At 65.7% G+C, this 43,368-nt stretch carries 37 protein-coding genes, 1 tRNA gene and 1 pseudogene; 22 read left to right on the top strand and 17 right to left on the bottom strand.

The genetic code is table 11. The annotated features are described in order from the left end of the window. Positions 1–711, bottom strand: a 711-nt coding sequence (locus OXH60_12460) for a bifunctional methylenetetrahydrofolate dehydrogenase/methenyltetrahydrofolate cyclohydrolase (GenBank protein ID MDE0712931.1), incomplete at its 3' end; no start/stop codon positions are given. A 150-nt stretch (positions 712–861) separates the two neighbouring features. On the opposite strand from OXH60_12460, the gene OXH60_12455 reads away from it, so the two are divergent. From OXH60_12455 to OXH60_12430, 6 genes are all read left to right on the top strand, one after another. Then, positions 862–2,730, top strand: a complete 1,869-nt coding sequence (locus OXH60_12455) for a 2-oxoacid:acceptor oxidoreductase subunit alpha (protein ID MDE0712930.1) — start codon at positions 862–864, stop codon at positions 2,728–2,730. Continuing rightward, positions 2,727–3,731: a 2-oxoacid:ferredoxin oxidoreductase subunit beta gene (locus OXH60_12450; protein MDE0712929.1), complete on the top strand. Its 1,005-nt coding sequence runs from the start codon at positions 2,727–2,729 to the stop codon at positions 3,729–3,731. Before OXH60_12455 ends, OXH60_12450 begins: the two co-directional genes overlap by 4 nt. Beyond that, entirely contained in the window at positions 3,731–4,123 is a 393-nt protein-coding gene (locus OXH60_12445) for a hypothetical protein (protein ID MDE0712928.1), read from the top strand. The genes OXH60_12450 and OXH60_12445 overlap by 1 nt, the downstream gene beginning before the upstream one ends. Then, positions 4,120–5,463 (top strand): TldD/PmbA family protein, encoded by a 1,344-nt coding sequence (locus OXH60_12440; GenBank protein ID MDE0712927.1) that lies wholly within the window; start codon positions 4,120–4,122, stop codon positions 5,461–5,463. Before OXH60_12445 ends, OXH60_12440 begins: the two co-directional genes overlap by 4 nt. Positions 5,464–5,547: 84 nt before the next feature. Beyond that, a complete protein-coding gene (locus tag OXH60_12435; protein MDE0712926.1) occupies positions 5,548–6,042 on the top strand; it encodes a TerB family tellurite resistance protein in 495 nt (164 codons plus the stop codon). Next, positions 6,039–6,380 (top strand): ferredoxin family protein, encoded by a 342-nt coding sequence (locus tag OXH60_12430; GenBank protein MDE0712925.1) that lies wholly within the window; start codon positions 6,039–6,041, stop codon positions 6,378–6,380. Before OXH60_12435 ends, OXH60_12430 begins: the two co-directional genes overlap by 4 nt. Here the strand turns inward: OXH60_12430 and OXH60_12425 are convergent. Next, positions 6,369–7,007, bottom strand: a complete 639-nt coding sequence (locus OXH60_12425; GenBank protein MDE0712924.1) for a hypothetical protein — start codon at positions 7,005–7,007, stop codon at positions 6,369–6,371. The genes OXH60_12430 and OXH60_12425 overlap by 12 nt on opposite strands. A 133-nt stretch (positions 7,008–7,140) precedes the next feature. Here OXH60_12425 and OXH60_12420 point away from each other — a divergent pair. From OXH60_12420 to OXH60_12410, 3 genes and pseudogenes are all read left to right on the top strand, one after another. Next, positions 7,141–7,617, top strand: a pseudogene (locus OXH60_12420) (CarD family transcriptional regulator). A 40-nt stretch (positions 7,618–7,657) separates the two neighbouring features. Continuing rightward, complete coding sequence (acnA, locus tag OXH60_12415) at positions 7,658–10,300, top strand: aconitate hydratase AcnA (protein ID MDE0712923.1); 2,643 nt, start codon at positions 7,658–7,660, stop codon at positions 10,298–10,300. Between the two features lie 296 nt (positions 10,301–10,596). Continuing rightward, positions 10,597–11,331, top strand: a complete 735-nt coding sequence (locus OXH60_12410; GenBank protein MDE0712922.1) for a DUF1223 domain-containing protein — start codon at positions 10,597–10,599, stop codon at positions 11,329–11,331. Positions 11,332–11,352: 21 nt separating this feature from the next. Here OXH60_12410 and htpG read toward each other — a convergent pair whose 3' ends face one another. The 3 genes from htpG to OXH60_12395 form a co-directional block, all read right to left on the bottom strand. Beyond that, the gene (htpG, locus tag OXH60_12405) at positions 11,353–13,254 is read right to left on the bottom strand and encodes a molecular chaperone HtpG (protein MDE0712921.1); all 1,902 of its coding nucleotides are present in this window, start codon (positions 13,252–13,254) and stop codon (positions 11,353–11,355) included. Between the two features lie 89 nt (positions 13,255–13,343). Beyond that, positions 13,344–14,294, bottom strand: coding sequence for an RNA polymerase factor sigma-32 (locus OXH60_12400; protein MDE0712920.1), 951 nt, complete (start codon positions 14,292–14,294; stop codon positions 13,344–13,346). 362 nt (positions 14,295–14,656) lie between these two features. Beyond that, positions 14,657–15,151, bottom strand: coding sequence for a universal stress protein (locus OXH60_12395; GenBank protein MDE0712919.1), 495 nt, complete (start codon positions 15,149–15,151; stop codon positions 14,657–14,659). 430 nt (positions 15,152–15,581) lie between these two features. On the opposite strand from OXH60_12395, the gene mepA reads away from it, so the two are divergent. Next, the gene (gene mepA, locus OXH60_12390) at positions 15,582–16,466 is read left to right on the top strand and encodes a penicillin-insensitive murein endopeptidase (protein ID MDE0712918.1); all 885 of its coding nucleotides are present in this window, start codon (positions 15,582–15,584) and stop codon (positions 16,464–16,466) included. Positions 16,467–16,646: 180 nt separating this feature from the next. On the opposite strand, the gene OXH60_12385 is transcribed toward mepA, so the two are convergent. Next, the gene (locus OXH60_12385) at positions 16,647–17,801 is read right to left on the bottom strand and encodes a carboxylate-amine ligase (GenBank protein ID MDE0712917.1); all 1,155 of its coding nucleotides are present in this window, start codon (positions 17,799–17,801) and stop codon (positions 16,647–16,649) included. A gap of 281 nt (positions 17,802–18,082) precedes the next feature. On the opposite strand from OXH60_12385, the gene OXH60_12380 reads away from it, so the two are divergent. After that, positions 18,083–18,973: an alpha/beta hydrolase gene (locus OXH60_12380; GenBank protein MDE0712916.1), complete on the top strand. Its 891-nt coding sequence runs from the start codon at positions 18,083–18,085 to the stop codon at positions 18,971–18,973. Between the two features lie 108 nt (positions 18,974–19,081). Here the strand turns inward: OXH60_12380 and OXH60_12375 are convergent, their stop codons facing one another. Then, positions 19,082–19,849, bottom strand: a complete 768-nt coding sequence (locus OXH60_12375; GenBank protein MDE0712915.1) for a hypothetical protein — start codon at positions 19,847–19,849, stop codon at positions 19,082–19,084. A 269-nt stretch (positions 19,850–20,118) separates the two neighbouring features. Here OXH60_12375 and OXH60_12370 point away from each other — a divergent pair, with 269 nt between their 5' ends. Then, complete coding sequence (locus OXH60_12370) at positions 20,119–21,414, top strand: sulfite oxidase (protein ID MDE0712914.1); 1,296 nt, start codon at positions 20,119–20,121, stop codon at positions 21,412–21,414. A 24-nt stretch (positions 21,415–21,438) separates the two neighbouring features. After that, the gene (locus OXH60_12365; GenBank protein MDE0712913.1) at positions 21,439–22,140 is read left to right on the top strand and encodes a cytochrome c family protein; all 702 of its coding nucleotides are present in this window, start codon (positions 21,439–21,441) and stop codon (positions 22,138–22,140) included. Positions 22,141–22,301: 161 nt separating this feature from the next. Here OXH60_12365 and OXH60_12360 read toward each other — a convergent pair whose 3' ends face one another. Beyond that, on the bottom strand, positions 22,302–23,366 hold the full coding sequence (locus OXH60_12360; protein MDE0712912.1) for an ABC transporter substrate-binding protein: 1,065 nt from the start codon (positions 23,364–23,366) through the stop codon (positions 22,302–22,304). Between the two features lie 590 nt (positions 23,367–23,956). Between OXH60_12360 and OXH60_12355 the strand changes: the two genes are divergently transcribed. Beyond that, positions 23,957–25,207 (top strand): MFS transporter, encoded by a 1,251-nt coding sequence (locus tag OXH60_12355; protein ID MDE0712911.1) that lies wholly within the window; start codon positions 23,957–23,959, stop codon positions 25,205–25,207. A 385-nt stretch (positions 25,208–25,592) separates the two neighbouring features. On the opposite strand, the gene OXH60_12350 is transcribed toward OXH60_12355, so the two are convergent. From OXH60_12350 to ppk2, 7 genes are all read right to left on the bottom strand, one after another. Then, a complete protein-coding gene (locus tag OXH60_12350) occupies positions 25,593–26,327 on the bottom strand; it encodes a TIGR02186 family protein (protein ID MDE0712910.1) in 735 nt (244 codons plus the stop codon). Next, on the bottom strand, positions 26,324–27,232 hold the full coding sequence (locus OXH60_12345; GenBank protein MDE0712909.1) for a sulfite exporter TauE/SafE family protein: 909 nt from the start codon (positions 27,230–27,232) through the stop codon (positions 26,324–26,326). Before OXH60_12345 ends, OXH60_12350 begins: the two co-directional genes overlap by 4 nt. Positions 27,233–27,264: 32 nt before the next feature. Next, positions 27,265–28,287 (bottom strand): tryptophan--tRNA ligase, encoded by a 1,023-nt coding sequence (gene trpS, locus OXH60_12340; protein MDE0712908.1) that lies wholly within the window; start codon positions 28,285–28,287, stop codon positions 27,265–27,267. Between the two features lie 98 nt (positions 28,288–28,385). Then, positions 28,386–29,930: a murein biosynthesis integral membrane protein MurJ gene (gene murJ, locus OXH60_12335; protein MDE0712907.1), complete on the bottom strand. Its 1,545-nt coding sequence runs from the start codon at positions 29,928–29,930 to the stop codon at positions 28,386–28,388. A gap of 22 nt (positions 29,931–29,952) precedes the next feature. Further along, positions 29,953–32,700 carry a [protein-PII] uridylyltransferase gene (locus OXH60_12330; protein MDE0712906.1) on the bottom strand — a complete coding sequence of 916 codons (2,748 nt, stop codon included), beginning with the start codon at positions 32,698–32,700 and terminating at the stop codon, positions 29,953–29,955. A gap of 61 nt (positions 32,701–32,761) precedes the next feature. Beyond that, entirely contained in the window at positions 32,762–35,476 is a 2,715-nt protein-coding gene (gene mutS / locus OXH60_12325; GenBank protein ID MDE0712905.1) for a DNA mismatch repair protein MutS, read from the bottom strand. A 151-nt stretch (positions 35,477–35,627) separates the two neighbouring features. After that, entirely contained in the window at positions 35,628–36,626 is a 999-nt protein-coding gene (gene ppk2 / locus OXH60_12320; GenBank protein MDE0712904.1) for a polyphosphate kinase 2, read from the bottom strand. A gap of 174 nt (positions 36,627–36,800) precedes the next feature. Here ppk2 and OXH60_12315 point away from each other — a divergent pair, with 174 nt between their 5' ends. From OXH60_12315 to OXH60_12285, 7 genes are all read left to right on the top strand, one after another. Continuing rightward, positions 36,801–37,130, top strand: a complete 330-nt coding sequence (locus tag OXH60_12315) for an NIPSNAP family protein (protein MDE0712903.1) — start codon at positions 36,801–36,803, stop codon at positions 37,128–37,130. Then, positions 37,123–37,701: a methylated-DNA--[protein]-cysteine S-methyltransferase gene (locus OXH60_12310; GenBank protein ID MDE0712902.1), complete on the top strand. Its 579-nt coding sequence runs from the start codon at positions 37,123–37,125 to the stop codon at positions 37,699–37,701. The genes OXH60_12315 and OXH60_12310 overlap by 8 nt, the downstream gene beginning before the upstream one ends. Further along, positions 37,698–38,543: an RNA methyltransferase gene (locus OXH60_12305; GenBank protein MDE0712901.1), complete on the top strand. Its 846-nt coding sequence runs from the start codon at positions 37,698–37,700 to the stop codon at positions 38,541–38,543. Before OXH60_12310 ends, OXH60_12305 begins: the two co-directional genes overlap by 4 nt. 188 nt (positions 38,544–38,731) lie before the next feature. After that, a complete protein-coding gene (locus OXH60_12300) occupies positions 38,732–39,592 on the top strand; it encodes a TauD/TfdA family dioxygenase (GenBank protein ID MDE0712900.1) in 861 nt (286 codons plus the stop codon). 190 nt (positions 39,593–39,782) lie between these two features. After that, positions 39,783–40,697, top strand: a complete 915-nt coding sequence (locus OXH60_12295; GenBank protein MDE0712899.1) for a phytanoyl-CoA dioxygenase family protein — start codon at positions 39,783–39,785, stop codon at positions 40,695–40,697. Positions 40,698–40,895: 198 nt separating this feature from the next. After that, a tRNA-Ser gene (locus tag OXH60_12290) sits at positions 40,896–40,985 on the top strand. A 694-nt stretch (positions 40,986–41,679) separates the two neighbouring features. Then, positions 41,680–42,135 carry a helix-turn-helix domain-containing protein gene (locus OXH60_12285; protein ID MDE0712898.1) on the top strand — a complete coding sequence of 152 codons (456 nt, stop codon included), beginning with the start codon at positions 41,680–41,682 and terminating at the stop codon, positions 42,133–42,135. Here OXH60_12285 and OXH60_12280 read toward each other — a convergent pair. Next, on the bottom strand, positions 42,114–42,422 hold the full coding sequence (locus tag OXH60_12280) for a hypothetical protein (protein ID MDE0712897.1): 309 nt from the start codon (positions 42,420–42,422) through the stop codon (positions 42,114–42,116). The two genes, OXH60_12285 and OXH60_12280, sit on opposite strands and share 22 nt — an antisense overlap. Between OXH60_12280 and OXH60_12275 the strand changes: the two genes are divergently transcribed. Further along, positions 42,421–42,744 (top strand): hypothetical protein, encoded by a 324-nt coding sequence (locus OXH60_12275; GenBank protein MDE0712896.1) that lies wholly within the window; start codon positions 42,421–42,423, stop codon positions 42,742–42,744. The two genes, OXH60_12280 and OXH60_12275, sit on opposite strands and share 2 nt — an antisense overlap. A 204-nt stretch (positions 42,745–42,948) precedes the next feature. Here the strand turns inward: OXH60_12275 and OXH60_12270 are convergent. Next, on the bottom strand, positions 42,949–43,368 hold a 420-nt coding region (locus OXH60_12270; protein ID MDE0712895.1), incomplete at its 5' end, for a hypothetical protein.

The raw sequence follows: 43,368 nt of genomic DNA, 5'->3' as shown, positions 1-43,368 counted from the left end.
GTCGATCACGGTGGCGCCGGGCTTGATCCAGTCTCCTCGCACCATTTCCGGGCGGCCGGTCGCAGCCACGAGGACGTCCGCCTGCCGGCAGACCTCCGGAAGGTTGCGGGTATGCGAATGCGCCAACGTGACGGTGCAGTTCTCGGCGGTGAGCAGCGCGGCCATCGGACGACCGACGATGCTGCTCCGGCCCACAACCACGGCCTGCAGCCCAGCCAGTTTGCCGAGACCTCCGCTCTCGTCATCGCCATGGGCTTGTCGCAGAAGTGCGAGGCAGCCGCTTGGGGTGCACGGAACGGTCTCGGGCCTCCCGACGGCCAGGAGCCCGGCGTTCCGAGAATGAAAACCGTCGACATCCTTGCCCGGCAGCACGGTGTCGAGAACGCGATGCGATGCGATGTGTCTCGGGAGCGGCAGCTGCACGAGAATTGCATCCACGGCGTCGTCGCTGTTCAGCGCATGGACGAGCTCGATCAGGTCGGCCTCGGTCGTATCCGCCGCCAGGTGGTGGGCGGTCGAGCGGATTCCGCATTCGGCGGCCTGTCGGCGCTTCGTCAGTACGTAGGTCTCGCTCGCCGGATCATCGCCCACCAGAATCGCGGCGAGGCCGGGGGCGGAGCCGAACTTCCCGGTGGCATCAGCCACATCGCCGGCCAGCCGCGCACGCGTGCGGCGCGCCAACTCCTTTCCGTCGATGATCATGGCCGACATGGACACAGACTCAGACGGAAGGCGGCGACAGCGTTGCGGGCGGCATCCACCCGTTGACGTGCCTGCGGGGCCACATACTGTATCCTTTTTTACAGGCTTCCTCGACTGTCCCACCCCACACGCGGTTCCGCACGGCCGGTGCGCTTCCGCTTGAGAGAAACGACCCTGCAGCCTCCAGCCAACCTGACCCCGAGTACCGGCGGCATCGTCGTCCGATTTGCCGGTGATTCCGGGGACGGCATTCAGCTATCCGGTATGCGACTCACCATGGCCGCCGCCCTGGGCGGCAAGGGTGTTTCCACGCTTCCCGACTTCCCCGCGGAAATCCGGGCACCCGCCGGAACCACGTACGGGGTGTCCGCGTTTCAATTGCGGGTGGGAGAGGGCGAGGTCCTCACCCCGGGCGACACGCCGGACGTGCTGGTTGCCTTCAATCCAGCGTCTCTCAAAACCAACATCAGCGACCTCGACCGCAACGGCCTCCTCGTCGTCGATTCGGGCACGTTCACTGCGCGCTCGCTGAAGAAAGCGGGCTACGACGACAATCCGCTGGAAGCGGAAGCGCTGAACGGGGTTCGCGCGCTTACTCCCGATATCACGCGGCACACGATCGATGCGGTCAAGGAGTTTGATCTCGGCCAAAAGGGATCGCTGCGCTGCCGCAACATGTGGGCCGTGGGCCTGACGCTGTGGTTGCTGGATCGGGACACGTCCGAGGCCGAGCACTGGATTCGCAATCGCTTCGGCGACACGCCGGTCGGCAATGCGAACCTCGCGGCGTTGAAGGCCGGCCATGCTTACGGAGAGACCACCGAGCTGCCCAGCCTTGATCTCTTGCAGACGCGAGAGACTCCGCACGATTGGGCACCGGGCGAGTACCGCACGATCACCGGCGCGGAAGCCCTGGCATTTGGCCTTGCTGCAGCAGCGGAACGCACCGGTTTGGACATCGTTTTCTGTGCCTATCCGATTACGCCAGCATCCACCTTGCTGCACCAACTGTCGGCCATGCGCCGGCGCAACGTCTTGACGTTTCAGGCTGAGGACGAGATCGGTGCTGCTTGTGCCGCGATCGGAGCCTCCTATGGAGGGGCGCTCGGCGTCACGTCAAGCTCGGGGCCAGGAATCTCTCTCAAGGCCGAAGCACTCGGCCTCGCGGTCGCCGTCGAACTGCCGCTCGTGGTTGTGAACTCCCAGCGCGCCGGACCGTCGACCGGCATGCCCACCAAGACAGAGCAGGCGGACCTGCTACAGGCCTTGTACGGTCGCCATGGCGAAGCCCCCCTGGTGGTACTGGCTCCCAAGAGCCCGAGCAACTGCTACACGACGGCCATCGAGGCCGCCGGTATCGCCATCCGCCATATGACGCCAGTGATGATCCTTTCGGACGCGTTCATTGCGAGCACCTCTGAACCCTGGCGCCTGCCGGAGCCGGCGCTGCCAGGTTCCGAAACGGTCGAGTTTCGGACCGACCCGGATGGCTTTGAGCCGTTTGCCCGCGATCCCGACACGTTGGCCCGTGCCTGGGTCAAGCCCGGCACTCCCGGTCTCGAGCATCGAATCGGCGGGCTGGAAAAGAGCGCCGGAAGCGGCGGCATCTCCTATGACCCCGACAATCACCAACTCATGAACGACGCACGTATCGCCAAGGTTGCCCGGGTCGCGTGCGCGCTGCCGCCTGCAACGGCGGAGGGCCCCGAAGACGCTTCGCTGTGCGTGGTGACGTGGGGGTCCACGTTCGGGGTTGCGCGGGAGGCGCTTGCCCACTGCCGGGGCACGGGGACCGTTGCGGCGCACATCCACTTGCGCCACCTGCACCCCCTGCCTGCAAATCTCGGTGACCTGCTGGCGTCTTACCGGAGAATCCTGGTGCCCGAGGTCAACTCCGGGCAGCTCGTGCGCGTGCTCCGGGACCGCTTCCTGGTCGATGCAGAAAGTCTCCCCAAGGTGACCGGGAAGCCGTTTCGGGTCGATGAGTTGGTCGCTGCGATCGAAGGCCGGGCGAAGACCGTCTCATGAATGCCCCGGTTCGAGTTGCGCGGGACTATGAATCCGGGCAGGAAGTTCGCTGGTGTCCGGGTTGCGGTGACTATGCGATCTTGCGAGCAGTGCAGAAGACGCTCGCGGGGCTTGACGCGAACCCGTCGAACACCGTGTTTGTCTCCGGTATCGGCTGCGCGGCGCGGCTTCCGTACTATCTCGCGACGTACGGTTTTCACACCATTCATGGCCGGGCCCCGGCGATCGCGACCGGCCTCAAGCTGGCCAATCCGGAACTCGATGTTTGGCTGGTGACGGGCGACGGTGATGGCCTTTCGATCGGTGCCGGCCATCTGCTGCACCTGTTGCGGCGCAACCTCAACTGCCAGGTCCTGCTGTTCAACAACGAAGCTTACGGGCTGACCAAGGGGCAGTATTCGCCCACGTCGCGAATCGGCACCGTGACGCCCTCCTCCCCGGCGGGCTCCGTCGGGAACCCCGTGTCCGCCTGCCGCTTCGCGCTGGGCAGCGGAGCGAGATTTATCGCCCGCGGTATCGACACGCGCATCGCCGAACTGCAGACGACGCTCAGCGCGGCCCATGCGTTTGCCGGAACTGCGTTCGTGGAAATTCTGCAGAACTGCATCGTCTACAACGACGGGGTCTTTGCCGACTTCACGGAGCGTTCGGTCGCGGCGGAACGCCAGATTCACGTCGTCCACGGCGAGCCGCTGCGCTTTGGCCCGGACCTGAACCGAGGGCTGATCCTGGATCGCGACGCGTTCGCGCTCCAAGCCGTGTCGGTCGGTGCGGATGGCGTGCCGGAGGAGGAAGTTCTCGTCCACGACCAGTCGAACCGAGCCTTGGCCACGCTCCTCGCCACTATGGAAGGCCCGGATCTGCCGCTCGCGGTCGGCGTCCTGTTTGCGGAGGAAGGGCCAGTCTTTGAAGTGGAAGTCCGTGATCAAGTGGAGGAGCGCGGCCATCTTCCTCTGTCCGACCTGTTGCGCCGAACCTCAACCTGGAAAGTCTCGCCCTGATGTGTCACCGAAGACTGCCGGCAATCCTTGTCGTATCGCTGCTGGCCCTGGGTCTCGTCAGCCCCGTCCAAGCGGACCCGACCCCACAGCTCATCGAGGTCTTCAAGCGGAGCATGCTGAGTTGGAGCATCGATTACGACACGCTGCGGCCCAATCGTGCGGGTGCCGCGTGCATTCCCTGGGGATCGCTGGACGAAGCGTTCCTGGACGAGGGGATTTTCGAAGCCCTGGGCTACGCCTGGCAGGTGGCTGGCGAACCGGTCGCCGCCCGCGCAGCTATGGAGGGCTGCGAACGGATGCGGCGCGGGAACCAACTGGGCAAGACTTGTACCTGCGAATTGCTGCTCTATAACGATGACGTACGTCTGGTTTTGCCCGAGGCAGCAGAGTGACCCATGTCTCCCCTCACCCGTTGGCTGCGCAACTGGTCGAGACCGCCATCCGTTCGGGCGCTGACGAAGCAGACGCCCTGATTGCCTCGGGCACCGCACTGGACGTGTCGGTGCGCAAGGCTGAAACAGAATCGATCGAACGTTCTGAAAGCCTGCAGGCCGGGCTGCGGGTGATCGTTGGCGGACGCCAGGCATCCGTCGCGATGTCTGATGTCGCGGACGAGGCCGCCCGGACGGAGCTTGTGGAACGGGCTGTCGCCATGGCCCGAGTCACGCCTGAAGACCCGCATGCCGGCCTCCCCGAGGCGGGCAGCCGACCCACCGATCCGGTGCCGGTGCCCTTGAGCGATGCCGCCATTCCCACCACCGAGACCCTCGGCGAGTGGGCGGCCGCCGCGGAGGAAGCGGCGCTCGCGGTCAAGGGAATTACCAATACCGAAGGCGGACACGCGGGTGCAGCCGACACCACACTTACCTTGAGTGCCAGCGACGGGTTCGACGCAGCCTATCGGCGCACCCATCACTCCCTGTCGGTGAGCGTTGTCGCTGGAACCGGCACGGGCATGGAGCGGGACTACGATTATTCCAGCGCCGTGCGCCAGACCGACCTGACGGATCCGGCCGAAGTCGGCCGCCGCGCGGGCGCCCGGACGGTCGCCCGACTGGAACCCCGCAAGGCGCCCTCGGCCCAAGTACCCGTGGTGTTCGAACCGCGGGTCGCGGCAGGCTTGCTGTCTCTGCTGGCGCGGGCCATCTCCGGGACTGCGGTCGCGCGGGGCACGACGTTCCTCAAGGATCGGATGGGGAGCCGCCTGTTTCCGCAGGGCATCAACATCACGGACGATCCGCTGCGGCCCTTCGGGCACCGATCCCGCCCGTTCGACGGCGAAGGCGTTGCCGTCGCGTCGCGGCTGGTCGTCGACGATGGCGTACTCCGGACCTGGCTGCTTGATTCGCGCTCGGCGCGGAAACTGAACCTCTCCTCCACCGGGTCCGCCGCGCGGGCGCCGGGCGGCGTGCCGGAGCCGGGCCCGAGCAACCTGTTCCTCGCGGCTGGCGCCGTCACGCCGGAAGAGCTGCTGAGCGATATCCGAAACGGGTTCTACGTCACCGAAATGCTGGGAATGAGCTTCAATCTGGTAACCGGGGACTACAGCCGGGGGGCGACCGGGTACTGGATTGAGAACGGCGAGAAGACCCATCCCGTGAGCGAGGTGACCGTCGCCGGCAATCTCACCGACATGTTTCGGAACGTGACGCCCGCTGACGACCTCATGTTCAGGACGGGCATCGACTCCCCCACCCTTCGTATCGACGGCATGACAGTGGCTGGCATCTAGGTCCTATTCGACCTAACTCCAACACCCCCGGGTGGACGCTCCCACCTTTCACACTTCGCGGAATCATCACGTGCAAAGGGCAGCATGCTATTTGACCGTATTCGAGCAGCACTCGCCGGATCTCTTCCCAAGGCCGACAATGCTGCTGAACCGGAAGAGGGCAGCCCCGTGGAGATCGCCTGCGCGGCGCTCCTAGCCGAGGCGGCCGGGATGGATGAGCAATTCGACCCAGTGGAGCGATCGACCATCCTGACGCTGCTGCAGCGCCGCTTCGAACTCGACGGCCCGGCGGCGGAACGGCTGCTGGAGCAGGGCAAGGCGGCCGGTGACGAGGCTTCGTCGTACTACCGATTCACGCGCGCAATCAACGATTCTTGGGACGACGAGGCTCGCACCGAGCTCGTCTACCTGTTATGGTCCGTGGTCTGCGCCGACGGTCGGATCGATCCTTACGAGGACATGCTCGTCCGTCGGATCGCCGGACTCTTGCACGTACCGGATCGCGCCCGGGGCGAAGCCCGGAGACGCGCGGTCGCATCGCTACCAGACCATTCCAAGCCGACCGAGGATTGTCCATGACCTATGTCGTCACCGAAGCCTGCATTCGATGCAAGTACATGGACTGCGTTGAAGTCTGTCCTGTCGACTGCTTCTACGAAGGCGAAAACATGCTGGTGATTAACCCCGAAGAGTGCATTGATTGCGGGGTGTGCGAACCGGAATGCCCGACCGAAGCCATTCTTCCCGACAGTGAGGACGAGGCGAGAAAATGGCTCGATTTGAACACCGAGTATTCGAACGTCTGGCCGAACATCATTCGAAAAGGCGACTCTCCCGAAGACGGGCCGACATATGAGGGAATGGAAGGAAAGTACGAGAAGTTCTTCAGCAAGAATCCCGGCGCTTCAGCCGGTTAGTGCGGGTCCGGATCCCAACGTCTGGGCAAGCCGTCCCGGCCCGTACGACCGGCCCCCGTTCCGCCGACCGGTTTGATCCGCCATTCGGAAGCCGAGACCCATGACCGCCACCGCATCGAAGACATCCTCGTCCAAGTCGAAATCCGCCAAGGCGCGGCGCAATCCGCCAACTGCTTCCAAGTCGACGTCCACCACCCAACGTTCGGCGAAGACGCCAGCTGACCGCACCGATCGCAAGTCAACGGCAGCGACCACGAAGAGCGCCAAGACTGCCCCGAAGGCAACCGCGAAGACGGCATCACGGTCGAAGGGCGCTGGCGCCGCCAAGGCGGCAACACCGTCCAAGTCGAAGGCCAAGGCGGCGGCTGCACCATCGACGTCAGCCAAACCCAGCAAGGCCGCGACCGACACCGCCAAAAAGGCCAAGGCACCGCCCAAAGCCAAGGCGCCGGCCAAGGCGAAGGCTGCGCCGAAAACGAAGGTCGCGGCGAAAACGAAAGCTGCCCCGAGATCGACATCCCCGGCCAAGACCGCCCGTAAGACCGCCGCTTCGAAGGCCGAGAGCAGTGGCGCGGCCGCGCCGGCGACTCGCGTTGGTGCGGATGACGCTCCGAAGGCTGCGAGCAAGAAGGAAGCTGCTGCGGGCCAAGCGGCTAATGCCGTGACGACCGCGGCTGCAGCCAAGCCCAAACCGGACCCAAAGCCGAAACGGCCGGCCGCACGGAAACGCGCCTCGCCGCGACCGGAAGGTTTCAAGAACGGTAATTGGGTTGTTCATCCCTCGCACGGGCCAGGTAGGGTAGTCGGATTGGAGAAACAGTCGCTGGGCGGCGAAACGCTGGAGCTGATCACGATTGCGTATGGCCGCGAAATGGCCCGACTGAAGATTCCTGTAACCCGTCTGCAGGAGCTGGGGCTCCGGCCAATCAGCAACAAGTCCCAGATCCAAGCGGCTACCAACACGCTGAAGAAGCCCGCCCGGATTTCCCGCACCATGTGGAGCCGGCGCGCCCAAGACTACGAAAGCAAACTGCATTCCGGAGACCTCGTGCAGATCGCGGAGGTCCTGCGAGACTTGTATCGGGCCCCGGACGGCCCCGAGCAGTCGTTCAGTGAACGTGAACTCTACAAGGACGCCCTCGACCGGTTTTCCCGGGAGCTGGCCGCTGCTGAAAAGAACCTGACCGAGGAAAAGGCCGCGCAGCGGCTGGAAGGCGTGCTGCGAAGGGCAACCTGAAGCCTCGTAACAGCCGAGATCCGGCGCCGGAGAGGGCCCGTTGAATACGCAAGAGACTCTTCGCACTCTCGTCATTGACGGCGAGTCGTACGGCTACCACAGTCTGCCAGCGGCGGCGGCAGCGCTGCCGGAAATAGCGCATCTCCCCCGATCGCTTCGGGTGCTGGCGGAGAATCTGCTCCGGCAAGGCGACCACGCCGCTCTCGTCAAGCTGGCGGCCAACGACGGTACACCCGGACAGCCGCGCGAGATCGGATTTCGTCCTGCGCGTATCCTCATGCAGGACTTCACCGGCGTACCTGCCGTGGCCGACCTGGCAGCAATGCGGGACGCTGCACGGACGGTCAATATCCCGGTCGAGCGCATCAATCCGCAGACTCCGGTGGATCTCGTGATCGACCATTCCGTCATGGTCGACCAGTTTGCCGCCGACAGCGCCTTCGCGCGGAACGTTGATCTTGAGTTCGAACGCAATCGCGAGCGCTACGAGTTCCTGCGCTGGGGGGCGGGAGCGTTCCACAACTTTCGGGTCGTACCGCCGGGCACCGGTATCTGTCACCAGGTCAATCTCGAGCATCTAGCGCAGGTTGTGTGGGTCAGCGAACAGGATGGATCGAAGGTTGCCTACCCGGACACTGTGGTGGGGACTGACAGCCATACGACCATGGTCAACGGACTCTCGGTTCTGGGCTGGGGCGTCGGAGGAATTGAAGCCGAAGCCGCCATGCTCGGTAATGCCATCTCGATGCTGGTGCCCGACGTCGTGGGGGTTCGCCTGAGAGGACGGCTTCCCGAAGGGGCCGGCGCCACGGACCTCGTATTGACCGTGACGCGGATGCTGCGCGAACACGGCGTGGTCGGGAAGTTCGTTGAGTTCTTCGGCTCCGGAGTGCGTGACCTGCCGCTGGCCGACCGCGCAACCCTGGCGAACATGGCGCCGGAATATGGTGCCACCTGCGGGTTCTTTCCTGTCGACCAGGAGACGCTGCGCTATCTCGAACTTTCAGGCCGTGACCGCCACCGGATCCGTCTCGTCGAAGGGTACGCCAAAGAACAGGGCCTCTGGCAGGACGTTGACGGCCCGGACCCCGAATTCACCGACGTGCTTGAGCTTGACCTCGGCACCGTGGAGTCCAGCATCGCCGGTCCGAAACGACCGCAGGACCGCGTCCCCCTGCGCGCGGCGAAACAAGCCATGGCCGAACTGGCCGACGTTTCCGGTCGGCCGGTTCCGGTGTCCGGAACCGGCTACGCGCTCACGAACGGCTCCGTGGTCATAGCCGCAATTACAAGTTGTACCAACACCTCGAATCCCTCGGCCATGGTGGCGGCCGGGCTGCTCGCGAAGGCGGCACGGGAACGGGGCTTGGATCGCAAGCCCTGGGTCAAGACGAGTCTCGCACCCGGAAGCCAAGTGGTGACGGACTATCTGGACGCGGCGAACCTCACGACACCGCTGAAAGAATTGGGGTTTCATCTCGTCGGCTATGGCTGCACCACCTGCATCGGGAACTCCGGTCCGCTCGATTCCGCCATTGTCGAGGCGATTGAACACGGGGACGGCCTGACCGTCTCGGCTGTCCTGTCAGGGAACCGCAATTTTGAAGGAAGAATCCATCCGAACGTCCGGGCAAATTGGCTGGCCTCGCCAGCGCTGGTCGTGGCCTACGCAATCGCCGGGACCATGGATCTTGATCTCACGAGCGAGCCCCTCGGAACCGACCCCGACGGCAACGATGTCTTCCTCAGGGACCTCTGGCCGGACAACGCCGACATCCAGTCCACCATTGCCACGTCGCTGAAGCCGGAGATGTTTCGGCGCCGCTACGGCGCGGTTTTCGAAGGTTCCGCAGCGTGGCAGACGATCGCCGCGACCGGCGACTCGACGTACCACTGGCACGACGAATCCACATATGTACGGCGGCCACCGTTTTTTGACGGCATGACCCCTGAACCCGCACCAGTGGGTGACGTCCGCAACGCCCGCGCCCTGCTGGTGCTCGGTGATAGCGTGACCACCGACCATATTTCGCCGGCCGGTGCAATCCGGGCCGACGGGCCCGCCGGGGAATGGCTTAGCGAGCGGCAGGTTCGACCGGTCGAGTTCAACTCGTTTGGTGCTCGCCGCGGCAACCACGAAATCATGCTCCGGGGCACCTTCGGCAACATTCGTATCCGGAATGAGCTCGCGCCGGGCACCGAGGGAGGCTTCACGCGGCACCAGCCCAGCGGCGAGCTTCTCTCCGTCTACGCCGCTGCCGAGCGGTATCGAGTCGACGACGTACCGCTGATTGTCATCGCCGGACGGGAGTACGGAACGGGTTCGTCCCGCGACTGGGCTGCCAAAGGGACGCGGCTACTGGGTATCCGGGCTGTGATCGCGGAGAGCTTTGAACGCATCCACCGCACCAACCTGATCGGCATGGGCGTGTTGCCACTCGTGTTCGAAAGCGGCGTCACGCGTCAGGACCTTGGCCTCGACGGCACGGAACTGTTTCACGTGTCGGGTTTGGATGGGGGCATCAAGCCGCGGGACCGGCTGCAGCTGACCGTGTTGCGGGCCGACGGCAGCCGGCAGGAGTTCCAGCTCCGTAGCCGTGTCGACACCTCGGACGAGGCCGAACATTTCCGAAACGGTGGAATCCTTCTCACCGTGCTGCGGCGCATGGCGCAAGCGGCCTGACCCCCACCCGACTGAGGTGGTTCCGGTCCGGCCGACTCGCGACGATCTCGCCTTCGCCGTCGGGGTTCCTAATGCCGGCGTCCGGTGAAGGCCGGTGCCGGATCGGTCCAGGCGCCGGTCTCTCCCCTGCACCAATGGCCGTTGGCGCGGTCTGCCGCGGCCGCCCGGCACTGCACGCATGACGTCAGCGAGGCGGTCGAGCGGAGGTTCCCCCGGAACCGGAATGCCGTATCCGCTCGGCGACCGTCAGCACGGGCTCAATCGGCTAGGATCACGCGCCGGTAGCCAGTGCGCAGGTGTCACCCTATAACCGACGAATGAAACGCTTCCGGGCATACGGCGCTGCGGCCGTCGCGGCGGGGATTCTGTTCGCTCCGATCGTCGGGCAGGCGGGTGAGCGCGCCGTCGTCGTTGAGCTGTTTACGTCGGAAGGCTGCTCCTCCTGCCCGCCCGCGCACGCGGTGATCGGCCGGATCGCACGCAACCCCGACATCCTGGCGCTGTCGTTTCACGTCGACTACTGGGATTACATCGGCTGGAAGGACAGTTTTGCCGCTCCTTGGGCCACCCGACGGCAGAAAGCGTACGCGTCGCGGCTTTCCAGTGGACGGGTCTATACCCCGCAAATGGTGATCTCCGGCAAGGTCGATGTGGTCGGTTCTCGCGCGCCACAGGTGATGCGGGAATTGCAGCGCGCGCTCGAGACAGCACCGCCCACACCGCTCTTGCGAATCGTCGAGACTGAAGGCGAAAGCGAGATCCTCACCAACCGGCACGATACGCCCGCCGAGATCTACCTGATTCGATTCGACCCCGTGCGTGAAACCCGCGTCCTTCGAGGCGAGAACATGGGACGCCATCTCCTGACGTTCAACGTGGTGCGAACGTACCGGAAAATCATCGACTGGGACGGCAGCGCCCAGCGCATACCGCTACCGCGGGATCTCGACGATCACCCGGGCCAGATCATGGCTGTAATCGCCCAGCGCCACGGGCAGGGAGAGGTGCTGGGCGCCGCGGTCGTAGACTAGGGCCGGGATCGCGAAAGACCCTCAACCAAACCCGCGGCTGATCAGCCGGTTCGTCCTCCTCCCGAACTTCGCCAGATCGGATACGGGCTCGCCGGCCACCAACCGCGCGTGGTCGAGCAGCACATGCGCTGCGTCGTCGAACTCCTGGTCGTTGACATCCTCACGCCCCATGGCGCGGATCAGTTCGTTCGCCGGATTGATTTCCAGGACTTTCCGGGACAGCTCCTGCAGCTGACCGTGTCGCTGCAGCAACTTTTCCACCTGAAGGTCCATGCCGTCCTTGGGTGCGACCAGCACGGCGGGCGACTCGGTCAGCTGATCCGACCGCACCACATCGGCCACCGCCCCGCCTAGGACCGTTTTGAACCGCGAGATCAGCTGTCCCACGTCCACATCGGAGGTTTCCCCGGAGGCCGCCTCCGGCTCTTGCGGTTCAAAGCGGGACAGGTCGATACCGCCCTTGGTCACGGATCGCAGTACTTTCCCCTGGTACTCTCCGACCCGTGGCACCCAGAAGTCGTCGACCGTGTCCGACAGCAGCAGCACCTCAAGGCCGCGGGCCCGGAAACCCTCGATCTGCGGACTCTCGGCAAGCTGATCCGGGTCCTCTCCCGAGATGTAGTAGATCTCTTCCTGCCCCTCCTTCATCCGGTCCACGTACCCTGGGAGGCTGACCAGTTCGTCGGACGCCTGTCCACCCGCGGAGCGGAACCGAAGCAGCGCCAGCAGCCTGTCTCGCCACTCGTCGTCGTCGTAGACGCCTTCCTTGAGTACCGGGCCGAAGATCTTCCAAAACCGTGCGTACGCCTCCGGCTCCTTCTCCGCCTTGTTCTTCAGCGCATTGAGCACGCGCCGGGTGATGCTTTGACGCAGGCGAGCGACATGAGGATCCTGCTGCAGCATTTCCCGACTGACGTTGAGGGACAGGTCCTCTGAATCGACGACCCCTCTGACGAACCGCAGCCAGGGCGGAATGAGGGCATCTGTCCGGTCGGTGATGAACACCCGCTTGACGAAGAGACGCAGCTGCCGGCGCCGTTCGGGGTCGTACAGATCCAGTGGTTGCTCGGTCGGAATGAACAGAAGCGTGACGTACGAGAGCTTGCCTTCCGCTCGGTTGTGAAGCGTGATCCAGGGCTCATCGAAGCAGTGTCCGACATCGCGGTAGAAGGAAACGTATTGCTCGGACGTGATTTCCTTCTTCGGCCGGGTCCACAGTGCCGCAGCAGTGTTGATGACCTGTGGCTGCTGATCCTTGCCAATCCGGAGTTCGATCGGTACGGACACGTGGTCCGACCAAGTGCGCACGACGTGTCGCAACCGGGCCTCTTCCAGGTATTCCTTGGCGTCCTTCCGCAGGTGCAACCGCACGCAGGTCCCTCGCCGGGACCGCTGGGCTCGCGCGATCTCATAGGTACCGCGGCCATCGGAGGACCACACCCAGCCCTTTGTGGTGCCGGCCGCGACGCTTTCCACTTCCACTCGCTCAGCCACCATGAACGCCGAATAGAAGCCGACTCCGAATTGCCCGATCAGGCTGAGATCGGGTTTCTGCTTGCCGTCGTCCGACTTCTTCATCCGCTCCACGAAGGCCCGGGTTCCGGATCGAGCGATGGTGCCGAGATCCTTGGCGAGGGCCGCCTTTGACATCCCGATGCCGTTGTCCTCGATTTCAAGGACCCTGGACTTGGGATCGACCGACAGCAAGATCTGCGGATCGGGGCTGTCACCGAGGAGTTCCGGTTTGGCCAGAGCCGCGTAGCGGAGCCGGTCAGCTGCGTCGGCCGCGTTTGATACGAGTTCCCGCAAGAACACGTCGCGCTGGCTATACAGCGCGTTGACCATCAGGTCGAGAAGCTGCCCGACCTCTGCCTCAAATTGGTGCCGCTCTGCCGGCGACGCTTCCTTGCTGGCTGCGGCCATGCCCGGGATCCTCCATACGCTCGGCGGGCAAGGGCCCGCTGAGCGGATATGGAGAGAACCCGGCTCGAATGCAAGACCGGGAAGGGAATCTAGGCTGGCGCGGCGGCCAGATCCTGAAACGCAAGCACCTTACGGCGCAGCTTGGTGATCGCCTGGTGCTCGATCTGTCGCACCCGCTCCTTGCTGACACCCAGCTCCGAGCCCAGCTCTTCGAGCGTGCGCGGTGTCTTGGCGAGATGGCGCGCCCTCACGATCCGGCGTTCCCGCAATGTCAGCGACCGGAGCGCCTTGCGGACCCAGCTCATCCGCTTGGTGTACTCGACGCGCTGCACCACCTCGGCCTCGGGGCCTTCGCGCTCGTCGACCACTGCATCCTGACGCTCTTCGGTGCCGTCTTCATACAGTGGCTGGTTCAGGGAAGTGTCGCCAGCGGCACCCAGTCGGTGCTCCATGCGCTCGACTTCGGCTTCGGTTACGCCCAGAGAGCGAGCAACGATGTCGCGATGTTCCGGAGTCAGTTCAGCATCCCCGTAACCCGCCAACCGGGCACGGTATCGAGACAATCCGAAGAACAAGGACTTCTGCGCTGCGGTCGTGCTGGTCCGCACGACGGACCAGTTTCTCAATACGTAGTCCTGGATGGCCGCGCGAACCCACCAGCTGGCGCAAGTCGAGAACCGCACGCCGCGCTCGGGGTCGAAACGGTCTGCGGCCTGCACCAGACCGATGTGCGCTTCCTGGATCAGATCAGACATTGGCACGTTGTAGTTGCGGAACCGCTTGGCGATGGAAATGGCCAGCCGGGCGTGGGCTTCAACCAGCTCGTGCATGGCGGCCACATCGCCTTGCTCCCGCCACCGGAGCGCCAGTTCGCGCTCGCGTTCCGGGGTAAGCAGGGGGGCGCGCATGGCATAGTTCACGATATTCTTGGTGGTCGTCGAGCGATTCGGGCTCTGGGGTAATTTTTCCATCAACTCCCCTCTTTCCGCCGAATGAGCGATCACGGTTCCGTGGACCAGAACGGGCAACGGTCGATGCACATTCGGTTCCCATGCCACGCTACGCGCAAATTCGCGCGATTACGGCAAATTCACAGAATTGTTAGGGACTGATATCGACTACTTGACAGGTCAGGTTTGTTCCTATGTGTTGCAGTTATAATCCTGTGTTGCAAGAACATGCATGAAACATCCGCCGCTGCCTGCCCCGCCCCACCAGAGTGCCGCCGAACCGGCGCCTAGCGCGCCTGACGGCGCGGAACATCGCCAGATCGTCCACCTGGTGCTGTTCCACCGGCCGGCGCAGCTGCACGGCGAGGGGCGATCGCACTCAGCGACACTGGCGACCGGTGAAATGAATCGACGGCTAGCAGCGTAAGCTGTCAAGTATTCGATATAGGCCCCTAGGTGATCCAGCGGAGCCGTTCATCGTCCAGGTCACCCGGCACGATGGTGAGGGGAATGTGGAGCCGCTTGGTCACTTGGCTCGACAGGTAGGAGATCAGTCTATTCGAACCGGCGCCTTCCGGCGCAGCCCCCAAGACCAGGATATTGATGCTCTCGTCTTCTTCGATCGTCGTCAGGATCGTGTTGGCCTTGTCTCCCTGGTGTACAGCCATCTCCGGCCGTACGCCAAACTCCTCGAAGACTTCGCCGGCACATTCTTCCAGTGCAGCTCGCGCCTGATCGCGCGCCTCCTCAGCCATGATCTCCTGGACCGACCCGCTCAAGTTGAAGGCGTTCGGTTCGATGACGTAGATCAGGCTGACCTTGCCACCAGTGTTCTGGGCACGCATGCAAGCGAAACGCAGCGCCGTGCGGCACTCCTGGCTATCGTCGATGCAAACCAGGAACTTGATCCGGCCGGCCGGCCGTTCGCGTGGGCGCTCTCCTGCCATTGCTCCGATCCCATGAATTGTCCAAGCCCGCCACGGCCTCAGCAGATTCTAAGATATTGATATTAAAGTAATTCTATCGGTTCGAGCGGCCGAATGAAACAGTTTGCCGTTGTTCATGCCTGAGCGCAACCGCTCAGACACAGCAGGCCGCCCTCCCATCCGGCGCGACCGCACCGGCCTCGACGCTTCGACACGATGGCGAATCGCGGCCATGCATCGGGGCGGGTGGTGTGCGGAGCCTCGGGCCGCGACACCCGGACAGACCAATGGCCGACTCATGCATGGGCTTGGCGGTACCCGTGCCCGCAACGGCGAAACTGTTCCCGGGAACGGCCCGTTGAGCCCCGCACTTTCCGCGCCTACCTTTCGTCCGCTGCGCCATCGCGAACGGTCATCCGCCCGCCCACGCCCTACCCCCGGACGAAAGCCATTGTTCTACCTCCATCTACTCCTTGACGCGCTGAAGCCGGCCGTCGTCCTTATCGGAATCGTGCTAGCGCTCGTCATTGGCGGCGCGGCGGCCGCAGAACCAGCGAAATTCGCGTTCGGCGCGACTGACGAGCCGTCAACGGGCTCGGCGGCGGCGCATGGCCGGTACTCGGCAGGGTGCCTCGCTGGCGCCGTTCAACTCCCGGAATCGGGACCTGACTGGCAGGCTATGCGCCTCTCGCGAAATCGTTACTGGGGGCACCCTGACACGATCGCTTTCATCAAGCGCCTGGCCCAGGAAGGGCGTTCCGTCGGCTGGGGGGGACTCTACGTCGGCGACATCAGCCAACCGCGTGGCGGCCCCATGCTCTCGGGCCACCGGTCGCATCAGGTCGGACTGGACGTCGACATCTGGTTGCGTCCGGGACGCAGGCTGAATTTGAGTACGGCGGAGCGCGAAGAGATCGGCTCCCCTCCGGTCGTCTCGGCCGACCGGCTGCACGTCAACGAACACTGGACGAGCGCTCATGCGGAGATCCTGGAGACCGCCGCAAGCGACCCGGCGGTAGCCCGAATTTTCGTGAACGCCGCCATCAAGCGGCAGCTTTGTGACACGAGAGAACCCGGCGACACGAACTGGTTGCGCAAGGTCCGGCCGTGGTGGGGGCATGATTCCCACTTTCATGTACGCCTGCGCTGCCCGCCCGGGGATGCATGCATCGAACAGCAACCCCCGCCAGCAGGGGACGGTTGCGACGCAACACTCGCCTGGTGGTTCACCGACGAAGCACTGAACCCGCCCCCACCGGCACCTGGAGAGGTGCCGCCCGAACTCACGCTCGCCGACCTGCCGGAGGCCTGTCAGGCGGTCATCGGCAACGAATAAGGGGCGGTTCTCGACCGGAGCAGCGGCTGCGACCTAGGGGATTTCCGGCGTGTTCGGCGCCGGGTGAACGCGAACCGGTGGACGAAGCGGCGCGCGCGACCCAACCGGCCCGTGCCCCGTCGCGCGGCGCGCCGTCACCACCGCAGCCTTGCGCCCCAACGGCGCAGCGGACAGTGACCGCTACGCGCCCAGTGCGCTCTCTACAATCAGCATGTCCACGACGTCCCGGAGGGCTTCATCCCGGCTAGCCCCACGGGCACGCGCCTCGTCGAAGGCATGGCGCTGGCGGTGCGCGCTCGTGCCGCGGGCCAGGATCTCCCGTGCTGTCTCCAATTCGCCGGTACATCCCAGTTCATCGGCGTCCGTGGCAACCAAGTCGAGGATTTCGTCAAGTAGGTCCGGAAACGGCACGATCTCCCCTCGTCCGAAATCGATGAGGCCCGCATCGATGCCGTACCGCTGGGCCCGCCACCGGTTTTCCGCCACCAGCATGGGCGCGTAACCGCGCCATCTCTGGTTCATTCGGCGCAGACGGAACAGCATGTGCACCAAGCAACGGAACAGCGCCGTGATCACGACGGCGTCTTCGAGCCGTGTGCACACGTCACAAATGCGCATCTCGATGGTCGGGAAGCGCACCGACGGCCGGATGTCCCACCAGATCATGCTGGCGTCCGGGATCACGCCGGTGCTGGCCAGCACGTTGACGTGGCGCTCGTACTCGCCCCAGCTCGCGAATGTCCCCGGCAGCCCGGTTCTTGGCAGGTTGTCGAAAATGGACAGCCGGTAGGAGGCAAGTCCAGTGTCTTCGCCATGCCAGAAGGGGCTGGAAGTGCTGAGCGCGAGCAGATGGGGCAGGAAGTACGCGACCTGATTCATCAGGTCGATCCGCAGATCATCCTCGGTGATGCAGATGTGGACGTGCATCCCGCAGGTAAGCAGCCGGCGCCCTACGCCCTGCAGATCTCGCGCCAGGTCGATGTAGCGAGCCTGGTCGGTCGATCGCTGATCCTCCCATTTCGCGGAGGGATGGGTGGAGGCCGCAACCAGCGCCAATCCCTCCCGTTCAGCGCAACCTGCGACCGTTTCCCGAAGCCGCAATAGGTCGTCCCGTACCTGGCCGACCGTCTCACAGACCTCGGTGCTGACCTCGATCTGCGACTGCTGGAATTCGGTCTTGACCTGCGAGCCGAGCTTTGCGACGCAATGGTCGAGCAAGGCCGTGGGGGCGGCGCGAATCAGTTCACGACTGTCCCGATCGACGAGCAGGTATTCCTCCTCGACGCCGACCGTAAAGTTCTTTGCGTTGGCCACGATATCCCGCTCTTCGGTCACGCCGCTCGGCCTGCACGGGCACGAGATGGTCGGTGGTACTCGACGATCTGCGGCCTGACAACAGCCATGCGGGGCCCATCTTCCGAGGGGGGCTTATATCCGCGACCTGACACCGATATAAGCCCCGGTGTACGCAATACTTGACGATCAGTGCGCACTCCGCAGCGGGCACGAGAGACCGGAACCGTACCTGTGCGAACGGCCCGCGCTCACCCCGGCGACACGACGTTTCCGGGCCGACCCTCCCTCTTTGTCCGGCGGGACACCCAAGGAACCCTGTCATGAACCGAACCCCGGTCTCCTTTTACTCGGAAGGATTCCAGCTCGCGGGTGATCTCTTCCGCCCTGACGAACCACGACCTGACGGGATGCGTGCCGGCATCGTGCTTTGCCATGGCTACACCGGAGTCAAGGACCTCTACCTTCCGGACAACGCACGGGTGCTCGCCGAGGCCGGGTACGTCGTCCTGACGTTCGACTACAAGGGCTGGGGGGAGAGCGAGGGGGCCCGCACCCGCCTGGCTCCCTACAGCCGGGTCGCCGACGTGCAGGCCGCTCTCACCTTCCTGGGGGCACAGGACGATGTGGACGAGCAGCGGCTCGGTATCTACGGCACGAGCTACGGCGGTGCAACGGTCGTGTGGACCGGAGCAATCGACCGGCGAGTGCGTTGCGTCGTCAGCGTGGTCGGGATCGGCCACGGTGAGCGGTGGATGCGAAGTGTCCGCCGGCCGGACGAATGGTCCGACCTGCTTGACCGGTCTGCTTCCGACCGCGTCAAGCGCGCCATGGACGGCCAGTCGGAGTTCGTCGAGCGCGGTGAGGTGCTGCTCCCCGACCGCCAGTCGGCGGAGCTGGCGGCGGCAGCGCGCCGCACGATCCCGTCAGCGCTCAATACCCTACCGCTTGAGTATGTGGACGAGACCCTCAGCTTCCACCCGGAATGGGTGGTGGACAGAATCTCGCCCCGCCCGGTTCTCTTCATCACGACCGACGACGACCGACTCGTGCCGCCAGAAGAATCCCGGGAGCTCTACCGCCGTGCCGGCGAGCCGAAGAAGCTGGTGGTGCTCGAAGGCTACGGTCACTACGAGGTGTATGCCGACCCAGCTTTCAGTGAGGTGATGAACGCGACCCTCGCGTGGTTTCGGGAACACCTGCCGGCGGCATAACTATGGGCCGCGCCCATGCACACGGCCCCAGGAAGGCGGAGGCGCGCGAATCCCACCGTCACATCGAACCGGTGGTCAGGCGCGCGCGGGCAGCTCCGGACCGGCGCCTCAGTTCGTCTTCCCCGCCGAACACTCCTTCCCTGAAATCTCCGTCATGATTCGGTCCAGCCACGGGATCGCCTCGGCAATGCCGGAGACATCCGAAACGAACTCCTGACCGCGGGCGACCGCATGCAGCGTGTTGTCGCAACCCCAGCGCTCGGGTTTCGCGTGATAGGTCAGTCCTGCGCGGCGCAACCACGGCGGAACGTTCCACCTGCTCGCCAGACCGTCGGCTGACGAGAGACGAAGGCCCAAGCCGGCGGCGACGGCGGTCGTTCCCTTGCCAACATAAATCGTGTTGTTCGGATGCCAGTCGCCGATCGTGTGAGGGTGCCGTCGCGAGAACCCCTGCAACAGGCGCTCGGAGTCGGGACTCGATCCAGGTGCGATCACCTCTTCCACCTCGAGATAGCCGAAAATCCGGTGATGCCTGTCGCTGTGGTCAGGGTTGCCGAACAGGCCGAAGAACAGGAACACATCACCCAGACCGACGCCAGTGTTTGACAGATGGGACTGCGCGGCGCCGGCTTGGCCAAACGCACATCTTCCGGCTTCGAACATCGGATCGTGATGGCAGTAGCTTGCCCCGTCCAGCCGGCCGTTCGTGGCCTGTCCCACAACCTCGCCGAGCCCGAGATCGTCGTAAGTCGTCCCGGACGGACGATGCCGCGTTGGAATGGGGATACTGATCGGTCGGCCATTGACGATCGGCGAGATCCCCCGACCACCCTGGTCGCTGCTGTCGAGGCCCTTGCGGCTTAAGACAATCTTCACGCTCAATCGGCTTCCGAATCCTCGGCGGTCGCGGCGAACGGCGGCAGACTACCAAGCTGAATCATTGTCCCGCTCCGCTTCGTGCAGCGGCGGATCTCGCGGAATCGCCCGACCAGCCGCGGCGCCCTCGATCGAACCGTCCCTAGAAACACCGTAGGGCGCGGGGCCGGATTGACAGCGGCACCCCTCCGGACAGGATGACGGAACGGCCGGCCGCAGGTGCATGCCCGCGGGGCTGCGCGATCGGGCGGACGGAAAAAGGGGGAAACATGTCGAGAAAACGGAACGAAACTCCCGGCCTGTACGCCTTCTTCACGGAGCATCCCGAAGAAGCACGGCGACAGTTCTTCCATGCTCAACCGGGGCTGAGCCGGCGCAGATTCTTCATTGGCGCCGGCAGCACGGCTGCGGGCGGGCTGCTCGGACTGACAATCCCGTACTACGCGAGCATGCCGCGCGGGCTTGTCCCGGCCGCCTTCGCTGACGCGGATCTTCTTGTCGGCAAGGACGGGCTCACGCTCCTGAACGACCGGCCGCTCAACGCCGAGACACCCGCGCACTTGCTGGACGACGCGATCACTCCGACAGCTCGGCATTTCATCCGCAATAACGGCCTGCCGCCCGAGGAAGTGGACGCTGGAACCTGGACCCTGACCGTTGACGGCCTGGTCGACGAACCGGTGACGATGACGATCCAGGACCTCCAGCAGAAATTCGAGGTCGTGACGATGGCGCTCATGATCGAATGCGGCGGCAACGGGCGGGCCTTCTTTGACCCCCCGGCCACGGGCAATCAATGGACGGTCGGCGCGGTCGCCTGCGCGGAGTGGACCGGCGTCCGGCTAGCCGACGTGCTCAGGCAGGCCGGACCAAAACCCGGTGTCGTCTACACCGCGCACTACGGGGCGGACACCCACCTCTCCGGGAAGCCGGACAAGCTGCCGATCTCGCGCGGTATACCGCTTGCCGAGGCCATGACGGACAACGTGCTGATCGCCTTCGCGATGAACGGAGGTCCGTTGCACCGACAGAACGGGGCGCCGCTGCGCCTGGTCGTACCAGGCTGGCCTGGTTCCTGCTCGCACAAATGGCTGACGCGGATTCAACTGCGCGACCAGGTCCATGATGGCCCGAAAATGACAGGCACGTCCTATCGGGTGCCGCGCTATCCGGTCGCTCCGGGAGACGAGGTGCCGAACGAGGATTTCGAAATCATCGAGCGCATGCCGGTCAAGTCCCTCGTGACCTTCCCGGCCAACAACAGCCCGGCCGCACGGGAGATCGAAATCCGCGGACACGCCTGGTCGGGCGACCGGACGGTCGTGGGAGTCGACCTTTCGATGGATTTCGGCGCCACTTGGATGGCCGCCGATCTGGATCGGCCGGCCAACTCGGGCGCGTGGCAAGATTGGCGCCGGAGGGTCGTCTTTCCCGAGGCGGGCTACTACGAGATCTGGGCGCGCGCGACTGACAGTGCCGGCGATATGCAGCCCTTCGCCATCGACTGGAACCCCAAGGGTTATCTCAACAACACCATGCACCGGGTCGCTCTGCACGTGACGTGAGGCCGGGTGCAGGAGGGCTACCCATTGAGGCTTGTCGTTCCCGCGGCACTGCTGGTCTTCGCTTCCATTGCCGCATGGCCTGCCGGAGCGGCCGACATCGAAGCTCGCCTTGCAGCGGCGGACCCGGACAGGGGGGAGCTGATCTTCCGCAAATGTGCGGCCTGTCACACGGTCGTCAATGGTGGCGACACGCGGATCGGCCCGAATCTCTGGGGTGTCCTCGGTGCTCCGGTGGGGGCCAAGGACCGCTTCCGCTACTCCGACGCCATGGTGGCCCACGGTGGGCACTGGACCCCGGAGCGCCTCGATGCCTTCCTGGCGGGGCCACGGGCAGTCGTGAAGGGCACGGTGATGCAATTCGAGGGCCTGGGAGACGATGGCGACCGGGCTGACCTGATCGCTTTCCTGAACCAGATGAGCGATCGCCCGGCTGATTTTGGACCGGCGCCCAGGAAGCCGGTGCGGTCGATCGAACTTGCGGAGCACGGCATTGGCCTGTTCGCGGCCGGCCCCGGCGCCGCGGAAACGCATGCTGCGTGCACCGCCTGTCACTCGGAGCGCATCGTGATCCAGCAGGGCCTGCCGCTGAGGCAGTGGGACAAGCTCCTCGACCTGATGGTGGATGAGCACGAGATGACACCGCTCCGAGGCGGCCTGCGGCAAACCGTCCTCGAGTACCTGTCGCAACACTACGGCCCGGACCGCCCGAACTACCCGCCTCGCTGAGGGTTGCCGACGTCCTGGCCCGCCGCACCGGCTCGATCGGAAGTCGAACTCGAACGGGAAGAGAGCAGGATTCCTGCTGCGACCACCTGGCCTCCCTGCCGGTCGCTGCTCAGGCCCCGCCGACGCTCCTTGGCTGGCGCGTCAAGCGTGCGATCGCGAGGTCAGTTCAGCAGCCACCGGCTGAACTCCTCTTCAAGGCCTTCGCCGAAGTCGGCCCAGAACGCGCTCTCAACCTTCAGGCCATCGTCGATGTGGGCCGTTGGCAACTCGTCGCGCACTTTCGGGTCGACGAGTTGCGCGGCGGACCGTCGGGTCGGCCCATAGGCCACATCCTGCATGCCGGCAAGCGGCGTGGTCTGGGTGGCGAACGCCACGAACTCGAATGCCCGCTCCCGGTTCGGCGTTCCCTTGACGACCGACCACACGTCGAGATCGAACACGTTTCCGTCCCAGACGATGACGAACGGACGGTCGTAGTCCTCGATGTCCTTGTAGATGCGGCCGTTGGCCGATTGCACCAGTACCGCCCCGCCGTCGTTCAGCAGCTGGGGTGCCTGCGACCAGGACTCGTACCAGACGACATGGTCCTTGATGGTGTCGAGCTTCGCGAACGCGCGGGCCTGCCCGGCGGCCGTGGCCAGCACCTGGTACACCCGATCCCGTGGAACCCCATCGGCGATCAGGGCCCACTCGAGGTTGACTTGGGGCCGGCGCCGAAGCGCCCGCTGGCCCGGGAAGGTCGTGACGTCGAAAAAATCCTCGATCGTGCTGGGAGTACCGCCGATGACCGTTTCGGTGTTGTAGGCGTAGATGACGGCCCAGACGATGTTGCCCACTCCGCATTCGCTCGCAAGTGCTTCCTTGAAGAAATCTTCCTGCGCCGGCACGCCATCACTGCCGGGTGGCAGCTCATCATGGGGAAGCACTTCCAGGAGCCCCTCGGAACAGGCCCTTTCCAGATCGATGACCTCGATGTCGACCACGTCCCAGTGAACGTTCCCGGTCTCGACCTGGGCCTTGATCTCGGCAATTCCTCCAGCGTAGTCGTCGAACAGGACGTTGGTCCCCGTCGCTTCCGCGAAGGGATCGATCATGTGCTTCTTCTGGGCGGCGCCGTAGGCGCCGCCGAAGGACACCACTGTCAAGTCGTCGGCCAGTGCCGGTGAGACACCGACAGTCAACGCCGCTACGAAGCGCAGCAGGGTTCTCGCAGGAACGTCGATCATTGATACTCCCGCTTCCCGTAACGTCGCGCATGCTTGTAGGCCTGCGCCGGGCGCAAATTCATGGCCTGCTACTGATGCACCCGCAAACGCTTCCCCGTGCGCACGGGTCATTTGCGGGCGGGGATGAGTCGTTATCGACAACACAAGCCGTCGAGGCCGGTGGAGGGACGTTACTGCGGTCCGCACCTCGCCGTCTACAGTGTCCGGCGCGTCAAACCCGCAAGATCGGGGTACCCGCGAACGCCATGATGGCGCGCCACGACGTGGCCAGCATGGCCCCACGCCAGGTCCGCCCGGAGGTGATATCTGCGGCACGGGCAAACGCGGTCGTCCAAGCGTCGAGTTTCGAAGTGCAGTGCCCACTGTCGCTCACTCGTGGGGAAGCGCCAGAGCGACCGCGACATCCGGCGAGCACGATGCGGTCGAGGAGGACGTCGGCGATCTGCACACGTTTGCCATTGCCGCGACGGCGAACGCCGCGCGCGGGAGGAAGTCCCGTTCAAGGAGCACCTGCTTGCCCACTGCCAGCTCTCACCTTCCCCTAGAACGATGCTCCCCCCTTGTGACAACGCTTCACGGATGATTCCCTGATGCTGGTCGACGATGCCCGGGCCAAGCGCAATGTCGCCGTCCTCATGGCGGCACAGGCGATCCTGGGTGCGCAGCTACCGATGAATTTCGTGGTGGCCGGGCTCGCGGGTGGCATGGTGGCTGGCAATCCGTGCCTCGCCACGCTTCCCATCTCGGTCATTGTCTTCGGCTCGATGACCACGGCCCCGTGGATGTCACCGCTGATGCAGCGCCGGGGGCGTCGGTTCGGGTTCGTGGTCGGGGCCATCGCCGGGGCCATCGGAGCGTCCATCTCTGCGTACAGTCTCTATATCGGTTCGTTCCCGGGATTGCTCATCGGGGCCTATCTCACCGGCGTCTACATGTCGACGCAGGGGTTTTACCGTTTTGCCGCCGCCGACACCGCATCGGTGGCATTCCGACCCAAGGCGATCTCCTACGTGCTGGCGGGCGGCCTCCTGTCGGCCTTGTTCGGGCCACAACTGAACAAACTGGTGGCCGACGTGACGGCCTGGCCTCTCATCGGCAGCGCCTTTCTCCCCATCCCCTTTGTCGGCACGTACCTCGCGGTAGTTGCCCTGAATCTCGGCGGCATGGTCCTGTTCTGGTTGCTCGACCTGCCGACCGTCCCCCCTGACCGTCAGCCGGGGACGCAGTTGCCCCCCAGCCGGACCCGCCTCGAACTCCTGCGGGATCCCACGGTCCTGGTCGCGATCATCTGCGCCACGGTTGCGTATTCGCTGATGAGCCTGGTGATGACTTCGACACCGCTGGCGGTCATCGGCTGTGGCTTTACCAGCGACAACGCTAACGACATCGTCTCGGCCCACGTCCTGGCAATGTACGCGCCATCGTTTGTCACCGGCCATCTCATCGCCCGCTTCGGCGTGCACCGGATCGTGACCGCGGGCCTCCTGATCCTTGGGTTCGCGGGCCTCACCGCGTGCCTGGGGGTGACCCTGACCCATTTCTTTGCCGCCCTGATCCTTCTGGGCCTCGGCTGGAACTTCGGCTTCATTGGTGCGACCACTCTGTTGGCGGGCGCGCACGGCTATCAGGAGCGTGGCCGGGTGCAGGGTCTCAATGACACCATCGTCTTCGGTTCGGTCACGCTGGCCAGTCTCGCCTCGGGCGGCCTGATGAACTGCGCCGGCGGAACGCAGGTGGGCGGCTGGATCACGGTGAACGTGGCAATGCTCCCATTCCTAGCGCTGGCCGCATCCGCCCTGGTTTGGCTGTCGCTGAGGAAACGCCGGCGCGACCTCTCCTGACGCCGCCGACACCTCTCGACCGCACCTCCCCGAAGGTTGCTGCACGAATGTTCCCGGCCTGACTGCGCCTCCCTGGGGGGAGCCCGCTCTCAGGGAAGCGACCGGCGGCGCGCCGCCCGCAACCGACGATGGCTTGGCATGGCATGAGGCAGAATCGCGCGGAAATCAATCCGGGAAACCTGTGCACGGCCGGACATTTGCGGGAACGCCTGTGGCGTTTCCCCAAGAGCGTCGACCGGCGCTACGCCTTCGGCTGCATGACCGCGCCACGTTCATCCAGCTCCGACCTGCTCTGGTTTCCAGCATTGTGTAATGCCTGCAAAAACCCGGAGATCGTTTCAGGTCTGCGTTAGGACGCTTGCGGGTCTTCGCGGTCGGTTACGGGCTACACCCGGCGGAACACTTCGGCTGCAGTGACCCCCATTGCCAACGCCAGCACCACAGCCAGCAGGCCGTACTCCGCAGGACGGTCCTGTGCGAGGTCGAACAGGAACGACTCGAAGCCAACGCGTTCGACGAGCAGGCGGTTGATCCGGCGGTGCGCAAGGGTCCCCTCTCGAAACAGCAGGGTTTCCACCCAGTACTCGCCAGGGGGAGTCTCCTCCGGCAGGGAAATCGTCACCCGAAACAGGCGGCCGCCGATGATCTTGACAGGCACCTGCTCCACGGCGTAGAGCCCTCGCCGGGTGAAATTTCGGATAAACCCCGCCCGGTGCGCCTCCGGGATGTCCGCACTCACCTGGTATCGAACGTCCAGTTCCAGGTCCCGGCGCAGATCGGGAGAGGCGATGTCGTCCAGCGGACGCGACGTTGCCACCGAGTAGAACGAGGGAACCGTACCCACATCGACACGATTGCCGTTCAACCAGATCCCGCCGGTGTTGATCTTCTGGCGCACGGCGATGTCGGTGGGCGGACCAACCACCCTGACGACCACATCGCCCCGCTGGTCGAGGGCGCCGAAGAGCAACAGATCGGCGCCGGTGAACGCTGCATCGATGTGGATCCGGTGATTGGCGAGATCCACCAGCATCGGCATCTGGGCAGGCGCGTTCGCCCCGCAGACGGCGCCTCCGGCCACTACGGCCGCGAGACCGAGAGCGTTCCACCATCTCCTCACAGCACCCGCTCCACGATGAATGGATCGTCGGGCGGGAGCACCAAGTTGAGCCCCAGCATGACGACGACCAGCAGGACCAGGCCTGCCATCAGGAAGCGGATTTGCTCCCCGCGCAGCTGGACCATGAGGCGCGAGCCGATCTGCGCTCCGACGACGGCGCCGATCAAGAGGAGCAGTCCGAGCAGGAGATCGACATTCTGATTGAAAGCCGCATGAAGAAACGTGGCAATCGTCGTCACCACCGCGATCTGCAGCAGCGATGTGCCAACGACCACCCGCGTGGGCACCCCCAACAGGTAGATCATGGCCGGCACCAGGATGAAGCCGCCGCCCACGCCCATGATGGTCGACAACACACCGACCACGAACCCCGTAAGCACCGGTGGCACGATGCTCATGTACCGGCCGGACCGTCGGAACGGCACCCGGAGCGGCAGGCCGCGCAGGAGGGTCTGGCGGCTGGGCCGGTAACGTATCCCGAGACGGTGCCGCCGCAGTGCCCGGAGGCTTTCGAGGCCCATCAGTACGCCCACGGTACCGAGGACCACGACGTAGATCAGCGAAATCGCGTCATCGATCTGGCCGAGCCGGCTGAGCAGGCGAAAGATCGCCAGGCCCGTGATCGCACCCAGCGTACCGCCGGCGAGGAGCACCAACCCCATCCGGAGATCCACGTTGCCGCGCCTGGCGTGGGCCACCAGCCCGGACACCGACGACGCCGCGATGTGACTTGCCTCGGAGCCGACCGCCACCGTCGGCGGGATCCCGATCAGAATCAGCAGCGGCGTGGTAAGGAACCCCCCGCCCAGCCCGAACATCCCGGACAGGATTCCCGTGCCGAACCCGACTCCCAGCAGGAGCAGGATGCTGACCGGCATGCCGGCGATCGGCAGGTAGATTTCCACGAGACGCTGCCTGCGCTGGTACCCGATGCGCCCTAGAAGAAGCCGACGATGCGCTTCACTTCGTTCACCACCGGTTGCGCGATCGCCGTCGCCCGTTCTGCACCGGAGTCGAGAATCGCCTCCAGTTCCGCCCGTTCGTCAAGGAGGCTGCGGGTTCGGTCCGCAAGCGGCGCGAGAGACGCCACGGCAAGCTCTGCGAGATCAGTCTTGAAGCGGCTGAACTCGGCCCCGGCGTAGGAGGCGACGACGTCGGCGACGGGCTTCCTCGCCAGTGCGGCGAAGATCGTCAGCAGATTGGCCGCCTCGGGCCTGGAATCGACGAGATCAGGGCTGAGCCCGCCATCATCGGCCAGCGCGGCCTCATCCGGAAGCCGCTCCGGGTCGGTTCGTGCCCGCCGGATCTTCCTGGCAATCGTGTCTGCGTCGTCGGTCAGGCCGATTCGGGATTGCTCGGAGGGATCGGACTTCGACATCTTCGCCCGGCCATCGCGCAGACTCATCACCCGGGTGGCCTGTCCGTGGATCAGCGGTTCGATGATCGGGAAGAATTCGCAGCCGTAATCGTGGTTGAATTTCTGCGCGATGTCGCGCGCCAGCTCCAAGTGTTGGCGCTGGTCATCGCCCACCGGCACGCGATCCGCCTGGTAGGCAAGGATGTCGGCCGCCATCAGGCACGGATAGACGTAGAGCCCCGCTGAAGCGTTTTCCCGGTGCTTGCCGGCCTTCTCCTTGAACTGGGTCATCCGGTTGAGCCAGCCCAACCGTGCGACGCAGTTGAAGATCCACGCCAGTTCCGCGTGCTGCACCACCCGCGATTGATTGAAGATGATGCTCCGCTTTGGGTCGATGCCGGCCGCGATGAAGGTGGCCGCCACTTCCAGGATCTGTTCCCGGAGCGCCGCCGGATCCTGCTGCACCGTGATTGCGTGGAGATCCACGACGCAGTAAATCGTCTCGTGCTCATCCTGCAGCGAGACGAAGTTCCGAATCGCACCCAGATAGTTGCCCAAATGCAGGTTGCCGGTGGGCTGCACCCCAGAAAACACCCTAGGCATCAGGCATCTCGTTCAATTCCGAAGTGCGGCAACATAGCAAAGACTCGATCGTGACCGGAGCCGGGCACAGGCGCGCGGGGCTCGACGTTCCGGCCCGATCATCGGGAGCGAAACCGCCGGAGCGCCGCCGTCACGTCCTCGCGGCGCACCACGCCGAAGGCGAGTGCCAGAACCGCGAATCCCGCCACCCCGCTCGTCACCAGCGCCACAAGCGTCGCGGCGCCGGCGAGCGGTCCGACCGCAGCGAACTCGGAGCGCAAGGGATCGGCCACGTACGCCAGGGCGGCGAGTGGAGCGGCAGCCAGCACGACCCGGACTCCCTTGCCAACGGATTCCGGACTGATCCTGGCGTAGCCCCGTCGCACGACCAGCACGGTAAGCAGGCCCGCCTGCGCGCACGCCGACACTGATTGCGCGAGCGCGATCCCGACATGCCCCAGCGTCGGCATCAATAGCACGATGAACGCGACGTTCACCAGCATCGCGGCGCCGGCGACCTTTACCGGCGTGGAGGTATCGAAGCGGGCGAAGAACGACGCGACCAGAGCCTGCGCCAGCACCATTGCGGGCAGCCCCCACGCGTAGGCCCTGAGTGCCGCCGCCGTCGCAACCGTGTCCGCCGGGGTAAACGACCCGCGCTCGAACAGCACCTCGATCGCAAGTTCCGCCACCGCCCACAGGCCGACCGCCGCCGGCACCGACAGGCCCAGTGCGATTGCCGTGGCCTGCTGTTGCTCGGTTTGCCCCGTCGCCGCGCCGGCGCCGTGCAGGCGCCGCGAGAGCGCGGGGAGCAGGGCGGTCCGGACGGCGAGGCCGACCACGGCGATCGGCAGGTGCACAAGGTGGTGCGCATAGTTCAGCCAAGCGACCGCGCCGGGCACGACGCTGGCGAACATCGTGCCGATCACGACGTTGAACTGGGTCACGCCCGAGCCGATCACGCCGGGCACCATCAGGCGCCCGAACTTCCGGAGTTCCGGCGTGAGCCGCGGCCGGCCCGGGAGGATCGGCATGCCGGCACGCCAGCAATCCACGCTGACCAGCGCGAGTTGTGCCACGCCGCCCACCAGCACGCCCCAGACCAGGGCATGCGCCGGCGTTTCGAACCACCCGGCCGCCAGCAGCAGCGCGCCGATCAGCGAGAGGTTGAGAAGAAGGGGCGCGGCGGCGGCCGCGGCAAACCGGAAAATGGCGTTGAGAACGGCCGCAAAGAACGCCGTCATCGTGATCAGGGCGAGGTAGGGAAAGGTAATGCGTGCCAGCGACAACGCGGCCTGGAAGCGCTCCCCCGTCTCCGGAAACCCCGGCGCGAGCACCCCGACCACCGTCGGCATGAGCCATTCGGCGAGCAGCGTGAAGGGAACCAGCACGATCAGCAGCACGGAAGCGACGGCGGCGCCGAAGGCGCGGGCGGCATCCGGGCCTTCCTGCTCGAGTCGGGCGGCGAACACCGGCACGAACGCCGCCGAGAATGCGCCCTCGGCAAAGAGCGCCCGAAACAGGTTCGGGAGCCTGAGTGCCAGAAAGAACGCGTCTGCAAGGGGGCCGGCACCAAGGGCGGCGGCGATCAGGAGGTCCCGGACGAGACCGAGGGCGCGGCTTGCGAGCGTCAGTCCCCCGACAGTGACGACGGGGGCGAACATGCGCCGAATTCCCGGCGCGGGCTCAGGCAGCCTTCGGATCCGTGACGGCGTTTCCGGGCATCGCGGACAGGACCCCGAGCAGGTGCTGACGGACCCGCTCCAGTTCGGCGCCTTCGGTGATCTTGCCGCCGAAACCGTTCTGCACGTAAAACACGTCGATCGCCCGTTCGCCGAACGTCGATACTCGGGCGCCCGACACGGAAACCCCCAGCTCGAGCAGTGCTCCCGCGATGGCCAGCAGCAGTCCGGGCTGGTCGCGCGCCTCGATCTCGATCACGGTACGGGTGGCGCTCGCATCGTTGTCGGCACGCACGCGCGGGGCGACCCGGAACACGTCGGTCCGGCTGCGGAAACGGGGCCGTACCTCGTGGAGAATGTGCGCGACGTCGGGCGCGTCTCGGATGAACTTCTCGATCGAGGCGAGCAGCGTCTTGATCCGCCGCGGGTCGTCGAAGGCGGCGCCACTCTGCGCCTCGATCAGGAAGGTGTCCATCGCCATGCCGTCGCGGGACGTCATGACCTTGGCGTCGGCGACGCTCGCCTCGGCGAGGGTGATGGCAGCCACGATCCGCGCGAATTGACCGCGCTGATCCGGGGCGTAGACCGTGATTTCCGCCGTGCGGCCGCCGGCACGGACGTGCCAATCGAGGGCCAGGGGGCGGCCGGCCTGATCGGCCGCACGGACGGCGCGAGCGATGCGCGCGAGGGTGTCCGAGTCGTGCACGGCCCAGAAGTGCGCCCGGCAGCGCTGGACGAAGGCATCGACATCGGCCGCCGGCCAGTCCGTCATCAGGGCGCGGAACCCTTCCATGGTCTGCTCGATCCGCTCGTCGTGGGTGTCTTTCAGACTCGCCCCCTGCATGACGGCGAGCGCCATGTCGAACGCTTCCTCGAGCAGATCGGCCTTCCACCTCGTCCAGACCCCTGGACCGACCGCGGCGATATCGCAGGCCGTGAGCACGTAGAGAAGCCGCAGGCGTTCCGGCGACTGAATGTGGGCGACGATGTCGGCGACCGTCTGCGGATCCTGCACATCGCGCTTGAACGCCATCCCGGACAGGTACAGGTGCTCGAGCACCAGCCACGCGACCGTCTCGGTCTCCTCGGCGTCCAGCCCCAGCCTGGGGCCCAGTTCGTGCGCGATCTCGGCCCCGAGAATCGAGTGGTCGCCGCCTCTTCCCTTCGCAATGTCGTGCAGGAACACGGCCAGGTACAGGACCCGGCGCGACTGGAGGTTGCGGGCCACGCGCGAGACCCGCGCGAGATCGTCCGGAGCGGTTCCCCGCTCAATCGCCGACAGCATGCCGACGGCGCGGATCGTGTGCTCGTCGACGGTGTAGACGTGGTACATGTCGTGCTGGGTCTGGGCGACCACGCGCCCGAAGTCCGGAACGAAGCGGCCCAGCACGCCCGTCTCCGCCATCTGGCGAAGTACCGGTTCCGGGTCGTTGGTCGAGGCCAGGAGATCAAGGAACACGCCCCCGGCCTCGACGTCGGCACGGAGACCGTCAATCAGGCGGACCCGCGCCTGGAGTTCGCGGCGCAACGCCGGATGCAGCAGCAACCCGTGCTCGGCCGCCACCCGGAACGTCTTCAGGATTTCGATCGGGAAGCGGTCAAAGACGGTGGCGTCCGGCAGGACCATTTCGCCGTTCCGCACTTCGAATCCTTCGACCTTCCGGGCGGGAAGGCGCAGCCAACCAAACATCGACCGGGCCCGACGCTGCTCGCGCAGGTTGGACAGCACGGCCCCGGTAATCTCGCCGACGCGCTTGGTCGTCAGGAAGTAGTGCTTCATGAACCGCTCGATGCGGTTGGCGCCGGGGCGGTCCCGGTAACCCATGCGCTCCGCGAGCGGCGGCTGCAGGTCGAACATCACGCGTTCTTCCGCGCGCCCGCTTTCGAAGTGAAGGTGGCAGCGCACCGAGAGCAGGAACTGCAATGCGCGCTCGAACGCAACCCGGTCGGCCTCGGAGAACAGGCCGTGCTCGACGGCCACGCGCATGTCGTCCCTGCCGTACAGGATCTGGACGATCCAGCGGAGCAGATGAAGGTCGCGGAGGCCTCCCTTCCCCTCCTTCAGGTTGGGTTCGTTGACGTAGCGCGTATCGCCCATGCGGATGTGACGCCGGTCCCGCTCCAGCACCTTGGCCCGCACGAACGCGGCGCCGAGGCGCTCAACGACCTTGGTCCGGAATTGCCGCCGGAACCGTCCGGCCGTCTTCTGGTTGCCGTACACGAAGCGCTGGTCCAGCAGGTTCGTGGCGATGGTCCAGTCCGACCGAGCGGCGCGCACGCATTCATCGACGCTGCGCACGGCGTGGCCGACGGTGAAATTGAGATCCCAGAGCACGTACAGGATGAACTGGATCAAGTCCCGGGTTGCCGGCCCCGGCTGCGTGCTCGTGAGGAACAGCACGTCGACGTCCGAGTGTGGGCAGACCTCCCGGCGTCCGTATCCGCCCACCGCGAGCACCGCCAGGTCATCGACGACCGCGTCGTCCACCAAGGCGCCCGTGCGGGCTCCGTCCACCAGGAATGCCAGCACCTGGTCGAGCAGGAATGCGTGTTCACGGACCGTTGCGAGGCCGTGTCCGCTGTCCCGGAAACGAGCTTGAATTTCGTCCCGTCCGGCCGCGACGGCGCCACGCAGCAGACCGGCCAGCTCCTGCCGCCAAGCCTCCGGCCCGTCGGCCTGTTCGCGCAGGGCTTCCGCCTCGGCGACCAGCGTGCGCCGAGCGATGATTTTTCTCGGCTCAGCGATATCCATGACCGCTCATCTCAAGCTACGACCCCGCTCCGCACGGGGACCGAAACCCCCATTTCCGCCGTCAGTTCGGCGACGTTGAGCCGGCGCTGTCTCCCGAGTTCGATACCGTTTTATACCCATTCCGCCGCAATTCCACGAGTCGATAGACGAGTTCCAGGGCGCCTCGCGGGGACAGCGAATCCGGGTCGACGCCATCCAGGAGGTCGGCGACCGGATCGGATTGCGGCTCGGTCGGCGGCGGCAGCGCGGACAGCGTGGCGCCGCGCACGGTGCCGCCCTCGGCCTCGAGGCGCGCCAGAATCTGTCTGGCCCGGTCCAGGACCTGGCCCGGAAGACCGGCGAGGCGGCCGACGTCGATCCCGTAGGCGCGGGAACTGATCCCCTCGACCATGGCATAGAGGAACACCACCTCGCCCTTCCATTCGCGCACACGCAGTGTCCGGCAGGCCAGGGCGTCGAGGCGCTCGGCCAGCTGTGTGAGTTCGTGGTAGTGCGTGGCGAACAGCGACCGGCACCGGTTGCGCCCGTGCAGGTACTCGACCGTGGCCCAGGCGATCGAGAGACCGTCGAAGGTGGCCGTGCCCCGGCCCACTTCATCGAGGATGACGAACGACCGGGGACTCGCCTGATTGAGGATGGCAGCCGTCTCCACCATCTCGACCATGAAGGTCGACCGGCCGCGGGCCAGGTCATCGGCGGCGCCCACGCGACTGAACAGGCGGTCGACCACGCCGATCTCGGCAGTCTCGGCCGGCACGTAGCCGCCGGCCTGCGCCAGCACGACGATCAAGGCGTTCTGGCGAAGAAAGGTGCTCTTGCCTGCCATGTTCGGACCGGTCACCAGCCAGATTCGTTCAGTGTCGTCGAGCTGACAGTCGTTGGTGACAAACGTCCCGTCGACGGCGGCTTCCACGACCGCATGCCTGCCGCCGATCACCCGAAAGCGGGTATCCGGATGCATGGCCGGACGCACGTAGTTCCGTTCCCGGGCGATTTCAGCGAACCCCTGGGCAACATCGAGCGCGGCCAACGCCCTGGCGATCCGCTGCACCGGCTCGCTCCGGGCCAGCACCTGTTCGGAGAGTTCGGCGAACACCTGCTCCTCGATGGCCCGGACCCGGTCGCCGGCCAGTTCGATCCGCTCGGCGAGCGAGGCAAGCTCGGGCGACATGAAGCGGGACGCGCCGGCCAACGTCTGGCGAAGCTGGAATCGGCCGGCCGCGTCGCCGGCCTTGAGCTTCTCGGTCTGGCCGGACGGCACCTCGAGGAAGTAGCCCAGCACCCGGTTGTGCCGGATCTTGAGCGTGTGCACCCCCGTCGACTCGCGCTCCTCTGCCTGCATGGCGGCGATCAACCGCCGCGACTCGTCCCGAAGAGCGCGCTGCTCGTCGAGGTCTGTCCGGAAGCCGGGCCGCACGAAACCGCCTTCGCGCACCAGACGCGGCGCGTCCACCTCGACGGCGCGGCCGAGCAGTGCCGCGAGGCCCGCCTCCCCGTCCAGAGCCTCGAAGACTTCCTGCAGGCCGAGGGGCAGCGGGCGTTCGCTGCCCATGAACTGCGCCCGTACGTCCGCCGCCACGGCCAAGCCGTCTGCGATGTGCCGAAGGTCGCGGGGCCCGCCGCGTCTGAAGGCGATGCGCGACAGCGCCCGCGCACTGTCCGGAGCCCGTCGCAAGTCTGACCGCACCCGGGTCCGAACCTCTTCCTCGGCGACCAGCCACTCGACCCGGTCGTGGCGCGTGGCGATGCGATCGCAGTCGGTCAGTGGCCGGGCGAGATCGCCGGCCAGGCGGCGCGCTCCGGCAGCGGTCACGGTGCGATCGACGGCCTCCAGCAGCGATCCGCTGTGGGCGCCGGCGAGCGAGCGGGTCAGTTCCAGATTGCGATGCGTGGCCGCGTCAATCCCGAGATATCCGTCCGGCTCCACCCGTCGGGGCGGCAGGAATACGGGCAGGCTTTCCTGCTGGGTAAGCTCCGCATAGTCGAACACGGCGCCAAGGGCCGTGACCTCGGCGCGGGTAAACGCGCCGAAGGCATCCAGCGCCAGCACCTGGTAGTGCTCCCGGACTCGGCGTTCCGAGGATTCGAACGTAAAACGGGCCGCCGGCAATTCGGTGACCACGGCGTTGTGCGCCTCCAGGACAGCCTGGATCTCGGGCTGGCGCGCCAGCGCATCGGCCACGATGATCTCCCGGGTGCCGTCTCGCGCCAGCGCGGCCTCCAGACCTTCCAGGTCCACCGCCTCCACTTCCACTTCCCCGGTCGAGATGTCCGCAAAGGCCACGGCCAGCTGGGAGCTGATCTGCGCCAGCCCCGCCAGAAAGCTGTTCTCGCGAGCTTCCAGCAGGTGCTCGTCGACCACGGTGCCGGGGGTCACCACCTGCACCACTTCCCGCTTGAGGACGGCACGGTGCCCGCGCCGCCGGGCCTGTTCCGGACGTTCCACCTGCTCGCACACGGCGATTCGGAAACCCCTGCGCGTGAGGCGGGCCAGATAGTTCTCGCTCGCGTGCGCCGGGACCCCGCACATCGGGACCGGCTCGCCCTCGCTCACGCCACGCGTGGTCAACACGATGTCGAGTTCTGCAGCGACCTTCTCCGCATCCTCGAAGAAGAGTTCGTAGAAATCGCCCATCCGGAAGAAGAGGATGCAGCCCGGATGCTGCTCCTTGACCGCGAAGTACTGCTGGAACATCGGCGTGAGACCCTTTGCGCCGCGGTCGCGGGACTCGGTCTCAGAGGCCACGTCGAAGGCCGAAATCGTCAGTTGGGTCACCTGAAAAACCTACCACGCCGGACCATCATCAAGCGCCCGATCCAGACCCGACAGGCGGGCCTTGGCCGGTCCTTGCCGAACGCTTTCACATGCACCGGGAACACGCCGCCGCACCCCGGTGGCTTCGGCGACAATTGATCTGTCGATGGGGTCAGGGCTTTCCCGGCAGAGGCGCATCCAGCGCCACAACGTTCGTCGCGGGGCCGACGATCAGCGGATCCGGACCCTGCACGACGTCCGGGTCCTTGTCCGGGTAAGGAAGCGTCGAGAGAAAATGCTGCATGCATGCAATCCGGGCACGCTTCTTGTCATCGGACTTCACGACTGTCCACGGGGCGTCAGCCGTATCCGTATAGAAGAACATCTCTTCCTTGGCGGTCGTGTAGGTCTCCCACTTGTCGATCGACGCGGTGTCAATGGGCGAGAGTTTCCACTGCTTGAGCGGGTCTTTCATCCGTGAATCGAAGCGCCGTCGCTGTTCGGTACGCGTGATCGAAAACCAATACTTGAAATACCGGATCCCGCTGTTGACCAGCATGCGCTCGATCTGCGGACACTGCCGCAGAAACTCGAGGTATTCGCGCCCGGTACAGAAGCCCATGACCCGCTCGACGCCCGCGCGGTTGTACCAGGAACGGTCGAACAAGACGATCTCGCCAACGGTGGGCAGGTGCTGGATGTACCGCTGGAAGTACCACTGGCCCTGTTCGCGCTCGCTGGGCTTCGCCAGCGCAACGACCCTGGCGCCGCGCGGATTCAGGTGCTCCATGAACCGCTTGATCGTACCGCCCTTCCCGGCCGCGTCGCGTCCCTCGAACACCACGACGACCTTCTCGCCGGCTTCCTTGACCCAGTTCTGAACCTTCAGCAGTTCGACCTGCAGCTTTTGCTTCTGCTTTTCGTAGGCCGAGGTCTCAAGCTTGCGCTTGTAGGGATACACGCCCTCCCGGAAGATCCGTGCCCGCGCGTTGGGATCCAGCCGCAGTGCTGCAAGTTCGCGGTCCGGATCGGGCGGTGGTGCGGCCGGCGGCTCCGGCGCCTCGGGGCCTGACGGCACCGGCTCGGCCCCGTTCTGGGACTGCGTGACGGCCCTGGCAATTTCCGCCAGCGCGCGATCCTGCGGGCCCGCTCTCTGGTGCTCTGCCGTCATGACCGGCACAACCCCGCCTATCTTCCTCGGCTCCAGTATAAATGAAAGGCACGCAGGTTCCGGCGCGGAACCGGACGGAACGCCGGGCTTTCCGCCGACCGCCGTCCCCTTCCCTATCGGCGCCGGCTCCGTCGCTGTACGTTCTCACCCCCGATTCCGATCTCGGAGATCCGCATGCTGCTTGACGTCCGCACGTACACCTGCCGTCCCGGCACCATCAAGAAACACCTAGAACTCTATGAACGGATGGGCAAGGCGCCGCAAACCCGGCATCTCGGCCCGCCGCTCGCCTACCTGGTCACGGAGACGCCCAACCCCAACCAGTACGTTCACATCTGGGTCTACGAGAATGCGGGCGACCGCGAAGCCAAGCGGGCGGCCATGTGGAACGATCCCGACTGGCAGGCCTACGTGGGCGAGAGCGCAAAGCTGGGAGCGCTCGTCGCGCAGGACAATCGCCTGATGACGCCGGTGGCGTTCTTCCCGGAACCCAGCCGTGGCTGACCATCCGGCAACGGTCGGGCGGCTCCGGATTGCCTGGGAGACCGTCGCCGAACCGCGTGCCCGCCGCGGCCGCGGCCAGGTCATCGACTACGGGTGGTTCGATTCACCGTTCGGCGACATGCTGATGTTCTGTCAGGCCGAGGACCTCATGGGACTCGCTTTCCGCGGTGACGGCACGCGCGCGGAGGTCTTCCGATCGATGGCGGATCGCTGGCCGATGGCGACGTTCCGCGCCAACCCGGATGCACTTGCCGGACGGGCCGCGACGCTGTGCCGGACCGGCGAGGCGCGCATCCGCCTGGCCGGGACCGAGCGGCAACTGCAGGTCTGGTCCGAGCTGCTCGCGATCCCGAAAGGCGAGACCCGCAGCTACGGGGATCTCGCCCGCAATCTCGGGACCCCCCGCGGCGCGCAATGGGTGGGGCAGGCGAACGGCGCGAACCCGATCGCCTGGCTGGTCCCCTGCCACCGGGTGATCGGCAACGACGGCAGCATTGCCGGTTACGCCTGGGGAACGACGCTCAAACGGGCGATGCTCGAAGCCGAGGGAGTCCGGATCGAGCCCGCGTGACGACGCGCCCGCGCGGCAACCGCCGGAGGAGCCGTCCCGGCAACGGCCCGAGGAGCCTGCGCACCCCGTCGCCCACCATATGGCTGTACGGCCGCCACGCGGTGCGGGCGGCGTTGCAGAACCCCGAGCGCCGGCTCCATCGGGTCCTCGTCGCGCAGGAAGCCGGACGCAGCCTCGCCGAATCGCTTGCCCGACTGCTCCGGCGGCGCGCGCGCGCCCCGGTTCCGGAGTCCCGAGCCCGGCAAGACATCGATCGGCTGGTCGGAGCCGATGCCACGCACCAGGGCGTGGCGATCGAAGTCGACCGGCTGCCCGAGCCGAACCTCGAGCAGCTGTGTCGGGCGGCGGGCCCCGGAACGGTCGCTGTCTGTCTCGATCGCGTCACGGATCCGCAGAATGTCGGCGCGATCCTGCGCTCGGCCGCCGCGTTCGGGGCGGCGTTCCTCGCGATGCCTGAACGCCATGCGCCGGGAGAAACGGGGTCTCTGGCCAAGGCCGCATCGGGTGCCCTGGAGATCGTCCCGGTCGTGCGGGCGCGCCGCTTCGCGCGCGCCCTGGGCATCCTGCGGGCATCGGGCTTCGCCTGCCTGGGCCTCGAGCCCGCGTCCCCCGATTCGCTCGCTGCGGCCGTGGCGCGAATGGATACCGGCACACCCATCGCTCTCGTGCTCGGCGCCGAAGGCAGCGGGCTGCGCCCCGGCACACGCGCCAACTGCGACTCCCTCGTGTCCATCCCCATCAGGGGCGACCAAGGCAGCCTCAACGTGTCCGCGGCATCCGCGGTCGCCTTGTATGAACTGCGGCGCCGGGGGCGGTCGCCCAGCGGCACGGAGGAGGCGTAGACTCTGCCGCGGGAAGCCTCGGCAAGCCTTGGTGCACGCTTTTTACGGTGCTGCGAACGGCGCTCGACGTCCGGGTCCCTGGCCGACCCGCCCACACGCCGCGCGGAACTCTCCCACTACAATGCGCCGCATCACCGGTGGACGGAATGCAGGGCGCTCGGCCTGATTCGTCGTACGCGAGGGAATCGATGGTAGGTGGCCAGGACACCCTTACCGAGGGAGCGAAACGGTCCTCGTTGACGGTGCGGCCGCTCCCGGGCGCACTGGGCGCTGAAATTGGCGGCGTGGATCTGTCGACGCCGCTCGATCCGCAGACGGTGCAAGCGATCCGGGAAATCTGGCTTCAGTACCTGGTCGTCTTCTTCCGGGATCAGACGCTCGGCGCAAGGGAGCTTGCCGCATTCGCTCGGCTGTTCGGCACGCCGATGCCTTACCCGATGGTGGCGGGAGTCCCAGAAGAACCCCATGTCATCGAAGTGCTCAAGCGCGAGGACGAGACCGTCAACTTCGGCGGTCTGTGGCACACCGACACCGCCTATCTCGACCGTCCTCCCATGGCGAGCCTCCTGTATGCGCTGGAAGTGCCTCAGATCGGTGGCGACACGCTGTTCGCCAACGGCTATCAGGCCTTCGACGCCCTGTCGCCCGGCATGCAGGCGATGCTGGAGCCCCTCCGCGCGGTCAACCGTTCGGACGGGGCCGCCGTCTCCGCGACCCGTGCGCCGCGTTCGGGCTCATTGCAGGACCGGACATTCCAGGCCGTGCATCCCGTGGTGCGGACCCACCCGGAAACCGGCCGCAAGGTGCTCTACGTGAACGGAGCCCATTCGGTGCGTTTCGACGGCATGACCGAAGACGAAAGCGAGCCGCTGCTGCGATGGCTGTTCGCCCATCAGTCGCAGGCTCCGTTCACGGCCCGTTTCCGGTGGACCGCCGGGTCGCTTGCCTTCTGGGACAACCGGGCCGCGCTGCACTACCCGCTGAACGATTACCACGGGCACCGGCGACGCATGCTGCGAATTCAGATCGAGGGCGACCGACCCTCCTGAGACGCCCGAATGGCCGCCCGACCTTTGCCTTCGGACCCGTCGCACGGAAACCGTATGGGCGACCGGCGACGATGCAGCAACCGGGATGCACGGCCAAACCGGGCCCCGTACCGGCCAGCTTGTATAAGGTATCCGGGGCCCGCCTCACCCAATTCGTGGACGGCTGGATGACCGGGGAGCTCGAATCGAAATGACTCCTGAAGCAGTGCTTTCTCATCAGGCGCGCGTGCTCAGCCAGAGCCAGCGCGAGTCGTACTTCAGCAAGGGCTACGTCGTCGTCGAAGCCATGTTCGGTTCCGGCGACCTGGCAGCCATCCGGACCGTGGTCGACGAATTTATTGAGCGAAGCAAGCGGGCGACCCGCTCTGGCGAGGTGTTCGATCTGGCGCCCGGCCACTCCGCTGATTCACCGCGGCTGCGCCGCCTCCGGCGGCCGCACCAGCACCACCTGTTGTTCTGGGAGATCGCCTCGGGAGTACTGGCTGACGTCGCCGCCGATCTCGTCGGGCCCGACGTGGTGTTTCATCATTCGAAACTCAATTTCAAATGGAACGACGGCCATGACCAGGTGGACTGGCACCAGGACATCCAGTTTTATCCGCATACCAACTACAGCCCGCTGACGATCGGCCTGCTGCTGGAGGACATGACCCTTGCCAACGGAGCGCTGGGCTTCATCCCAGAAAGCCATGCCGGCGAGCTCTTCGATCAGTATGACGAGCAGGGTCAGTGGAAAGGATGCCTGAACGACCGCGACGTGGAGCGTCTGGACGTGACCCGAGCCGATTACATCGAGGCGGCGGCAGGTGCCATCACGGTCCACAATTGCCGCACCGTGCACGGATCCCCTCCCAGTCGCAGCGCTGACGGGCGGGCCCTGCTGTTGAACGCCTACGCGTCAGCCGACGCATTTCCGTACACACCGCACCCGGAGCCCGCTCCACACGTGGGTGAGATCATTCGCGGCCAACCCGCCAGATGGGCCCATCACGACCCGCGCCCGTGCCTCATCCCGCCGGACTGGTCGAGCGGCTACACGTCGATCTTCGCTGCGCAAGCCGGGGAGGACGATCCGGACGCGGCAGGCAGCCTCCGCCCGACCTGACCGGCCTGTTCACAGGGGCTTCGCTGATCGCTCGGTCGCGGACACGGGCACAAAACCACCGAAACCCGGTAAAGGGTACCAGCCACGGTTGCTCCGAACTCAGCTCGGACGTCAGTAGGTGAAGGGATACGGTCGCGCTCGAGAACGACCTGACTTCCGGTTGAGTGGATCGCGGGAATCGCTACGCTGGACCGTTCCGGAGGGGTGGCCGAGTGGTCGAAGGCGCACGCTTGGAGTGCGTGTATGCGGGAAACCGTATCGAGGGTTCGAATCCCTCTCCCTCCGCCATAGCCGTTTCCAATTTTGGGGCGGATTTGCTGATTTGTTCTGCTGCTTGACGTGGAGCTGGATTCCAGTAGTTCGTGTAACAACAGATGGTTATTGCTTCCAGCAAGACCGAGTTAGATCTTCGGCTTGCAAAAGATCCGGACCAAATCGGATGGTTTTGAAAGGGATTCATCCCTGTCGGTGCGCTCTTCGGACTGCCTGACGGGATGTCGAACGCGCTGCTGGTGCAGGCCTTTTCGCCTGTCCAGTTGCTCAGGGCCTGACCAATTGACGACCGCGGTGTCGGCGAGCGCCGCCGACCGGAAGGCACTCGATCAGCAAGTGCCGCTCAACTGGCCGACCAAGCCTGATCGACAAGGTGAACTTGCGGACAGGCGTAGGTGTCGACGCGAACCGGCGGAGAGTTTCTCCGCCGATCACTTGTCACGCGCTGTTCCGGCTCGCCAAGGCTTGATCGGACGGCGCTATCGTGTCGGCCTGGCGGGTGCCGGTCAAGTGGCAGCTGTGGCACAGGTCTGAAGCAGCCGAGCACCGGCCTACATTCCAACTCCGCGTGATGGTCAAGCCCGGAGCTCCATCGGCTGAAACGGACTTGCTATTACACTTATTTCTGTTATTTTCGAAATTACACTTGGGGGGCCGACCCGTACGCCACTATCGAGGTTCTTGGATTTCACGGGAGAGGAGGATCGGGATGAGCAACGCTACCAACGCGGCGGACTTGGCACACCGTCTTCCAACGCAGGACGAGATCGCGTGTGCAGCGCAAGCGATAACGGCGCTCGCCGACGCGCGGGCCGGGAACAGCGTCCTCGCCATTCAGTGCGAAGACGGCGAGGCCGTTCGCCTGGCGCCCGCGATCGCCGATCTGGTGCTCGATCTTCTGGGCGGTGTCGCATCGGGCCGTACGGTCACGCTCGTCCCCACCAACGCGATGCTGACCACGCAGCAGGCGGCCGACATCCTTGGTGTCTCGCGCCCGCACCTCAGCAAGCTGCTCAAGTCGGGCACGATCCCGTTCGTTCCGGTTGGTGCGCACCGGCGTGTCCTGCACGCCGATCTGATGGCTTACATCGACCGTCGTGACGCTGCGCGCCGTGACGCGCTCGACGATCTCGCCCGTCTCGGTCAGGAGTTCGATGCGTCTTGATGCATCTCGCGGACCGCCGTGTCGCCCTGTTGGATGCGAACGTCCTCTTCCCGTTCCGCAAGCGAGACATTCTCTTGCGCTTCCACCACGCCGGATTGTTCCGGGCGCGATGGACCGAACGGATTCTCGACGAGTGGACGCTGAACCTCCTCGAACAAAAGCCGCATCTTGAGCCAAGCGTCGGCTCGCAGCGGCGCGCCATGCGCGAGCATTTTGCGGAAGCGCTGGTCACCGGATACGAGCCATTGATCGAGACGCTTGAACTGCCGGATCCCGACGATCGCCATGTCCTGGCGGCGGCCATCCGTTGCGGCGCGCAGTACCGCGCAGTACATCGTCACCGACAACCTGGCTGACTTTCCGGCCGAGGCTCTCGCGCGCTTCGATATCAAGGCGATCATTGCCGACGGGTTTCTGTCCGCGACGTTCGACCGCTATCCCTCCGCAGCGCTTGACGTGCTGCGCACCCTGCGAGAGACGTATAGCAATCCGCCCTTCACCCCGTCGGAGTTCGTTCGCGACCTGACGGCGAAGGGGCTTCTCCGGCTCGCTGCGCTGACAGACGAACACCGGGACGAGCTCAAGAGGAAAGCGCTGCTCCGTCGGTAACCGTCATCCGCCCGGGATCCGGCGCGGCCTCACCACCAACGTCCGGGCGGCAGGCACGCGCTGTCGACACGGCCGCTACGGCATTACCGAAGCGATCCGTTCCGAACCCAGGTATTCGATGCGCTCGTCGTGGGTCGGATTCCCGGACGCGATTGGTATTCCCGGACCACCCCCGCAGGCCGGCGCAGCCGCGCGCATAGCCACCTACCGTCGCGCGGTGAGCCTGACCCCGATTCGGTTTTCCGGGTCGTCGTGGGCCTGCAGCAGCCGCGAGGCCTCGAAGCGCAGGTCCAGGTTCCCGCGCCGAGCCCCGACCAGTTCCCAGCCGAGACCGAGCCCCACCCGGTGCTCGGGCGCCGCATCCCCGTCCAGCTGCTCGTGCCGCGCACCCTCGACGTCGAGCCCGAACACCAGCCCGGCGTCGCGGGCCTCCAGCAGACGCCAGGCGTGGATGTACTCGCGGCTCGTCTCCGTGAGCGCCAAACCGAACTCCGGCACCCCCGTCCAGCTGCCGCCGAACAGCGCAATGCCGTAGCCGAGCCGCGCCGCCAGCGTGCGCCGGCCCGGCTCGTCGTCGTGCGCCGCGGCCAGCGCGCGCGCCGTCTCCGGGCGCAGCAGCGCGTC

The sequence above is a fragment of the Rhodospirillales bacterium genome (assembly GCA_028824295.1).
Classification (GTDB): Bacteria; Pseudomonadota; Alphaproteobacteria; order TMED109; family TMED109; genus VXPW01.
Note: the sequence above shows the minus strand (reverse complement) of the source record. Positions and strands in the feature narration are given on the sequence as shown.

Coding starts and splice junctions, on each gene's coding strand:
- OXH60_12450 (MDE0712929.1), top strand. CDS start 2,727: ATGAATGCCCCGGTTCGAGTTGCGCGGGACTATGAATCCGGGCAGGAA.
- OXH60_12445 (MDE0712928.1), top strand. CDS start 3,731: ATGTGTCACCGAAGACTGCCGGCAATCCTTGTCGTATCGCTGCTGGCC.
- OXH60_12435 (MDE0712926.1), top strand. CDS start 5,548: ATGCTATTTGACCGTATTCGAGCAGCACTCGCCGGATCTCTTCCCAAG.
- OXH60_12430 (MDE0712925.1), top strand. CDS start 6,039: ATGACCTATGTCGTCACCGAAGCCTGCATTCGATGCAAGTACATGGAC.
- htpG (MDE0712921.1), bottom strand. CDS start 13,254: ATGGCCGCAGCCAGCAAGGAAGCGTCGCCGGCAGAGCGGCACCAATTT.
- OXH60_12395 (MDE0712919.1), bottom strand. CDS start 15,151: ATGGCAGGAGAGCGCCCACGCGAACGGCCGGCCGGCCGGATCAAGTTC.
- OXH60_12380 (MDE0712916.1), top strand. CDS start 18,083: ATGAACCGAACCCCGGTCTCCTTTTACTCGGAAGGATTCCAGCTCGCG.
- OXH60_12370 (MDE0712914.1), top strand. CDS start 20,119: ATGTCGAGAAAACGGAACGAAACTCCCGGCCTGTACGCCTTCTTCACG.
- OXH60_12360 (MDE0712912.1), bottom strand. CDS start 23,366: ATGATCGACGTTCCTGCGAGAACCCTGCTGCGCTTCGTAGCGGCGTTG.
- OXH60_12355 (MDE0712911.1), top strand. CDS start 23,957: ATGCTGGTCGACGATGCCCGGGCCAAGCGCAATGTCGCCGTCCTCATG.
- trpS (MDE0712908.1), bottom strand. CDS start 28,287: ATGCCTAGGGTGTTTTCTGGGGTGCAGCCCACCGGCAACCTGCATTTG.
- murJ (MDE0712907.1), bottom strand. CDS start 29,930: ATGTTCGCCCCCGTCGTCACTGTCGGGGGACTGACGCTCGCAAGCCGC.
- OXH60_12330 (MDE0712906.1), bottom strand. CDS start 32,700: ATGGATATCGCTGAGCCGAGAAAAATCATCGCTCGGCGCACGCTGGTC.
- ppk2 (MDE0712904.1), bottom strand. CDS start 36,626: ATGACGGCAGAGCACCAGAGAGCGGGCCCGCAGGATCGCGCGCTGGCG.
- OXH60_12315 (MDE0712903.1), top strand. CDS start 36,801: ATGCTGCTTGACGTCCGCACGTACACCTGCCGTCCCGGCACCATCAAG.
- OXH60_12300 (MDE0712900.1), top strand. CDS start 38,732: ATGGTAGGTGGCCAGGACACCCTTACCGAGGGAGCGAAACGGTCCTCG.
- OXH60_12295 (MDE0712899.1), top strand. CDS start 39,783: ATGACTCCTGAAGCAGTGCTTTCTCATCAGGCGCGCGTGCTCAGCCAG.
- OXH60_12285 (MDE0712898.1), top strand. CDS start 41,680: ATGAGCAACGCTACCAACGCGGCGGACTTGGCACACCGTCTTCCAACG.
- OXH60_12275 (MDE0712896.1), top strand. CDS start 42,421: ATGTCCTGGCGGCGGCCATCCGTTGCGGCGCGCAGTACCGCGCAGTAC.
- OXH60_12280 (MDE0712897.1), bottom strand. CDS start 42,422: ATGGCGATCGTCGGGATCCGGCAGTTCAAGCGTCTCGATCAATGGCTC.